Origin of the sequence: Negativicoccus succinicivorans (genome assembly GCF_018372215.1) — a bacterium.
Taxonomy (GTDB): domain Bacteria; phylum Bacillota; class Negativicutes; order Veillonellales; family Negativicoccaceae; genus Negativicoccus.
In genome coordinates this window covers 1-57,260 of sequence record NZ_JAHAJN010000007.1, presented here as the reverse complement: position 1 = coordinate 57,260, position 57,260 = coordinate 1, and the positions used below count along the sequence as shown (strand labels likewise).

Below are 57,260 nucleotides of genomic sequence, written 5' to 3'. Positions count from 1 at the left end.
CGGATTGACGGAATTCGCCATTTGGCGGTACAAATTATCATCGGTTAAAAGACGTTTCGCTTCTCGGTAGACATCTTCTTCCGCCGTGCCGACCAGGCTTACCGTACCGGCCGCCACCGCCTCGGGGCGCTCCGTGGTATCGCGCAACACGAGCACCGGTTTGCCTAAGCCCGGCGCTTCCTCCTGAATGCCGCCGGAATCGGTTAAAATCAGATCGCTTTGCGCCATCAATTGCGCAAACGGTTCGTAATCTAACGGTTCGATCAAATGCACATGCGGCACATCGCCAAGCTCCGCCCGAACGACTTCACGCACCGCCGGATTTTTATGAACAGGAAACACCAGTTCCAAGTTCGGCACATCTTCCAGTATCTGCCGTAACGCGCGATATACGTCGCGCATCGGGGCACCCAAATTTTCGCGCCGATGGGTGGTGACCAAAAGCGTACGCCGTGACGGGTCAAGCTTCATCGGCAGCGTATTCGGATCAAAAGGACGGCCGACCGTCTGCAAAAGCGCGTCGATAACTGTGTTACCCGTCACGAAAATCGATTCTTCCGCGACATTTTCCCGCAGCAGATTCGCTTTCGTTTCCGGCGTCGGCGCAAAATGGTAACGCGCCAACCGCCCGGTCAAGCGACGGTTCATTTCTTCGGGAAACGGCGAGTAAATATCGCCCGTCCGTAAACCAGCTTCCACGTGGCCGACAGGAATCTGCTCATAAAATGCGGCGAGCGCGCCGGCAAAAGTTGTCGTCGTGTCGCCGTGAACCAAGACTACATCAGGACGTTCCTGCTGCAGACACGTCCGTAAGCCGAGCAACGCCCGGCTGGTGACGTCATATAAAGTTTGTCCCGGCGCCATGATATCTAAATCGTAATCCGGCGTAATCGCAAATAACCGCAACACCTGGTCAAGCATTTCGCGATGCTGCGCGGTCACGGTAACGCAAACGGAAAATTCCGGATGCCGTGCGAGCTCGGAAACGACCGGAGCCATCTTGATGGCTTCCGGACGGGTGCCGAAAATTGTCATTACCTTGATTGTCATAAAATGTTCCTCAGTGTTTTTCCGACGCGCACTTGCCGCCTGCAATCATGCCCAAGTAGCGTGCCCACCAAAGTCCCGCCGCCGTTACCACACCGACTACGACGGCACCGAAAACGACATTTAAATGTACCACCAATAAAGCGATCATACCTAGGAACGCGGTAATCGCATACATCAATAAAACCACCTGTTTTTGCGATAAGCCGCTATCGAGCAGACGGTGATGTAAATGCCCGCGGTCCGGCGCGAAAATAGGCACGCCCGAAAGCTTGCGCCGCACGATCGCCAGCGCCGTATCCATAATCGGTAAACCCAGCGCTATGACCGGCACGACCAAAGCGACGGTAGCCGCTGTTTTCATCACGCCCATGATCGATACCGCGGCGAGCGTGTAGCCTAAGAACATACTGCCTGTATCGCCCATGAAAATCTTCGCGGGGTTGAAATTATACTGCAGAAAACCGATCGCCGCGCCCGCCATCGCGACCGTGATCGCCACGCTGTTCCATTGCCCCATTTGGTACGCGATCAACGCTACGGAAACGGCGGCGATTGAGCTTACGCCGGCCGCCAAACCGTCTAAGCCGTCGATCAGGTTCACCATATTGGTGAATCCCACCACCCACAAAATCGTGAGCGGTACGGAAATGAACGCACTTAAATAAATATAATCGCCGAACGGGTTCAATACCCAATCGACGCGTACACCGCACGCTACCAACACAACCGCCGCCAAAATCTGACCGAGCAGTTTTACCTTGGCGGGAATCTGACAAATATCATCCCATACGCCGACCGCAATGATCACGGCCGACCCCATCAGTAAACCGATCACTTCGGTCGATAACGGCAAGCTGTACAGCACCGATGCCAAAAATCCGATATATATTCCTAAACCGCCCAAACGCGGTACGGCTCCATGATGAACCTTGCGCGCATTGGGATTATCCATCGCTCCGACCCGACAGGCCAAACGCTTCACGGCAGGGGTAATGACATAGGTCACGATGAGCGCAATCCCGAACGCAATTGCATACGCCAAGCTCTTCCGCCTCCTCTATTCTCATTCATCTTTATTGTATCATAACGCGCGCCTTAATAACATTAATTTTGTCAAGCACGACTTGACATTTCACATTTCACTGAGAAAATATTTTTATATTTCGCATTCCACAATGATTGTAGTTTTTTGTTTGATTATATATTCCATATCCGCGTTTTCTGTATTCTTGATCGGAATGGAAAATCAATTGACAATTATTCCCACTATCCCCTACAATAAATTTCATCATTTTCGTCTGTCAAAACGTACAGACAAAGCCGAGCGTGACGCGTCATTATTCTGTCTACTGCAATGGATGCGGCAACGCTCCGTGTGAAATTAATTCCAAAGGAGTTTCCCCAATGAACAAACTTACCACTACCCTCTTGGCGGCTCTCGTACTGCTCTCCGCCACTCCCTCCGCATTCGCGCTGGAGGCTCCCGCCAACGATGCCACGCGCATACAACGGGTCATGACCAAAGAAACGCGCACGGAAACGGTGACGCACACCGAAGAGCGCTCCCAAGAAACCCGACACGGTCACTCCGTTCGCGTGCAGCCGCCGGCCGGCAAAGTGCAACTGGGTTTTGACGGCGTAGCCGAAACCGGCTTTGAAAAATGGACCAACGCCGCGATGTCGGTGTTCTCGATCTTCAAAAAATCACCGGCTCAGAAAGCCAAGCAACCGCTTTTACCCGCGCTGAAAGAGCAGGATCTGCCCTATTTTGAAATCTCCAAGATGCACGGGCATAAACGCACCACCGGCGTCACGACAACGGTAACCAAGGAGCAGACAACTACCTATCCGGGACTGCCCATGGATATGAAACCGCAGCAGGAAGATCCGTTCGAACGAATGATCAGAAACTTTGGTCCGGAATCCCTCAGACATTAAATGACAGACGGTAAGCGGAAACCAAACATTTTCACATATTATATTCGCACAATAAAAAAAGACTCGCCGAGCGAGTCTTTTTTTGTGTTTAAAAGCGGTAGTTCAAGCCGACGCCGACGCCTTTACGGTTCATGTCTTCGTCGCGATCCTGGTACGTGTAGTTAACGTCCAAGTCGAAGTTCGGGTTCAGATCATACAAAGCACCGACTTTGTATTCTTTTTCTTCGCTCGAAACTTTCACGCTGGCATAGCCGTCAAACTTTTCGGTCAGGTAGGTCATACCTTCTACGCCCGCGTAGAGTTTGTTGCCGGCTACGTCGTAGTTGCGATTGCCGAGAGTCACATATACGTTATCGTTCAAACGATATTTACCGTACACATCAAATTCATTGCCCATGTTGACGAGGTCGCGATATTCCGCGCCAATCACGACTTTATCGGCGATACCGTGTTCCACGTAGACCGCATGCGAACCATCCTGCGCTCCGTTGTAACCGTAACCTACATTCGTGCCGCCTTCCGGAATATACGTCACCGGCGCTGCCATCGCGGCGCCCGCTACCAAGCATGCACACGCTGTTAAAATAGCTAGTTTACGCATTTCTTTCCCTCCTCCAAGTATCTATCGATTAATTCTATTATAGAGAATATGTTCGCGAATGTACAGTCAAAATTATTTGTTAAAAAATTTAATTCGGTGGTGACACTTGACGTAACATTATGTAAAAGCGCATTATAAATATACTTACTAAATGAAAGGATCGGATATGTCATTTTTAAAAATCGAAACGCTGCGTAGTCGCTCTTTGCGAACCGATTCCACCTTGCTCTTGGAGGGTATTTTGGTCGGTTTGCTGGCGGGCGGTGCAGGTGTCATTTATCGTTTGCTGATCAGCTGGTGCGAAGACAGCGTCAGTTACTTGGCGCAACTGGCCGCCTTGGACTGGTCCCGATTACCGCTGATCCTGATCTCTTTTTGCATCGGCGCCATTGCGCTGGGCGCGATCGTTCGTCGCGAACCGTATGCGGGCGGCAGCGGTATCCCGCAGGTGACCGCGGAAATCACCGGTCGGATTCAGACTTCTCCGCTTTCGGTCTTGCTGCATAAATACTTGGGCGGAACCATCGCCGCTCTTTGCGGCTTATCGCTCGGACGCGAAGGCCCGTCCATTCAGCTCGGAGCGATGTGCGGTAAACTCGTCGCCCGGGGGTTGAAACATAACTATATTCGGGCGCAAAATTTGATGTCATGCGGCGCGGCGGCCGGCCTTTCGGTCGCATTCAGCGCGCCGGTATCCGGCGTGCTGTTTTCACTGGAAGAAATTCATAAAACGATCACGAAGCGCTTGATCATCAGCTGCTTTGCCGCCGCCGTAACGGCGGATGTCGTCAGTCAATACGTATTCGGTCTGACGCCGATCTTCCATTTTCCCGAGATCGGAAAAATGCCGGTCAGCATGTACCCGTGGGTCGTTCTGCTCGGCATTGTTTCAGGTTGCATGGGCACCGTATATTTTTGGGGTCTGCGCGGCTGCTACTATGTGTACGGCAAATTAAATTTATATATTTTATTGCGACCGCTGCCGGCGATTCTCTGCTCGTTCGCGCTGATGCTCTTCTTCCCGATTGTCTTGGGCGGCGGACATCCGATCTTGGGCGAACTGTTAAGTGCGCCGCATGCGCTTTGGTGGTTATTGCTTCTCTTCGTGGTTAAAACCGTTTTTTCCTTGATTTCGTTTGCCTCCGGCGTACCGGGCGGCATCTTCCTGCCGATTTTAATTCAAGGCGCGATTCTCGGCTGTCTGTTCGGACAAATGGTCGCGCCGGAATACGTCGTGCTCTTCATCGTGCTGGCGATGGCCGGCTATCTGACGGCGGTTGTGCGCAGTCCGCTCACGTCTCTGTTGCTTTTATTTGAAATGACGCAGCGCATCTCCTACTTTTTACCGCTCGCCATTTGCTGTCTCTTGGCGTATTACACGGCGAACGCGCTCGGTACACCGCCGATTTATGAATATCTGTTGCAAAATATTTTACGTAAAGAAAAACCGCGGCCCGATTTCGATACGACGATGATGCAGGCGACCGCCGTTCTTTCCGAACACAGCCCGCTCGCCGGCACGGCTTTGCGCGACATCGCGCTGCCGCCGCACGCGTTAGTCACCTCCATCGATCGCCAAGGCGTGACGGTGGTGCCGCGCGGCGAAACGGAAATCGAGGCTCACGATCGACTGGTCTTCGTCTTGCCGCGTAATCAGATCGGCGCGCTCGAAGCGCTGCTCGATGAAACCACCGAATACGAACAACCGTAGCTTGCTGCGGTTGTTTTTTTGATACGACAAGCTGCCGGTCGCGATATTTACGGTATAATAAAAGCAAAGGAACACGGAGGAGGAATGAACATACCAAAACTGGTAGTACTCAACCACCTGACACCGGAACGTTTGGAACGCTTGCAACGGGTCCGCCCCGATGCCACTGTCGAAGCGTACGCTAAAATGAGCGAGGCGCTACCGCACCTGAAAGATGCCGATGCGGTGGCCTTGTGGGGCTCGATGGATCCGCTTCCCGTGCTGGAAGCCGCGCCGAAACTGCGCTGGCTGCACAGCATGAGCGCCGGGATTGAAAAACTCTTACCGCCGCCCATGCAACAAAACGATATCGTCTTGACGCACACCGCCGCGATTCACGATGCGCCGGTCGCGGAGCGGGCGCTGGCGTTGCTGCTCGCGTTGCGTCACAAATTAAAACACGCCGTCACGGCGCAAGCGGGAAAAAATTGGGATCCGCAGTCATTTACCTCGCTGGAAAACACGAAAGTGTTGATCGCCGGTTTCGGCGGCATCGGTAAAGAAATCGCCAAACGCTGCGCGGCCTTCGGCGCGGAAATCATCGCGGTAAAAAATCATCTTACGGAAGAGGCTTTGGTTGACCGCGTCATCACCAACGATGAATTAATACGTGTCTTGCCGGAGGCCGACGTCGTCATGTGCGCGCTGCCCGGCACACCGGAAACGGAAGGATATTTCGGCGCCAAAGAAATCGCCGCGATGAAAAAAGGCGTTTATTTCATCAATATCGCGCGCGGCACCATCGTTGACGAAGCCGCCTTGATTGAGGCGCTGCAATCGGGTCACGTCGCGGGCGCGGGTCTCGACGTCACCGCACGGGAACCGTTACCGGAAGATTCGCCGCTGTGGACGCTCGACAATGTGATTTTGACTCCGCATACCGCGGCGCGCGTCTACGGCTACATGGACAAAGTTCTGGACCTCTTGGCGGATAATTGGCAACGCTTTTTAAGCGATCAGAAGCTGAAAAATGTCATTGATAAAAAACGCGGGTATTGAAAAACAAAAATTAAGCAATAAAAAAGAACGCGATCGCGTTCTTTTTTATTGCCAATTATTTTACTGTCGTTTCAATCAGCGCCAACACTTCGTCCCGCTTGGTTTGCATCAACTCCCGATCACCGCGCGTTTCCAAATTGAAACGTACCAGCGGTTCGGTATTCGACTGCCGCAAATTGAATCTCCATGTGCCGAAATCCATGCTCAAGCCGTCCAAATGTTTTACTTCCCGCGCCTGATCGCGATACGCTTCTTCGACGACGGCTAACGTTTCCTCCGTTGATTTTACGACACGATTGATCTCGCCGCTGCAAGGGAACTGCGCCTCCATATCAGCAATCAGTTGCGAGAGCGGTCTGCCTGTTTCGCAAATGATCTGCGCGACCAAAAGCCAGGGAATCATGCCGCTGTCACAATAGGAAAAATCACGAAAAAAATGGTGCGCGCTCATTTCCGCTCCGTACAGACCGTCCACGCGCCGCATCGTTTCTTTCATAAAAGCATGACCGCCTTTGGATTCCACCGCGGTGGCGCCGTAACGTTCACAAATCGCCTGCGTGTTCCAGTATAAACGCGGATCATGCACGATGGTCGCGTGCGGATCCTGCGCTAAAAAGTGTTCCGCGAGCAATCCCAAGACATAGTAGCCTTCAACAAAATTACCTTTTTCATCCACTAAAAAGCAACGATCGAAATCGCCGTCCCAGGCCACGCCCAATTGCGCTTTTTCCGCTATGACCGCCCGACTCGTCACCAGCCGATTTTCTTCGATCATCGGATTCGGTACGCCGTGAGGAAAGGTCGCGTCCGCGTCCATGTACAATTCATGCCAGGTAAACGGTAAATGCTCTTTCAAATCGCGAAACGCCAAGTTCGCGCCGCCGTTGCCGGCATTCACCACGATGTGCATGGGCTTCAAATGACTCATATCCACGTACTGCAATAGAGTTTCGATATACTCTTTCTGTACGTCCAGCGCTCGACAGACACCTTTTGCTTCCGGCGTGGCAAAATGACCGGCGAAAACGCGCTCTTCGATTTCTTTTAAGCCGGTATCCGCGCTAATCGGAATACATTCTTCACGCACCAGTTTCAAACCGTTGTAGTTGACCGGATTGTGACTGGCCGTCACCATGACGCCGCCGTCCAAACCGTGACGAAATGTTGCAAAATATACCATCTCGGTGCCGCAGACGCCGATATCATACACATCCACGCCGCCGTCCGTCAAACCGCGCGCCAACGCCTCAGAAAGGCGCGGCGAGCTTTCGCGGATATCCCGCCCGATCGCTACTTTGCGCGCCTTATATTGGTCCGCATACGCGCGGCCGACACGGTAACTTACTTCTTCATCCACTTCCGTCGGCACGATGCCGCGAATATCATACGCCTTAAAGCCGTTATGACTCTTCTCCAGTGCTTCCATCTACGTATCCTTTCCCTCTAACCGCTCCAGCATCGTTTGGTAACCGTCCGCGCCGTAACGCAACGCGCGTTTGACGCGACTGATCGTTGCGGAGCTCGCCCCCGTAAGCGATTCGATATATTCATATTTTTGACCGCTGTGCAGCAACTGCGCCACCTGCCAGCGCATGCTCAAGTCTCGCAGCTCGGAAACGGTGCACAAATCTTCCAAAAGCGCATACCCTTCCTCGCGCGTTTCAAGTGCCAGCAACGCATCCAGTAGGCTGTCCATTGCCGGGCTGACCAATCTCGGATTTACGCTCATCGTCTTCCCTCCTATATTCTTTATTATAGCACATAGTAAAACAATTGCGTTCGTATCGCAGCGCTATAAACAAGCTGTTCATGCCAGCGTAAGCGAACGTCACACGACTTGTCAAAACGCATTCCCCCACGCAAAAAGAGATTTCTGTATTACAGAATCTCTTTTTGTCACATCCCGTCATATGGTGAGACCATGCGGCAAATACTTCTTTACTGACAACATATCTCATGCGGCCCCGTTCCTTTTATTCGCGTACGCGCAAATACGGGTAATAAAAAAGCAGCCCGAAAGCTGCTTTTCAGATTAAAACAAGGCGCGACAAATAGCAATCACGATCGTTCCCGGGATGCCGAATAAAGCGACGATAATGGCATCCAAAAATGTCCAGGGAAGTTTCATGAGAATCGCATCGATCAGCCAATACAAGAGTCCGCCGGCAATGATATTACCGATAAACGGAGCTAGCGCCCAGCCCAAGACGCGGAAAATTAAAATCGCGATGATCGCGACCACAACAAAAGTAATCAGGGTATTCAATGCTACCATATTACTCTCCTCCTTACATACTTTGACGGTGGGCGACCGCGCCGGCTAAGGTGACGCCGTCCACAAAACCGATATCTCCACCCGCCGGTAGGCCGCGCGCGATGCGCGTGACCTTGATGCCGATGGGTTTGACCAAGCCCGCTATATAGAGAGCCGTCGCTTCCCCCTCCGCGTCCGGATCGGTGGCCATGATGATCTCCTGCACCGTGTCGTCTCGCAAACGTTCCAAAAGTTCGCGAATATGGAGCTGTTCCGGCTGAATGCCGTCCAAAGGCGAAAGCGCGCCATGCAATACGTGGTACACGCCGTGATATTCATGGCAGCGTTCCATGGCTTGCACATCGGTGGGAGATTCAACCACGCAAATCACACTGTGATCGCGCCGCGGATCGGCGCAAAACTCACAGGGGTCCTGGGTGGACAGATTGCCGCACACGGAGCAGTACTTGGTCTGCGCTTTCGCGGTCGTGATGGCCTCAATAAACGCATCCACCGACTCCTGCGGCTCTTCCAGAATAAAATACGCCAAGCGGCGGGCGGTTTTCACGCCGACGCCGGGCAGGCGACGAAATTGTTCCGTCAGCCGCTCTAACGGTTCGTTCATTAAAACATTCCCGGAGGAAGACCCATCCCGCCGGTAATTCGGTTGACTTCCTGCGAAGCCATGTCGTCAATTTTACGTCCCGCTTCATTGACGGCCGCCGTTACCAAGTCTTCCAGCATTTCGGCGTCCTGCGCTTCCAAGACCGCCGGATCAATTTTTAATTCCGTAATTTGTTTTTCACCGTTCATCACGAGACGGATCGCACCGCCGCCCGCTGTTACTTCGGTTGTTTTGCGTTTCAATTCGTCTTGCATTTTGGCCATGTCGTCCTGCATTTTTTTGACCTTTTTCATCATGCCGGCCATTTGCGCTTTATTACCAAACATTGATTGCCCCTCTTTCACGGTAGATAAATAGTCCAATACGGTTTTATTCTTCCCATACATATATATCACAGTCACCGGCAAACTGCAAGGCGTTCGCGAGCACCGGATCATTTTGATCCGCGGGGTCAATATCCTCCCGGCGGATCTTGCGGTACTCCCCCGGCGATGTCACCGAAGATGCGGAAACCGTTGTTTTTTCAGACGACGGCGCTGCACTTCCTCGTAACGCTTCGGCGCGAGCGCGCGCTTCGTCCGCCTGCGCGCTTTTGGAAAACACCGCTAAAAGCGTCAGTTCCGCGCCGATGAGTTCCTGCAAAATAGCGGTTACCTCCTGTCGGTAATCCGGCCGATTCGCCGCATCGACCAAAAACGTATGGTCGATCGCGATCACGGCATGAGCGCCGGCGATCAAAAGAAGTTTCGCATTGCGGTAGCAGGCAGCCTGCGCCATTTTTTTGCGGGCGAAAAGCGTCTCGACAACGTTTTGCCAAATCCCGTCATATTGCTCGGGAAGCACAAAAAAGTCAACGTTCTCCGTCGCTTTTTCCGGCTTCTTCGCCGAAGGTCGAGCTACCTTTTCTCGATGCTGCGGCGCGGAAGAATTCCACTGCGAAGCGACAGGTTCCGTCGGTAACGGTTTCGCCGGTGCTTTGGGCGGCCCGGCCGTTTTTTTCCGCGGTGACCGCAACGGCATATGTACTGTCTCTGGCGGCGCCGCCGGTTCTTCCTCATCAGCGATGGGAGGCGGCGCCAAGTTCATTTCCCATTCTTCAGCGCTGACCGCCGCGTCTTCATCGTCCGGCAGCGGCGGACTCGGCTCGGCACGCCGCGCTTTCGCCGTGGCGCCGCGTTGCACGGCTTCTTCCAGCGCGGCTACACGTTGCAGCAAGGCCGGTGAAACAACCGCCTCTCTATTTTCCAACGCCGTGATACGCTCTTCCCACTCGGCGGCATTCACTTCCCCGCCGCTGCGGCAAAGCGCCAACAAAGTAAGTTCCGTCGCCATGCGTACGGAGCCGGCAAACCGCGCTTCCCGCAAACCGTCCGCCGTGCGCGTGGCGAGCGTGGCCAAACGGCCGGCAGGTATGGTTTGTGCCATTTTTTGTAAGCGCGAAAGCGCCTTACCGTAGATCGCAAGTTCCGGAAAGTCGGGGTCGATTTGACACAAAAGAGCATCGCGCAGCCATTGCAACAGCTGCTGCAATACAACGGCGGGTTCTTTGCCTGACGCTAAAATTTCCTGAAAAATTTGCAATGCTCGCGCGCTGTCACGCGCTAAAACGGCTTCCGCCAAACCCGTGATTTCTTCCTGATCCGGTAATCCCAAGACCGTAGTCACCACGGCATCCGTAATCGCGCCGCCGGTGCCGGCGCATTGATCCAACAGACTTAGAGCGTCGCGCAAACCGCCTTCCGCGCGTACGGCAATCAACCGCGCCGCGCCTTCGCTCAATTCGATGTCCGAACCCTGCGCCACTTTCAACAGTTGCGCAGTGATCGCAGCCACGGAAATACGCCGAAATTCATAGCGCTGGCAACGTGAAATAATGGTGGCGGGCAAGCGTTCCGGTTCGGTCGTCGCCAAAATAAACACAACATGTTCCGGCGGCTCTTCCAGCGTTTTCAGTAGCGCGTTCGCCGCTTCCTTGGTGAGCATATGCGCTTCATCGATGATATACACTTTGGTCCGCGCAACCGTCGGCAATTGTGCGACGGTATCCCGCAACGCGCGCATCTCGTCAATGCCGCGATTGGACGCCGCGTCAATTTCACTCACATCAAAGGCCGTGCCTTGCGTAATCTCCCGACAACGTTCGCACGCATTGCACGGTTCCGCCGTGGGTCCGTGAATACAGTTGAGCGCTTTGGCTAAAATTTTCGCCATACTCGTCTTGCCCGTGCCGCGCGGACCGGAAAACAAATATGCATGCGCCACTTTACCGCGGGCTACCGCTTGCGCAAGCGTATGCGCGATCGGATCCTGACCGACGACGTCAGCGAACGTCTGCGGCCGCCATTTACGATACAATGCCAAGTACGCCATGCCTTGCCTCTTTTCTGTACGAAATAAAAAACGCAGCGGAACGCTGCGATATCCGGTTACCGGCAGAAACCGTTTATGACAACCTCCCGAGTTACCTCGTGGCACATGAAAGGATTCGCTTACTGCTGCTTCCTCTCGGACCTGACAGGGTTCACGAACTTCCATTGCACAAGCCCCGAAAGGTTGCCATAAACGACCTCTGCACAGTCGCCGGTTATTTCATTATACAAAAAACGGTACGAAAGCGCAATACTTCCGTACCGTCATTTCTTACGGATGATGCCGCAACGCCGCGGTCACCGCCGCGTCCAGCATGAGCGCGGTCGTTACCGAACCGATACCGCCCGGAACCGGTGTCGCCGCCTGCGCTTTCGCGAGCGCCTCCGGCGCGACATCGCCGACGGTTTTGCCGTCGACGCGATGGATGCCGACATCGACGACAACCGCATCATCACTCACCATGTCCGGCGTCACCATCATCGCTTTGCCGACCGCCGCGACCAAAATATCCGCCGCGCGCGTGAAATGCGGCAAGTCCTGCGTTTTGGAGTGGCAAATGGTCACCGTCGCGTTGGCCGCCAGCAGCAATTGCGCAACCGGTTTGCCGATGACATCGCTGCGACCGATCACCACCGCGTGTTTACCGGCGAGCGGAATTTCATAATGCCGCAGCGTGGCGAGCACCGCCCGCGCGGTCGCCGGCACAAATGCGGTGCGGCCCGTCACAAGCCGACCTACCTGCGTCGGCGTCAAACCGTCGATATCTTTGCCCGGCGCAATCGCTTCGACCAGGGAACTGCGATCCAGTCCCGGCGGCAACGGCATTAAAAGTAAAATACCGTCAATCTGCGGATTCTGATTCAGCGCGTGAATGGTCGCCAAAGCGTCCTCTTGCGTCAGATTTTCCTCGGGCTCGACCCGTTCGACATATAATCCCGCTTGTGCCGCGGACTTCGCTAAAAAGTCGCCGTACATCTGCGCCGCCCGATCCGCGCTGAAACGCACAATGGCCAGTCCCGGAGTAACGCCCTTCGCCGCCAGCATGCGGATTTTTTTCGCTGTAGTTTCCTGCTGCACGGCCGCTACGGGCGCGCCTGTAAGTTCTCGCATGACTCCCCCTCAGAAAAGACCGACAATATTTCCGTCCGCCGTCACGTCGATTTTTTCCGCGGCCGGCTTTTTCGGTAAACCGGGCATCGTCATGATATTGCCGGTAAGAGCGACGATAAAGCCTGCGCCGGCACTGATTTTAAGTTCGCGTACGTGCAGCGTAAATCCGCTGGGACGTCCCAGTTTGTTCGGATCATCGGAGAATGAATACTGCGTCTTGGCGATGCAGACCGGCAATGCCGCATACCCGCCCGCTTCAATATCGGTCAACGTTTTTTGCGCCGCCGCCTCCAAAACAATATCGTCCGCGCCGTAAATTTCCCTCGCAATGGTACGGATTTTGTCGGGAATGCTCAATTCGCTCGCATACAGCGGCTGAAAATCAGCGGTGCCCTTGGCCATTTCCGCCAGTACGGCTTGCGCAAGTTTCTTGCCGCCTTCTCCACCTTTGGCAAAAACATCGGACAACGCGACGGGTACGCCGCGTTCTTCGCAGTATGTACGAATCGCCGCCATTTCTTCTGCCGTGTCGCTGGCGAACGCATTGATCGCCACAACAGCGGGAACATTATATTTGGCGATATTTTCTAAATGTTTGCCGAGGTTTTCCAGACCCCGCTTAAGCGCGTCGACATCCGGCTCGGTGAGTTCGTTTTTCGCGCGTCCGCCGTGCATTTTGAGCGCGCGCACCGTCGCGACCAATACCGCCGCTTCCGGTTTTAACTTGCCGTAGCGGCATTTAATATCAAAGAATTTTTCCGCGCCCAGATCCGCGCCGAAACCGGCTTCCGTAACAACATAATCCGCCAGGTGCAACGCGGTTTTGGTGGCCACCAGCGAATTGCAACCGTGCGCGATATTCGCAAACGGACCGCCGTGCACCAGCGCCGGCACATGTTCAATCGTCTGCACCAGGTTGGGCGAGATCGCATCCTTCATTAACGCCGTCATCGCACCCTGCGCATGCAGGTCGCCGGCCGTTACCGCGTTACCGTCGTAATCGTAGGCGACGATAATGCGGCTGAACCGTTCTTTCATATCTTTGAGATCCTGCGCGAGACATAAAATCGCCATGACTTCGGACGCGACCGTAATATCAAAGCCGTCTTCACGCGGCACGCCGTTCACTTTGCCGCCCAGACCGACCACGATGTGACGCAATGCCCGATCATTCATATCGACCACGCGTTTCCACACGATCCGACGCGGATCAATGCGCAGCGCATTGCCCTGTTGCAGGTGGTTATCAAGCATCGCCGCCAATAAATTGTGCGCCGCGGTAATGGCGTGCATGTCGCCGGTAAAATGAAGATTGATATCTTCCATCGGCACCACTTGCGAATAGCCGCCGCCGGCGGCGCCGCCTTTGATTCCCATGCACGGCCCGAGCGACGGTTCACGCAACGCCACCATCACTTTTTTACCGAGCTTGGCAAGACCCTGTGCCAAACCGACTGTCGTCGTCGACTTTCCTTCACCGGCAGGGGTCGGAGAAATCGCCGTAACCAAAATCAAATGTCCGTTTTGGGCGCTGTCCAACTTGCGAATTAAATCGTAGCCGATCTTCGCCTTATAGCGTCCGTACGGTGCTAAATATTTTTCGTCAATACCTGCCGCCGCGGCAATTTCCGTAATCGGTTGCAGCTTCGCCGCCTGGGCGATTTCAATATCGCTTCGCATGGAATTGCCTCCTTTATTCCGCCAATTGTACCCGAATCTGTCGGGTATCTTCCAACGTCAATCCGGCGAGCGGAGTTTGCGTGATGACCACGCCATGTCCCTCCGGAACTACGCCGACCTGGGCCTGATTGGCCCATTCCAACACATCGCGCAAACGTCGTCCCGTGAAGTCCGGCACAATAATTTTACCCTCCTCCGTTCGCGTTAACGTCAGCGGCTCAAGCACCGCTGTTTCCGCCGTACCGGTATCCGCCACATCCGTCACATTGGGATGTATGCCGCGATAACGCATGATTTCTCCCATGACCTCGGCAAATACAGGAGCGGCGATCTGTCCTCCATAGTATACGCCCTCCGGATCATCGAGAACAACGAGACATACCGCTTCCGGCTGTTCAATCGGCCCGAAGCCGATAAAGGATGCGATGTAACGCCCATCCAAATAGCCGCCGTGTTCCGTATCCAACTTCTGCGCCGTACCGGTTTTGCCGGCGAGGCGATAGCCGTTGACCTGCGCTTTCACCCCTCCGCCGCCGGAAACCACCTGCTCAAGCATGGGAACCAGCGTGTGATCCACTTCGGGCGTAATCGGTTGTCCGACTTCTTCCGCCTTGCTTGTCCGGTATGTCGTGCCGTCCGGATTGACAATGGATGAAATGATGTGCGGTTTCATCATTTTGCCGCCGTTGGCCAACGCTCCGTACGCCTGCAACATTTGTAACGGCGTGACGGCGATACTTTGCCCGATCGACATGGTCGCGATATCGCTGTCGCGCATGTCGTCGGGGTTGAACAAAATCCCTTCGCCTTCGCCCGGCAGTTCGATGCCCGTCGGTTGACCGAAACCGAACCGTTTCGCATAATCCGTCAGCACGTCACCGCCGGTGCGCAGACCGACCATAGCAAACCCCGTATTGATCGAATATTTGATAATATCGACAAGGCGCACGTCACCGTAGCCTTCGCCGTTCCAGTTTTGAATCGTGTGTCCCGACGCATACACCGCTCCCGTATCATGCAAGACCGTTTCCGGTGTCATCGAACCCGACGCCAACGCCGCCGCCGCGATAATCGGTTTGAACGTGGAACCCGGTTCATACAAGTCCGTTACCGCGCGATTACGAAAATCTTCTTCCGTACCTTCCTCGAACCGGTTAGGATTATACGTCGGACGATTGGCCATCGCCAAAATTTCGCCGGTTCGCGGATCCATCACAATAATCGAGCCGCCGGCCGCACGTGTCGTACCCATGGCGCGATCGAGAGCACGCTCCGCAAAAAATTGAATTTGCGCGTCAATCGTCAAATAGACACTGCGTTCTTCATCGGGAAAAAGTTGGGAAAGCGTCGATTCCAAAATCGGCGTTCCGTAGCGCGACGTAATAATGGTCTGCTGCTTGCTGTCGCCTTTGATTTCCTGATCAAGCACCATCTCTATACCGTCCAAACCTTTGTCATCGATGCCGACGAAACCCAGCACCTGCGCCAGCAAATTGCCGTTCGGATAGTAACGTTTGCTCTCTTCAAGAAAATGCAAACCGGTAATCTTTTGCTGTTCAATCAACGCTTCGACCTGATCGGAAACGTCTTTATCCAGCATCCGCTCCAACCACACGAAACGATTGGTCTGCGCGAGTTTTTCCGCGAGCTTGGCTTCCGGCACGGACAATAGCGGCGCCAATGTCTGCGCCAAGACCTGCGGGTCCCGATTCAGTTCTTGCGGATCCGCGTAAAGCGAAAGCGTGACCGCGCTCACGGCAAGTACTTTACCGTTGCGGTCATAAATCGTACCGCGCGGCGACTGCAACGACCGCACTTCTTCCGCTTGCGCCAAATCGAGTTCCGCAAAGTAAGAGCCGCGCACCACCTGCAGATAAAAAAGCCTGCCGCAGATCAGAATGCCGAACACGGCCAATGCCATAAAGAGAAGCGCGACGCGTATCCGCTCCTGCTTTTTATGTTGCTTGGCTTTACTCCTCACTCGTTCCTTCGTCATGCGCATTCCTTTCCTGCCTCAGTCTGTATCGCTCAGCGGCGAGTCTCAACGCTTCCGGCTCATTGGTCAAATTTCCGTCCTGCACCCGTTGGCGCAAAACTTTCAACAGTGTTGCCGTGTCTTTTCCATAACGTTTCGGTAATGATTGATCGTACCGCAGGTCTCGCGTATGCACCGGCATTGTGGTAAGCTCGGCACGCACCGCGCCGCCGAATGCGCGATGACCGTCGGTAGCGCTGAGCGGCCGACCGCAGCCGATCACATCCGCCGCGCACAGATCATTTAGTTCGTCCATCGCCTCGGTCAGTTCGACCGTGGTACGAAATGCTCCCGAGCGGGCCAATTGGCGCAGCCAACGCCGCACATTCGCGTTCGCCGTGTTGGCGTATTGATGATATTTCATATGATTAGCGACTAAAAACTCGACACGCTTTACCATAGTCGCCGGATATTGCAAACGAGTCAGCGCCGCTTTGGCCATTTCGGCGCTGCGCACATCATGCCCGTAATCGGTAATATCGCCTTTATGAAAGCCGCGGATACCGGGCAAGCCTTTCGCCACGTCATGGAAAAGCGCCGCATAGCGCGCCACCAATGTAGCGGGACTGTGCTCCACAACGACCAGCGTATGCAACCACGCGTCGTAGGCGTGAAAACGTCCCTGCGGCGTTTCGGGCAAATGACTCAATTCCGGTAAAATCGCAACCGTTTTATCGATTCCCTGTTCGCGTACCCGACACGATTGCTCCGCCAATCCCGAGCGAACGAAAAGATCCAAACCGCGGCCGGCATACGGCGCGACCAGCAACCGATCGAGTTCGGTGCGCACGCGCTCCAGCGAAAGTCCCGCGACCCGCGAAAACGCCTGCGGCATCGCCGCGCACAATTCACGCGTCGGGCGAAATCCGAGCTGCGCGATAAAGCGGCAGGCGCGGAACAAGCGCAAGGCGTCTTCCCGAAAACGTTCTTCGGGAACACCGACGGTTTGCAAGCGTTTTTTCTTCAAATCCTTGCGACCGTCATAAGGGTCAATCAATGTGCCGTCGGAACGAAACGCCATGGCGTTGACGGTAAAATCACGCCGCGCCAGGTCATCCGCCAAATGCTTGGCGTAGTACACTTTTTCCGGACGGTGACTGTCCGCTCCGTATTCTTCCCCGCGGAAAGTGGCGACCTCATAGGTTACGCCCGCACATTCGACCAGGGACACGCCGAATGCGCGACCCACCGTTCCGACCACTCGAAACGGCGGGTCGGCAAACACTCGCTCCACTTCGTCCGGAGTGGCGGCCGTCGTGATATCCCAGTCGTGCGGCGCGCGCTCGAGCAATGTATCGCGCACGCATCCGCCCACGGCGTAAGCCTCAAATCCCGCCTGCTCCAATGCCCGCAGTAATACTCGAACCCTTTCGGGTAATGGATAGCGACGGGTAAAAAACGGTATCACTGTTCGCGAATCTTGCGCGCCCACGCTTTGCCCGTAGGCGTTGTCGCAAGCCCCGCTTCGCTGCGTTCACGCAATGATTTGGGCATCATGTGTCCGATCTCCGCCATCGCGCTGATCACTTCATCCGCAGGTATCGCACTTTTCACACCGGCCAACGCCAACTCGATCGCCACCAACGAGTGCACCGCATGAAACGCATTGCGTTTGACGCACGGCACTTCGACCAGGCCGCCGACCGGATCGCAAACCAGCCCCAATACATTTTTCAGTCCCAACGCGACCGCGTTATCCATCTGCTCGGTCGTGCCATTGCATAATTCAATACCGGCCGCACCGGCCATGGCGATGGCCGTTCCGCATTCCGCCTGACAACCGCCGACGGCACCGGCAATCATCGCGTTTTCCGCAATAACGTCACCGACACCCGCGGCCGTGAATAACGCGCGTAAAATGTCATCATCGCTACTACCCAAACGTTCCGCCAACGTCAACACGACCGCCGGCAAAATGCCGCATGAACCCGCAGTCGGGCACGCCACAATGCGGCGCATTTTCGCGTTGGCTTCCGCAATGCCCATGCCGAGCGTCGCCGCGCGCCAGGCATAACCGTTCAAAAAATGCGGGGCCGCATCGCGCATGCGCAAGGCATCCCCACCTGTCAAACCGCTCGGCGAACTGCCGCCGTCACTGATGCCGGTTTGGGCCGACTCGCGAAACGCGGCCAACATATCCTGCATTTTGTGCCGCACCGCCACCAACGGTTGTTCATTGGCCGCCGCCTCCTGCGCCGCGACAAAATCGCCGACACGTTGATCGGCCGCTGTCGCCTGTTCCCATAATTCCCGTAATGAGCTCATGTCGACTCCTTTCCTCACACCGGCGGAAACGTCCGCACAACTTCAATCGCCGGATGCGCCGCGATCTCCGCCAGCGTCGCGTTGGCGACCGGTGTATCCGTTTCAATAAACATCATCGCCAGGCGTTTGCGTTCCTGTCGAAACAGGCGCATCGCCGAAATATTAATATCCTGGAGTGCTAAAATTTGCGAAACAAAGGCCACGATGCCCGGTCGATCGTTATGCCGCGTCAAAAGCGTGTGACTGGAGCCGTCCAAATCGACCGAGTAGCCGTCAAACTCACGCATGCGAATCCGGCCGCCGCCGGTGGATACGCCCATCAATTCGCGTACTTTCCCGCTGCCACCGGTCAAACGAAAGCGCACCGTATTCGGGTGTTCCGTTTCCGCCGCAGAGGCCGCAATCGTCACCTGCAGCCCCAGTTCGGGGGCCATCGTCAACGCATCGCGCAAGCGCGGGTCATCCGGCGCCCAATCCAAGAGTCCGGCCACACAGGCGCGGTCCGTCCCGTGTCCTCGATACGTTTGCGCAAACGAACCGTAGAAAGTAATCTCCGCCTTGATCGGCGATTCGCCCAATAAGTATCGAGCCAAGCGTCCTAAACGCGCCGCGCCCGCCGTATGCGAGCTCGACGGCCCGATCATCACCGGACCGATGATGTCAAAAACTCCCACCCCGGTACCTCCGTTTTCTTATAGCCAGCGTGACAGATCAAAATCTTCCTGAATTTCTTCTTTCAAATAAAGTTTGCCGATATACATGCCTAAAAGTGTCGGCGCGGAGCGGCGCATCATGCTGCTGTCCCACGCGTCGGCGAGCCGTGCCAGGGTCGGCGACACGGTCCGCAGCACTTTGGTCACCGCGCTCCGTTCATATACGACAGGTCGCGATTGCATCAGCTCTGTCAGTTGGTTGCGCGTGGCTTCATCGGTAATATTGACTGTCCGGAAAAAGTCGGGCAATTCGCCGGCATCGGTGACCGCCAGCTTATAGTAATCGCCGTACGCCGAGCGCACGAGGTATTGCGCCGGCAAACGTTCGCCGCCGAGCGCGGACGCCAATTCTTCTTTAGTAAAACCCATGTAGCTGAAGAAGTACGGATACGATTCGCGCAACACCTGTCCGAGCGGCAAATCCTTGCGCGCCATGCTGGTACAACGCAAATATTCAAGTTGCTGATAGTAGCTGTACTCCGTCGGCAAATCCTGCAGTAAGGGCTGCACATATTTTTTCGAGTAACGGCGAAATGCCGCCGCGCTGATATTATCCGCGTGACGCGAGTAATGGAACAAAAGCAGCAACGCCAAGATGCGGTAATGACCCTGCTCCAAATGCGTCATCGCCGCCAAGGCATCGTACGCCAATAAGGTCTGCGTTTCGGCGCGTTCTCCCAAAGCCACTTCGGCAAAGGCGTCGGTGACCATTTCCAAAACGGTATCATCCGGAGTCATAACATAGACGCGTTGCGCATTTTGCAACGCTTCCTGCACCATAATATGGGCGATCATATCTTGGATCTCGCTGTCGTCCACGTCACCCAACTTGGCAAACGCCAACGCCGTCACACGCTCCACATCGTCCGCCATATCCGGACTGATGGTCGCATACCGCACCAGAAAATGACGCACCTGCCGACGCAATAACGACTGCGCGTCTTCCAATGTATCGGTAATTTCAGGCGCCGCTGCGAGCTGCTGTACGGGCTCTTTTTCACGTACTGCGCCCGCCGTCGCCGTCGCCGGTTCCGGCTTCGTCGCGCTTTGCACGAGTTCCTTTAAGTTTTCGCGATTGACAATTTGCGTTTGCGCCAATTCGTCCCGTCCCGGTTCACTTTCAGCGGTCGGGGAAAGGCGCGGCAATTCGCGGGTTTCCTGCCCCTCTTTGACAACCGACGGTGCGTCCGCGGATTGAACCACGGTGGTATCGACCGTGCTCGACGACCAAGCCGGTTCAGACTGCGTCTGCAGACGTTCGCGCACCACTTTTTCCTGCGCATGCCGACGACGTGACGCTTGCGGTACATACGGAGCGCGTCGGCGCGGCGCGGGCTTGTAAAAGAAAAGACGACATACCAATAAAAAGGCCAAAGCGACCAAAAGAATTACCAAATACGAAACCATGTTGCCACTCCCTCGGGATATTCCCTGTTTTCATTATTTTTATTATTTTATTATAGCATATATCCATCGCGCAGCCGCCTTTGCCGGCGGGATTTTCCGCATGACTTTTCAGACCGTTTCACAAACCGGAATCCGCCTGAAAAAGATTTTCAAACGGATGGTGCGCCAAAATCGTATGGCTACGATAGTGAACACTCTCGACGCCCGTTGCCGAAAAACCTTTCTGTCAACCCGCGCTCACTGCGATGATTAGCATGATTCTTGCAAACATCTATAAATTGCGATACAATAATCATAGGACAAGAAAAGGACACAAAAGGGTGGCCTGATTAGTATTAAGGAGGAGTTATATAATGAAAAACGCAAAATCTGTAAACCAGTATTTGGCTGACTTGGCTCTTTGGAACATTAAACTTCACAACCTGCATTTCAACGTCGAAGGAATTCCGTTCAAAGCCATCCACGAATTCCTGGAAGAGATTTACGATGAAGCATTTGAATACTATGATGCGGTTGCCGAACTCATGAAACAACAGGGAGAACTCCCGGTTGTTACCGCCAAAGAATATCTGAAGATCGCCAGCCTCAAAGAAATCGAATCGAAACCGTATGCGGTGAAAGAAACTCTCGAAATCCTTTTGGGCGACTTGGAGCTCATGCGCGATGAAGCATTGAAGATTCGTGAAGAAGCGGACAAAGAAGACAACTTCCTCTTGGCTAACATGATGGAGGATCATGTTGAATTCTATGCGCTGAAGATTTGGTTCACGCGCGCTTTCTTGACAAAATAATATATACCCGCATAGCGGACCCTCGCGGGTCCGCTATTTTTTTGGAAAGGAGCATGCAGCATGACTACCCCGCTGATTGTTTATTTTTCAAAAACCGGTCACTCCAAACAGCTCGCCCGTCTCGCCCAAAGGTTAGTCGGCGGTGATCTTTGCGAGTTGAACTTAGTCGCCCGCTATCCGGAAAACTATATTCTGAGCGTCATGCGTTCCGGCGCGAGCCTCATCGCGGGCGAGTTGCCGAAACTGCGTCAGATTCCCGATAGCAGCGCCTACCGTGAAATTCTTCTTTGCTATCCGCTGTGGTGGTGGGAACTTCCCACACCGGTCATGCGTTTTCTGCACGATGTCGACACGGCCGGCAAAACGATTTATCCGATTTGTTCCTGTGGCGGCGGCGGTCTCGGTAAATCTGTAAAGCGCATTCGCAAATTGGCGCCGTATGCCGCCGTGCAAAAAGGGATCTTTATTCGCGAAGCGGATACGAACAATAAAACCGCGGCAGAGTCCCTCGCCGCATACCTTGCTCCGCTGCGAAGATAAACTGCAAAAAGTCTCGTCAATGACGAGACTTTTTTTATTTCCAATGCTTGCATTTGGAAATAAATATCCCTAAAATAGAAATAAATTTATATTAACGAGGAAGTGTTATTTTGTCTATTTTCCGCACTAAAAATCTGCGCAGTTTGCTGGAGGAAATCGCCGCGCAAGGCGAAGATCGCAAATTGCGGCGATCGCTGACGGCACTGGATATTACCCTACTGGGCTTAGGCGTTATGATCGGTACAGGCATCTTTGTTTTGACAGGCATCGTCGCCGCCGAATACGCGGGTCCCGGCTTGATGCTTTCCTTCGTGCTCGCCGCCATCGTCTGCACGTTCGTCTGCCTCGCTTACTCGGAACTCGCGTCGTTCATTCCGGTCGCGGGCTCGTCGTACACCTACGCGTATGTCTCACTCGGTGAAATTTTCGGCTGGCTCGTCGGCTGGTCGCTTATTTTAGAGTACACTGTCGGCGCAAGCGCTGTGGCCGGCGGCTGGTCGGCCTATTTTACAAGTATTTTGGCGGACATCGGCATTCATTTGCCGAAAGTACTCACGACCGTTCCCGCCGAAGGCGGCCTGATGAACTTGCCCGCCATGTTGATCGTCGGCGTCGTTTTATTTTTCCTGCTGCGCGGCATTCGGGAAAGCGCCGGCGCTAACCGCGTGCTGGTCTTTGTCAAGCTGGGCACGATTTTCCTCTTCCTGCTCTTGGCGGGACCGCATATTAATCCGCAAAACTGGACTCCGTTCTTACCGTACGGCTGGGCAGGCGTATCCGCCGGTACTGCCGTGCTGTTTTTCTCGTACCTGGGATTTGATTCGCTTTCCACCGCGGCGGAAGAAGCGCGCAATCCGGGTCGCGATATGCCAATCGGCATTATCGCCGCGCTGACACTGACCACGCTTTTGTACATCGCCGTCAGTGCCGTCATGACCGGTGTCGTTCCGTATCCGGAACTCGACACCGCGGCCCCCGCCTCCTTTGTCTTGCAAAAAATCGGCTTGCGTCTCGGCTCGGCCATCATCGGCACCGGTGCCATTTGCGGCCTGTCGACCGTGCTCTTGGTCATGATCTATGCGCAAACCCGCGCCTTTTACGCGATGAGTCGCGACGGTCTGATTCCCGAATCATTGTGCCGTGTTCACCCCGTGTACCGCACGCCGTATCGCATTACATTAATCGTCGGAACAGCCGTGGCTTTCATCGCCGGCTTCACGCCGATTCATATCGTTGCCGAAATGTGCAGCGCCGGCACCATTTTCGCTTTTCTCTGCTCGTGCAGCGGATTGTTGATTTTGCGCAAACGCTATCCCGATGTAAAGCGGCGTTTCGTCTGTCCCGCCGTGTGGCTGATCGCGCCGCTCGGTTTTTTCTCCTGCCTCTACATATTTTCACAACTCTCCGCCCACACGCTGGAGCTTTTTACCGCGTGGTTTGTCCTGGGCGTGATCATTTACTTCGCTTACGGTCGCAAGCACAGTAATTTGAATGCCGTTGAAAATGAATCCGCGCAATAAAAAAAGAGCTTTGAAAAGCTCTTTTTTTATTGCCTGTTTTGCCATTTACGTATAAAAATCCGGGCTATGCCCGGTTCTTGTTAAATGGTGCGGTTGGAGAGACTCGAACTCTCACGGATTGCTCCACTGCCGCCTGAAGACAGCGCGTCTGCCAGTTCCGCCACAACCGCGTGGGTAATATGTAGTTGGTGCGGCTGGTGAGACTTGAACTCACACGGAGTTACCTCCACTACCCCCTCAAGATAGCGCGTCTGCCTGTTCCGCCACAGCCGCAAGCTGTGAAAAAATGGTGCCTCAGGGCAGAATCGAACTGCCGACACGAGGATTTTCAGTCCTCTGCTCTACCGACTGAGCTACCGAGGCAAAAAGAAAAATGGCGACCCGGATCGGATTTGAACCGACGATCTCCGCCGTGACAGGGCGGCATGTTAACCACTACACCACCGGGCCATAGATGGTGGGCGATGACAGGATCGAACTGCCGACATCCTGCTTGTAAGGCAGGCGCTCTCCCAGCTGAGCTAATCGCCCATATAAAATGGTGACCCGTGGGGGATTCGAACCCCCGATACCGCCGTGAAAGGGCGGTGTCTTAACCACTTGACCAACGGGCCGTGTATAAAATTGTTCCCCAAGGTTAAAATGAATTGGTGACCCGTGGGGGATTTGAACCCACCGATCCCGCCTTGAGAGGGCGGTGTCTTAACCACTTGACCAACGGGCCAGAAAAAAGTGGTGATCCATCCGCGACTCGAACGCGGGACACCCTGATTAAAAGTCAGGTGCTCTACCAACTGAGCTAATGGATCACGTGGCAGGGGTGGAAGGATTCGAACCTGCGCATGGCGGAGTCAGAGTCCGCTGCCTTACCGCTTGGCTACACCCCTATGGCTCCCTGAGTAGGACTCGAACCTACGACCGATCGGTTAACAGCCGATTGCTCTACCAACTGAGCTATCAGGGAATAATGGAGCGGGAAACGAGATTCGAACTCGCGACCCTCGCCTTGGCAAGGCGATGCTCTACCACTGAGCTATTCCCGCACATCAACAGATGCAATTGTAACACACCGATTTTGTCATGTCAATGACCAGTTAAGTTACTATATAAGAATAGCAAACGAGTATTTTTTTGTCAAGAAAGTTTTTTCTTTACCAAAAATCGTTTAACAAAAAAGTGACATAGCAGAACACTGCTATGTCACAAAATTTCAAGGATTTTGGCCGAAAATGTAGGGCGCCGGCACCTGCCAGCGCTGCACAGGCAACAACTGGCCGTAGTAGCCTCCCAATGTATTGGACGCAACGAAATCATACGTCCCTGCGCCGTAGCCGACACGATCAATCACCAATTCAGACGGACGTTTTTCTACCGGAATGGCAAATGTCGCAAGCGCCGCCGCACCGGTCGGTGTAGTGAGTTCATAGTCGGGCGTTCCGGTGATCGTCGGAAACCCCTGCAACAAAAATCGCGTTGCGGGTGCTGGAATCGAAAGTTCGCCGTGCGCCGCGCGAATCGTACCCGAACCGGTGGCCACCGGCCCGGTTAATACAATATCGATGTCCAAATATTCCAAACCGAGCGCAATCAACGCGCAATCGATAATGCAATCGACCGCGCCGACTTCATGAAAATGCACGTCCTCTGGCGCAATCCCATGGGCTCTGCTTTCCGCCAGTGCCAGTGACCAGAAAATGGATGCCGCGCGTTGTTTCGCGCTCCCCGACCAATCGGCACGCGCCAAAATGGTTAAAATATCCGGTAAATGACGATGCGTGGTTGTTTCCTTTACGTCAACGTTAAAATACGTCGCCGTGATGCCTCTCTTGTTGACCTTTTCAAAAATCAACTCGTAGTCGTCAAGGCCGAGTTTTTGTAACTCATTGGTCAGCCAAATCCGTGGCACTCCCAAATCAAGCAACGTCCCAACAAACATATTGCCGCTGATCCCACTCACGGGATCCAAGTACAATGCTTGCTCCATCAGAGCACTTCCTTTCGCTGCCTTCCTTTACCCGGACCGTCTTCGGCCACCGTCACACCGACGGCACCAAACGTCCGCATTTCATTCAACATATCAAGTGATGCATCAAGCAGGGACAACCCCAACGTCAAGCCAAGTCCTTGCGCCAACGTGAAATCATAATGTAACGCACCCTGCAATCCCAATTTTTGTAATTGTAATTGGTGCAGAGGATCGGGATATGCCGCCGAGGTGAATACGTAGTCTTTTACCCGCGGCGCGATCGCGGCTGCCGCTACTGCCGCCTGTCTTCCCGCGATACCGCCTGCCGCATCGGATCTTCCCGGGTGCCGAAAAACGCCGCCGCAATATCGGCCATGGCCGCGGGGTGTGCCGCATACCGGTCCGCACCAATGTCGGCCGCGTAGCGTTCATTGAGTACGGCACCGCCGACCACCACTTGCACGTCGGGAATCTCCCGTTTGAGCAAGGCGATGGTTTCCTGCATGGAGGCAACCGTCGTCGTCATCAGCGCACTCAAGCCGACTAGTCGTGCATGATAGGTGCGACAGGCATCGAGGATCGCTTGGGGCGGCACGTCTTTGCCGAGGTCGATGATTCGATAGCCGTAGTTTTCCAGTACGACTTTGACAATATTTTTGCCGATATCATGCACATCGTGCCGTACCGTCGCAAGAATAATCGTGCCGCGATCGGCGGCCGTTTCTCCCTTGGCCTCCAGTACCCGTTTGACTTCGGCAAACGCAACTTGTGCGGTTTGCGAGGCCCGGATCAGTTGTGGCAAAAACAGTTCCTGCGTTTCAAAACGTCGTCCCACCTCGTTCAATGCGCCGATAAGATCCTCATTGACCACGTCAAGCGGCGCTTTACGGGCGAGCAGTTCTTTTGTCAGTCGCAGCGTTTCCGCTTCCAGTCCGTCGACAATCGCCGCCAAAATCGTCGAGACGGGCGACGGTGCCTCGGCCTCGTCTTGTACTTTACGAGCCCGGGCGATCCATTCCCGCGCCCCGTCATCGTATCCCGCCAGCACACGGTAGGCGGCCAATGCATCCGTCATACCCCGATCGCCGGGATTGGCAATCGGGGCGTCCAGTCCGTGGGCCAGTGCCATCTGTAAAAATGTCCGATTAATGATCGACCGTTCCGGCATGCCGAAGGAAATATTGCTCACGCCGAGTGCGGTCGCCACACCGAGTTCCCGTTTCACGAGAGCAACGGCCTCGGCGGTAATCCGTGCATTTTCCGCACCGGTGCCGAGTGTCAATGTCAGACAGTCAATGAGAATATTTTCTCGCGGGATACCCCATTCCAATGCTCGAGTAACGATTTTTTCCGCCAGTGCGAGTCGTCCTTTTGCCGTATCGGGAATCCCGTTTTCATCCAGCGTCAGTCCCAGTACGCAGGCCCCGTAGCGGCGAGCGATCGGCAATACTTGTGCCAGACTGTCCTCCCCCGCATTGACCGAGTTGAGCAGCGGTTTGCCCGCCACCGCTCGTGCTGCCGCCGCCAACGCGGTCGGTGAGGCCGTGTCAATCACGAGCGGCGTACCCGTCACCGCTTGTACGGCACGTACCGCCCGCGGCAAGAGTGTCGGTTCATCGACACCCGAGGTACCGATATTGATGTCAAGAAGCGCCGCGCCTTCCCGACGTTGGACAACAGCTTCCCGAACGACACGATCAAGTACGCCGCGACGCAGTTCTTCCTGCAACTCCCGTTTGCCCGTAGGATTGATTCGTTCTCCGATCATCAGCGGGCCTTGTCCCAAAACGACGGTTTCCGCATAAGAGGACACCCGTGTTACGGGAGTGACGGACGGTCTCGTGCCGTGCACTTCCCCGCGCAACGCATGCAAGCGTGCCATCAGTGCGGGATCGGTACCGCAGCAGCCGCCGATGATCTCCACGCCGCGCGACAGGAAATAGCGCATATGATCAAGATGCGCCTGTACATCGAGTCGACTATGACCGTCGGCATCGGGAATCCCGCCGTTCGGCTGCACGATCAACGGCAGTTTCGTTGCCGCCAACAAAGCGTCCACCAGCGGTCGTGTCTCCGCCGCCCCGAAGGAGCAGTTGATCCCGACGGCCGTCACGCCGAGTCCTTCCAGTGTTGTCGCCATACTGACGACATCGGTCCCCGTAAAGGTCCGTCCCGTATGTTCAAAACTCATCGATGCCAAGACGGGAAGATCGCTGTGTTCGCGGGCCGCAAGAACAGCATATTTGAGTTCCGCCAAATCGGTTTGCGTTTCGATGATGATCAGATCGACACCGACCGCCACCCCCGCTTCGACTTGTTCCCGATACAAATCATACGCCCGCTCGGGAGACATATCCCCCGCCGGTGCAAGCAACGCGCCGATCGGCCCGATATCCAAGGCCACGTAAATCGGTCGTGTGCCGTAATCGGCGATATAGCGTTCCCGTGCCCGCCGCGCACATCCGACGGCGGCATGAATCAAGGCGCTCGGTGTCGTATCCGTATCCGCACATTTGTAGCCGTTGGCACCGAACGTGTTTGTCGTCAGCACGTCCACGCCGCTCACGAGATAATCATAGTGTATCGACTCGATAAGTGCAGGTTCATGCAGTACGCACATATCGGGCGCAATCCGCAGATCCGGTCGCCGCCGTTGGACTTCCGTACCCATCGCTCCGTCAATGAGTACGGTCTGCCCGGCAAGAAATGTACTAAATGGTATCATGGGGTTCCTCCTTTCGTGTGCAGCCGGTAAGAAAAATAATCGATTTTTCCGGCACCATCAGATGACCGTCCGTCACATGCACACCGATTCGCTTCGACAGTTGCAGGCATGTTGCCAATTCCTGATTGAGCGCCAGCGGTACATCACCGTAGCCGGGACTGAAACGCATCGTCATTGCACCGAACGTGTGCTGCAAGTACGCCGCATAGGCATCGACCAGTACCGATGCCGTCGCGTCGACGACAACCCCCAGTGCAGGATCGGTCGCCATCCATTCACGAATGGTACGATACACGTCCTGCCCGATGGTACAGCCGCAAACGATGACCTCGTCGCAATCGGCAAAGAGCCGTCCGAGCGAACGATACGGCAACACGGTATCTCCCCAGCAGCCACCGGTATCCGTACTCCGCCACGGGCGTCGCTGATGCGTTTCCCGATATACGGCGGCCGCATCGACAATCTCCCGCGCCCGATCGAGCCAACGGCGATCGGCCTCACTGATCCGCCGCCGTTTGTGTCGCAAAAAACGCAGGACGTCGTCTTCATCAAAAAAATCAGCCGGCGTTCGTTCCACGATGTTCCTCCTTGACCGTTTGCAAGGTGCGGCCGATCCCCCTTGTGATCGCCTGTGCCACTTCCGGCCGATTCATCACATACAGGTGAATACCGTCCACTCCCGATGACAATAAATCAATAATCTGCTCGCACGCATACGCAATGCCCGCATCATACATCGCCTCCGGCGCATGCTCGTAGCGGTCGAGCATCCGGCGAAACTTCGGCGGCAAACTCGCCCCCGACAACGCGGTCATTCGCACAATCTGCGTCTTATTCAGACAGGGCATGATGCCGGCTGAAATCGGCACATTGATGTCGATACTGCGGGCCGTTTCCAAAAAGCGGAAAAACGCGTCATTGTCAAAAAACAGCTGCGTCACCAAAAAGTCCGCCCCCGCATTCACCTTATCTCGCAAGCGGATCAAATCCGCTGTCAGGCTGCGAGCCTCCGTATGGCCTTCCGGATACGTCGCCGCACCGATACAAAATGCGTGCTTGGAGCGCACGTAAGCCACCAACTCATTGGCATAACGGAATCCGTCCGCGGGCGTTTCGCCGTCTTCTCTGTGATCGCCGCGAAGCAACAGCGTATTTTCAATTCCCGCCGCTTCGATCCGCGCCAAAATCTCCGCCAATTCCGCTTGCGAATATCCCACGCAAGTCAAATGCATCAACGGCTCGATGTCCAGCTCCTTGCGGATATACTCCGCCAATTTCAACGTCAACATACCGCGTGCCGCCCCCGCCGCACCATACGTCACCGACATATAGTCGGGATGCCATTGGGTCAACTCATGCAATGTCGCCACCATATTGTCCAAATCGCCTTCCCGTTTCGGCGGGAACACCTCAAACGAATATAACGGCCCTTCTTTTTCATACTTGTCTTTGATTTTCATACGGATCTTCTTTCCCTATAAAAAAAGCCCTCTCCCTGATTGCTCAGGGACGAGGACACTCGTGGTACCACCCTACTTCATCTGCGCTGCAGACCTCATTCATGTACGGCTCAAAGAGCGATACACCAGTGCAGTGACGGGCACACCCGGCACGACCTTGCCTTGCAGCTCAGCCGGCAGCTCCGAGTCCATCTTCCGCAACGGTTATGATCGCCCGTTTTCACCGACTCGGGCTCTCTGTCGGTCGTCTGCGTTGCGTACTCTTCTCTTCATCGCTTTTCACATATGTAAATTACAAGCATGATACCAAATCCGTCGACCGATTGTCAAACGCTTTGGAAAATGATCACGTGCTTCTCACCAATCGTACCGCGTGCACGAGCGGTATCACCGAATACGTAAGGACGCTCCTGTGTCCACGGCACCGGCTGTCGATAGCCGATCACTCCCGTGTCGACGGATTCCGCCGCGGTAGCGGGAGAAACGGGCAGCGTCGCCGTCACCGCGACATCACGCCCGACGATCCCGCAACAGGTGACGTCATGAACCGTCACCGCACCTCTTCTCTCTGTCGTCCCTTGCCCGGGCCGTCTTCCGCTACAGTAACACCGGCCGTACCAAACGTCCGCATCTCATTCAACATGTCAAGTGATGCGTCAAGCAGGGACAATCCCAATGTCGATCCGAGTCCTTGCGCCAACGTGAAATCGTAATGCAACGCTGCCGGTAAACCTAATTTTTGCAATTGCAATTGGTGCAAGGGATCAGGATACGCCGCCGATGCGAATACGTAGTCTTTTACCCGCGGCGCGATCGCGGCTGCCGCCACGGCCGCCGCGCCGGTGACGCTGTTGTCAAATACGATCGCCATATGGCGCGCGGCCGCGCCTAAAATCAATCCCGTCAGCATCGCAATCGACGCGTTTCCATAGCGCGCGAGTACCGTTTCCGGTTCCGTTTGCGCCAGCGTCCACGCCTCGCTTTGCGCGGTAAAGCCCTGCGCTTGTATCGCTTCGGAGAGTTCCGGTCCTAAAAAAGCCGTCGTCACGGCAAGCGCCGCAAGCGCGCCGCGAGCGCCGATGTCACCGAGCGCCAATGCTTCGACGCCGCTGTGGGCCAATTCACCTGCCAGCGCGACGCCGAAGGCAATCGCTTCCGCGCACGCTTCTTGCGTCAGAGCGTCCCCTTTTTGCAATGACTGACTGCCGTTTTGCATTTTATGCAGCATCACGCCGGCGACATGTTCGGTATCCTGCTCCAAACCGACATCCGCCACGTATACCGGTGCCTGCAGTTCGCGCGCCAACGCCGAAACGGGTGCCGCGCCGCCGGCAACCAGCATCAGTTCCGCCAGGCTCTTTTTTCCGTGATCCTGATTGTCCGGACTGTCGATCGCCGTATCCGCGGCGGCAATGACAATGGCTTTTTGCAGGCGAGCCGGTTTTTTACGGCAGGTAATGCCGGCGATTCGAATCGCCGTTTCTTCGAGCTGCGCCAATGAGCCCAACGGTTTGGTAAGGTTGTCGACGTACTCGCGGCATTGCTCCATCACCGAGGTGTCGAGCGGCGCGATTTGATCATTCCATGCTTCCAACATCGGCGTTACCTCCCTGCATCATTTCTTGTTTCGTCAGGCAATCATTGTAAATCGCCAGCGCATGTTCAAGCATGCGCATCTGCACCGACGCGCCGGACGCTTCTCCGAGCCGCAGCCCTAAATCAACGTAGGCTTCCATCTGCAAGGCCTCAAGCGCCATGCAATGCGCCTTTTCCGCCGACAAATGCGACGCCATCACATAGTGACAACTGGCAGGAGCGATCGCTTTGGCGATATGCGCGCAGGCGGTCGTATTGAAGCCGTCGATGATGACCAGCGCATGATGCGCGGCCGCCGCTAAAATAACGCCTGAAATCACACCGAATTCAAAACCGCCGACTTTCGCCAACACATCGATGCCGTCCGTTTTATCCGGACGGTTCACCGCCAATGCTTTCGCGACGATTTTCTGTTTTCGCGCCAAACGTTCATCAGAAATATTCGTGCCTCGTCCCGTCACCTGCAACGCATCCCAGTCGCCGAACGCGCCGATGATCGCCGCCGCCGATGTCGTATTGGAAATCCCCATTTCCCCGACGGAAAGCAATCGGTAACCGCGCGCGATGACATCACCGGCCACTTCGATCCCCACTTCGATCGCTTGAATCGCCTGTTCTCTCGTCATCGCCGGACCTTCACTGAAATCCTGCGTGCCGTAGGCGATTTTTCTGTCCAGAAGTCCGGGAACTCCGCTCATGTCCGCATTGATACCCGCGTCAACCACCGTCATGTCCGCACCGGCGTAATGCGCCAGCGCGTTGGCTCCGGCACCTTTACTGATCAGATAGTTTTTCGTCATCTCCACCGTCGTTTCCACCGGATACGCGGACAATTGATGACGCGCCACGCCGTGATCTGCCGCGGCTAAAATCATCATTTTCTTGGGCGGCGTCGGCATAACTTCACCCACTACCGCCGCATATTGCACGACGATGTCACGCAGCTTCCCCAAGTTTCCGTTACCGAGCACCAAATCATCGGCGCGCGACGCAGCCGCTTCCGCAATGCTCGGCGACGGCACTTCAATCTGCGCCACCGTTTTTTCCCACAGACTCATATGGTCCCTCCCATTATAATGCTTTATTATAACACGGCCGTTTTGGCTGCTATTTTGCGCAATAAAAAAGCGGAAATTCCGCTTCTTTATGTTTAAATTTGTAGACCCAAAGCGCCAAACGTATCGCCGTGGCTGAAATCATGGTACTGCATGCCGCGCCGAAACCACGCCGCGCGCTGCTCACTGGTGCCGTGCGTAAATTCCTCCGGACGGATCTGCCCTTGCGTGATCTTCTGCAAATGGTCATCACCGACCGTCTTGGCGGCATTGATCGCCTCTTCGATATCGCCCGCTTCAAGGTAGCCTTTTTGCTGTACATAGTACGCGAATACTCCGGCTAAATAATCCGCGTGAAGCTCCAGCGCGACCGAGTATCTTTTCGCGTCCGCCTCACTCATTTGTTGCTGCAACTTATGAACATGCATCAGAAGGCCCGACTGGTTTTGCACATGGTGGCCGACTTCGTGCGCCAATACGTAGGCCATCGCGAAGTCACCACCATGACCGCCGAATTTTCGTTGTAAATCGTCGGCAAATGTCACATCCATATAAATGGTTTTATCGACCGGGCAATAAAACGGACCGGTCGACTTTCCCGCCACGCCGCAACCGGACCGTATCCGGTCTTCAAAAAACATCAATTTCGGTTCTTCGTATCTTTCTCCGACTTCCGCGAATTTTTGGTGCCAAACGTCTTCCGTGTCCGCCAAGACGACGCTCAACATATCTTCCATGTCGCGGCGCGCCGGATCGCTCGCCTGCTGTTCCACCTGTTGCGTCTGACCGGCTCCCGCCATGTTAATTACGTCGGAGACGTCGCCGCCAAAAAACGAATAGATCAAAGCGAAAATAATTAAACCCAACCCGCCGATTTTCGCCAGTCCGCCACCGCGCCCCGTGTTACTGCTCATCCGTCTGCCCCGCCATTGCATTGCCGAAACCTCCTCTGTATTACGTCTGTTTTATTTTTATTTTAACATATCTTGATGACAAATTTTCGCCGCCGCACCTTGTTTCCTGTTTTAGATGCAAGTACAATGAAACAAAGGAATCCATTGTTACGAAAGGAGTCTCCCATGAATTTCGAACGTTTATATATCAACGGGGAATGGGTCACGCCCCAAAGCACGGAACGAATCAAGGTAGAAAATCCCGCGAGCATGTATCGGTTCGCCGCCGTTCCCGTCGCCACCGACGCTGAAGTCGACGCGGCCTGTCGAGCCGCCGCCGATGCCACCTGGCGTTGGCAGGAATCGCCGCTCGCCGCGCGGCTGACGATTTGCGAAAAAATGTTGGCGCAGCTGCTGACCCGCAAAGCGGAAATCGTCGATATTGAAATCAAGGAGCTCGGCGCGCCGAGCCAAATGGCCGAAAAGGTTCATTTCGATTTCCAGGTGGAACGCATGCGTACCTTCATGCGTCTGGCGCAAGAAATCGAATTTCGGGAAGAGTTGGAGCATTCGACATTGTATCGTGAGCCGGTCGGTGTAGTCGCGGCCATTACGCCGTGGAACTATCCGCTCGGTCAGGTCGTGCAGAAAATCATGCCGGCCATTTTGATGGGTAATACCGTTGTTTTGAAACCGAGTCAGCACACGCCGCTTTCCGTATACTACTTGGTGGACGCGTTCCATCAGGCGGGATTGCCTAAAGGCGTTTTAAATCTCGTCACGGGTCGCGGCGGCGATGTCGGCAACGTTTTGGCCTCGCATCCGCTGGTCGACATGGTTTCCTTCACCGGTTCCACTACCGGCGGTATTGAAGTCGGTAAGCACGGTTTGGATTCGGTGAAAAAAATCCACTTGGAGCTCGGCGGCAAATCGCCCTGCGTGATTCTGCCGGGCGCCGATATCGATCAGGCGATCCGAGCCTGTTTCAACTCGCTCCTCTTGAATTGCGGCCAAACGTGCTCGGCGCTGTCCCGCTTGTTGATTCCGGAAGATCAGAAAGAAGCCATCGAAACGCGTTTAGTGGAAATTCTGCAAGAATATCCGGTCGGCGATCCGCGGGAAGAAGGCACGAAGATCGGACCGTTGGCCAGTAAAAAACAATTCACCAAAGTGAAAAAATACATTGAAACGGGTCTTGCCGAAGGCGCGCGCATGCTCACCGGCAGTGTGCCCACCGAACCGATCGGCGGCTACTACGTCCAACCTGTGATTTTCACTGATGTTACCAACGATATGCAAATCGCGCAGGAAGAAATCTTCGGCCCCGTGCTGTGCGTCATTACGTACAAGGACATACCGGATGCGCTGCATATCGCCAACGATACGATTTACGGCCTGAACGCCGCGGTGCACGGACCGTTTGATGAGGCCGTCGCGTTCGCGCGCCGCATTAAATCGGGCAATGTGTATATCAACGACAGCGCGCGCGATGTGACCGCGCCTTTCGGCGGTTACAAAATGAGCGGCATCGGCCGCGAAGGAGGCATTGAGGGTATCTTGGAATTTACCCAGAGTAAAGTCCTCTTTGATCATGACGCGTAATTTACGACAATAAAAAAGAACCGCAGCTGCGGTTCTTTTTTATTTCATTTTTTATCTTTCGCCGGGCGCTTGGCAGCTTGCGGATCTTTTTTCGCCTTTTTATTTTCCTGATCGCTGCCTGCTTCGGCATCGTTCGCCGACACTTTTTCCCGCAACTGCGCCATGATTTCTTTCACCGCATCGCGACGGCGACGATCGTTGGGCGCTACCACTTCAAATTCGAATTGGCCGTCGCCTTTAATAATGTACGGCATCGTGACGCGCGTTTTGGCTTTCTCGTCGTCATCTCCGCCCGCCAACGTATCCGCATCGGTCTTTTTACCTTTATGCAAGTAATCCGGCAGCGTTTCTTTCGCCGGCTCCTGCAACTGAGCGTGATGTCCCGCGGACTCTTCGTCCGGCACCATGCTGACATTGTCTTCCAAAATTTCCACGATCAGCTCGTTATTTTTGTCTTCCTTTTGCAGCTTGTTCAGAAAATCACGGAAATCTTTATACGTTCGCAATCGATCAATAATTTCATCCGTCAAATTGAGTTGCTGTTTTTGGATCAGGTACGGCAACGGCACGACACCGCCGCCGCGCACTTCCAGCGTCATCGGTCCGAGCGGCCGGTCGGCAGGCACCGTAAAGGCGAGCGCTTTGGAAAAGACTTCGCCTCGGTACGGACGCAATTTGACATTGACATAGATAACGTCACCCGGACTTACAACGGCCGGCCGCGCTTTCGCGTCAATGATTTCCGCGACTTCTTTATCTTCCGTCAACGAAAGGGACAAATTGATGCCGCGCAACGCATATTTTTGGAACGGATTTTTCGCCAGCGCTTCCAGCACGTTGTACAGTTCATCGACAGAGCGTTCGCTGACACTCTTGGCCGAGTAGTACATATTATCGCGTTTAAATGTCGGTAGCGACGTATCCTGCGGCAAAAATTCATAGCTGAGTTTGACCGTGCCGCGACCGCCGCGATCAATCGTTTTTTTGACAAGATCGTACGCAGTCGTCGCCGCCAAAATCGGCGTTAAATCGTGATCCTCAACCATGCGCACATTCGCCACGCGATCCGTTTGCGTATCGCGATCCGTCACGTTGACCTGCATCGCCACGGCTTTCGGCGCGCGGCCTTCGATGCCGGCAATCCCCGCGCCGCGATCCTGGTAAATTTTACCGATCTCGCTGCCGATGGAGCCGATCTTAAATGCGGAATTCACTGACGGCACCACCGTGAAAATGTACGAATTGTGCATGAAATAATCCAATTCGCCGCGCTTTAAAAACGGATGCCCGAACGCCACAATACGATTTTCATCGACGTACGTGACCGTACCGATCGCGCCCAATTTCAAATCCCCGGTGACGAGCGTCACCGCGACCGCGCTGCCCGGTTGCAACGCATGCGGCGCGGCGTCATAGTTACCCGCGCCGGCTGTCGCTTGCGGCTGCAATCCGAACGGCGCCAACTTTTGCGTCAGATATTGCAACGACTCGGGCGTAAATCCCGCCGCCATCAACGGCGTGCCCATCGGAATCAGCGGCGGCTCTACCGACGGCGCTTCGTCATGCGCCGCTTTATCCGGCAACGCCCACAGTTTCAGCATGTCGCCAATCGGCGTCACCATGCCCACCGTGCCGTCCGCAAAGCCCCAGCCGTACCCGATCGCGCCGACAAGTTTACCGTCAATATACACGGGACTGCCGCTCATCCCCTGCGCGATGCCGCCGGTTTTTTCAATCACCGGTCCGCTGACTTTGACCAAAATCAAATCGCCGGAAGGGCCGCGCTGTTGGAGTACGCCGAGCACATCGACGTCAAATTCTTCAATCGTGTCGCCCTGCACCACCGTCTTGGCCACGCCGCGCATGCCTTCCCGCACATCCGACGGCGGCATGATGTCGACCGCATTGGCGAAGTAAGTTACTAATGTAAAGAGAAGCGTCAGCAACCATACCGATCGCCGACGCTTTTTGAATACGTTCATATCGCTCCTATTTGGTTTCCACGATCGCGACTTCATCGCCTTTATTAATCGTTGCACCGACTTGCGTTTCCACTTTTGTCACTTTGCCGTCCACCGTAGCCCGCGCTGCCGGCATCGAACCGGCCAACGATTCAACGGAGACAAGCGGCGTGCCTTCTTTAACCTCCGTACCCACCGGCACGACATCGGTTACTTTACCCGTTAATACGGTTGTATGAACCACGGCCTGCGCCATGACGCCGACCACACCCAAAACAGCCAAAGCGGCAGCTAACAATAATGACGCGCGCATGCGTTTTTTGCTTTTTTTCATAGGTATCACCTCACACGCCTATTATACCATATTACTGTTGACGTTTATGCGGAGTGCGGATTTTCAAAGCCCAGCGAATCTCGCAGCAACGGCATTTCCAAGAGTGCTTTACCCGCGCCGATCGCCACCGCGTACAAGGGATCTTCACCGAGATACACCGGCACGCCGAGAAACTGCGTTAAGTAGCGATCCAAACCGCGCAAAAGCGCGCCGCCGCCGACCAGCATAATGCCGTGCGACGAAATCCATTGACTGAGTTCGGGGCGCGTTTGATGCAATATTTCATGCAACGCCTGCGCGATCTGATGTGCGTACGGAATCAGCGCCGGTCGCAACATGGCTGCTGTAATTTCCGTTTGCCGCGGCAAACCGGTTTGACTGTCTTTGCCCGCACACAGCGATGTGGCTGTCGCCTTTTCGTCCAAATCGCAGAAACGTTGCTTCAAGCGTTCACAGGTAAGGGGGCCGAGCAATAATCCCGTTTCCTGCAAGACGATTTTCGCAATCGCCCGATCTAGATCCATGCTGCCGAGCGGCAGCACTTCCGTATCCACCAAACCGTTGGCGTCCACCACAGCCAGATCCGTTTTACCGGCGCCCAAATCGGCGACCAGAAGTCCCGCTGTTTTGGCTTTATCCAAATCGGCGCCGTAGGCTGCGGCGAGAGTGCCCGGCAAGCGCACCGCTTTCCGCGCTCCCAAAGCCGCCGCCGTTCCCAACAGAGCCGCCGCGGCGACATCGCTTTGCCGCCCCGCCAGCGTCATCACCAAACGCGGACGTTTCCATAAGCCCGAAACCTGTCGCCCGACAAGTTCATGTACCAAGTGCGCCGCCGCGGAAAAATCCGTAACGACACCACGTTCCACCGGTCGCACCAAGACAAGTTCCTGCGGTACGCGTCCGGCCAAGGCCGCCGCTTTCGCGCCGAGCGCCACGACTTCACGCGTTTCCCGATCGACCGCCAACACCGAAGGCTCCCGTACCACGACGCCTTCGCCGCGTACATACACTACCGTATTGGCGGAACCCAAATCGACAGCGATATCCGTCGCGCCGACACCGGCCAGCCAATCAAGCAGAGAGTGCGAACGACGTTGCCGCGTCGCGGGTGGTGTCCGCCGCGCACTTTTGCTCCGTACCGATTTACGTTTATTTCCGAACAATGTCTGCTCCCAAACCGCTTAATTTTTCTACAAAATGGTCATAACCGCGATCGATGTGATGCAGATGTCCGACCGACGTCGTTCCGTCCGCCACCAAGCCGGCCAGCACCAAGGCGGCGCCGGCGCGCAAATCGGTCGCTTCGACCGGACAACCTTCCAAACGCTCCACGCCCTCGATCACGGCGCTGCCGCCTTCAATTTTAATTTTGGCGCCCATGCGGGTCAGAGCGTCCACATGCATGAACCGATTTTCAAATACGGTTTCTTTGACCACGCTCGTGCCCTCGGCAATCGTGGTGAGCGCCATAAACTGCGCCTGCATATCGGTCGGGAACCCCGGATACGGCAATGTTTTTACATCGACTGCCCGCAAGCGATCCGGACCGACGACGCGAATGCCGTTGATGTCTTCCACCACGGCCGCACCCGCTTCTTTTAATTTCGCGACCAGCGGTTTAACGTGCTCCGCCAGCGCGTTTTCCACATACACATCCCCGCCCGTCATGGCCGCCGCCACCATAAAAGTACCGGCTTCGATGCGGTCGGGAATGACATTATGCACGACACCGTGCAGTTCCTTTACGCCTTCGATGCGAATCACATTCGTGCCCGCGCCGCGGATGTTTGCGCCCATGCTGTTCAAAAACATCACGAGATCGACAATTTCGGGCTCTTCCGCCGCGTTTTCGATGACCGTGCGACCGTCGGCAAGGCATGCCGCCATCAGCGCGTTTTCGGTCGCGCCGACGCTCGGAAAGTCGAGATAAATCTGCGCGCCTTTCAAACCGTTCGGCACGACGGCTTCCACATAGCCGTGCCCCAAATTAATTTCCGCGCCGAGCGCGGCGAACGCTTTCAAATGCAGATCAATCGGACGAGTGCCGATCGCACAGCCGCCCGGCAGTGAAATTTTTGCCCGTCCCAGGCGCGCCAAAAGCGGCCCCATCACAAGGAACGAAGCCCGCATTTTGCTGACCCATTCGTACGGTGCCTCATAGGATGTCAACTGCGCCGCATCAAAGCGTAATTCATTGTCCGTTTGGGAAACGACAACACCGAGTTGCTCCAACACTTTGCAAATAGTCGTGACATCTTCCAAATGCGGAATCTCCGGCAGAGTGCTCGGAGTAATCGGCAGCATCGTCGCCGCAATAATCGGCAACACGGCGTTTTTGGCGCTCGACACGCGCACTTTGCCGGAAAGCCGGCGACCGCCTTTGATGAATAATTGTTCCAACTGGTTCCTCCACTATCGGGGTTATATTACATCGTAAATCGCAAAATAAAATCGTTTTTTTATATGTGTATTCGAGATATTTATATAATAACAAGTATACCATGCGATTTCAATCGGCTTGAAAATGTAAAAAGAACACGGTTAACCGTGTTCTTTTTCTGTTTCCCAGTCGGAACGAACCACGTGTTCTCCGTTGTCGCTGAGAAAATCACCGATCATAATATACAGTCGTTGCGTGTCCACTTCCAAAGGTTGTGCCAAATCATCCGCGCCTAACGGCTGGATCAATGTAATATCCCGGTACACGGAAAACAGGTACGCCTCGCCGCTGTAAAAAGACGAGTCGTACTCGTAATCCAGCACCTCACTGATCGCCGTGCGAATCGCATTCCCCTGCGTGCGTACATCAACGGCAAACACATCGCTTAAAAGTCCCAAAGGCGCGGCAAATATGTACATGGTTTCCCGCCGTCCGTCTAACGTGACCCGGCGCTTTTTATAATCCATAATCAGCACTCCAATTTGCATTCATTGTAAAAGATTTTTCATAAAATTACAATCTTACGACACGTACAACCGCTTTTAACGGTGATCAAAAGCGAAGCTGCTGTAATGACGTTTGCCAAATTCGTATGCTTACGTTTAATTTTTTTAACATTTTGATTGCTTTCCCGTAATACAAGTGTTTAACGCGTTGCGCTCAGTGCATGCAAGCGCTGTCTGGCGCGCACGAAGGCCGCGTGACGTAAGTTTGCTATTGCGGTTTATGCCATATAATCTTATACTAATGTACAATTGTATTTTTATTTATTGTTTTTAAGGATGGTGGATTATGAAAACTGCTGTAGCGCCGGAAAGGCCCAAAGGAATTTTGGGCTGGATCGAGAGAGTGGGCAACCGCGTTCCCGATATCACGATTTTGTTTATCGGTGCCTTTTTGATTGTCTGCGTTATCTCGGCTCTGATGTCGCCGATCAACTTCTCGTATATTAATCCGGTCACCAAAGAACCGATTCGTATTATCAGCATGCTGACGCCGAGTCAACTCGTTAAATTGATGACGAAGATGGTCACGAATTACTCCGGTTTCCCGCCGCTCGGCATGGTTATCGTAGCGACATTGGGCATCGCTATCGCCGACGGTTCCGGCTATATCCGCGCGGGGCTGCGCAAGTTGCTCGCCGTCACGCCGAAAGCGGCGCTCTCGCCGATTATTATTTTGGCTGGTATGTTGAGCCATATCGGTCCGGATACCGGTTACGTAATCATTATCCCGATTGCCGCCTACATGTTTTACGCGGTAGGCAAGCATCCGCTCGCCGGTATCGCCGCATCGTTCGCCGGTATCGCCGGCGCGTTTGCCGCCAACTACACGCCGAGCGCGATCGACCCCGTTATCCAGGGTTTCACGCAAAGCGCTGCGCAGATTATCGACCCTTCGTATCAAGTCAACATTTTATGTAACTATTTCTATATGTTCGCCGCGACGTTCGCCGTCATCCCTGCCTGCTGGTACATCACCGAAAAAATTGTCGAGCCGTGGCTGTGGAAAATGTATCCGCTTTCGACCGATGCGGATATTGCAGCGGAAACGAACAAGCCGATCACCGCGAAAGAAAATCGCGCGTTCTATGCCGCCAGCGCCTTCCTCATTTTGTTCATGGTCGGTTTGTTCTGGGCGCTGTCCACACCGGATTCCGTATGGCGCGCGCCGGACGGCACGATCGCAAGCTTTAAAGCGCCGGTCATGCAGTCCCTGGTTTCGTTGATCTTCGTCATCGCCGGCGGTACCGGTTTGATCTACGGCATTATGTCGGGTAAATTCAAAAGTCCGAAAGATGTCACCGCCGCGATGGAAGATATGACGCATACGCTCGTTCAATTAATCGTATTCTACTTTTTCGCGGCGCAGTTCCTGTACGCGTTCAACGCGTCGCAGATCGGCGTTCTGCTCGCCGTTTCCGGCGCGGACTTCCTGCGTTCACTGGCGATGCCGCCGCAGCTTACGATCGGCGGAATTATTATTTTCGTCGGCCTGTTGAATTTAATCATTACTTCGGCTTCGGCGAAATGGGCCATCTTGGCGCCGATCTTCGTCCCGATGCTGATGGGTGTCGGTATCGCTCCGGAGCTTACTCAGGTAGCGTTCCGCGTCAGCGACTCGGCGGTCAACGTCGTCACGCCGATGTTCGCGTTTTATCCTTTGATCATTACGTACTGCCAAAAATACGTCAAGGAAGCCGGCATCGGCACGTTGAGTTCCATGATGCTGCCTTATACGATCGGCTTGCTGGTGACATTGTCCATAGTCCTCTACGCGTTCTGGGGTCTCGACCTGCCGCTCGGTCTGCAAGCTTCGTACTTATATCCGCGCCCGTAAGCGCTTAATCAGAGAGAGGAGTCCTGAAATTGGAATACATGAGTCGTGAATCTTTACTGGAACGTTTCTTGCGTTATATCGCTATCCCCAGCCAAAGCGATCCGACCGTCAGCGAAATCCCCAGCACGAAAATGCAGTGGGACATGGTACGCGAGTTGGAAACGGAATTAAAAGAACTGGGCTTGGAAGATATTCATGTGAGCGAGCACGCAGTGCTGACCGCGCGTTTGGCCGCCACCGCCGACGCCCCGGAAGGTACGCCGGTCATCGGTTTTTGTACCCACGTCGATACGGTAGACGTGCAGCTCGATCCGAAAATTTCTCCGCAAGTCGTGGAAAATTATGACGGCGGCGTCATTACGCTCAACAAAGAAAAAAATCTCGTGCTCGATCCGGAAACGGAAACCGCGTTGAAAAATTACGTCGGCGACACGATTGTGACGACGACCGGCCACTCCGTGCTCGGCTCCGATGACAAAGCGGGCGTCGCCGCGGTCATGGGCGCGATCACCGAGCTGGTGAAAAGCGGCGCGCCGCACGGTGAAATTTACCTGGCGTTCGTGCCGGATGAAGAAACCGGTTTGCGCGGCAGTAAAAAAATGGAGCTCGACCGTTTTCCCGTCGACTTCGCGTACACGCTCGACTGCTGCGAAATCGGCGAAGTCGTTTACGAAACGTTTAACGCCGGCAGCGCCGTGATCACCATCCAAGGCATCGCCGCGCACCCGATGTCCGCCAAAGGCAACATGGTCAATCCGGTATTGATCGCCTGCGATTTCGTGCAGTATTTTGATCGCTTGAAAACGCCGGAAAACACGGACGGCACCGACGGTTACATCTGGGTGCAGGGCATTTCGGGCAACCAGTCGAACGCGAGCGTCGAGCTCAACATCCGCGATCATCATCGTGATCGTTACCTCGGCTATAAAGATTACATCGAAAAAGCGGTCGCCTTCTTAAAAGAACGGTATCCGCGCGCGACAATCGAGCTTTCGATGGAAGATGTCTACGCCAATATTAAAGACGCGAAAACACCGGCAAACGAATTCGCCGTCGATCATATTTACACCGCGATGGAACGCCTCGGCATCACGCCGAAAACGCTTTCGATGCGCGGCGGCACCGACGGTTCGTACCTGTCCTCGCAAGGCATTTTCACGCCGAACTTCTTCACCGGCGGTCATAATTTCCACTCGGTATATGAATATTTACCGCTTAATTCCTTAGTGAAATCGTCGGAAATGGTTCGCACCATTATCGATCTCGTTCAGGAAGACGCGAAAAAATAACGCAAACAAAAAGCATCGCCATATGGCGATGCTTTTTTATGTCGCAAATATTACGCTTGCCGGCAATTCGGCTTGCGCGTTTTGAGCAGTACCAACACGATCGGCGTGACAATCACGGCCGCGCCGATCGCTTCCGGAATGCCGTTAGCGATGCAAATGCCAATGATAATATTAACTACCTGATCGAGCGGAACATGACGCATTTCCGCGAATTCTTTGGCGTACAAAATATACGTCAGGCCCATGACCAAGATCGTATTCATCATCGATGTCACCAACGCGGACACCGCGATTTTAACGGCCTGCGCTCCCGGCATGGCGCGGTACACGAGGTACGCGATCAAACCGAGCAGCACGCGCGGCAAGACCGAAATGAGCGGGTTCAAAAACACGATACTCATCAGCGTCGGCGCCACAATATTTTGGAATAAGCTGAAGCAACCGAAAATCAAACCTGTCATCATGCCGACGCGCGGTCCTTCCACAATGCCGCCGATAATCGTCGGAATATGCAGAATGGTCGCTTTCATATAAATGAGGTGAATAAAACCGTAGCCCGTCAAACCGAGCAACGCGGTAATACCGCCTAAAAGGCCGGTGATCACAAGCTGCCGTACCGTCATAAACGGACGCTTCGTCGGCGGCGCTACGCTCGGACGTTCGTCCGCGGGCCGCTCCGCTACTTGCGAATCCGCCTGCAAATCATTAATCGGTGATGTTGCTTCCGTCGTGCGCGGCTTGTCCGCCGCCGGATCTTTTTGCCAATTTTCCATCTTGTTCCTCCGTTCTTATTCCTTTAGGGATATAAGTCGTTACCAGAACCGTATATTGCGCTTGCCCATGCAAGCCGCCGTAAATTAAAAGCATTATAGAGATAATCACCTGCCTTGTCAAGACGGAAGGCTGCCGTTATAATCAAATTTATACGATACGCGTCTTTCGGTATGACAGACGTTACCATGTTGTTTACGCGCAATGCGCTTGCAGATAAATAAATCACGGAAGGAGTCCGTATGGATTGGCTTTATCTTTTCATGGAAGATTACGGCTACTGGGCGCTGTTTTTAACCATGGTTGCGGAAAATATGAATATCCCGATCCCGAGCGAAGTCGTTCTAGGCTTCGCCGGTTATCTCGTACATCGCGGCACTTTCACCTACACGCTCGCCTGCGTGGTCGGCGTCGCGGCGGGACTGGTGGGATCGCTGCTGTCGTACGCTATCGGTTACTACGGCGGCCGTCCTTTCTTACAAAAACATAAACATCTCTTTTTTCTCTCGCAAACGAAACTTTCTTCGGCGGATGATTGGTTTGCCCGCTACGGCGGCATTGCCGTTTTGACCGGCCGTCTGTTACCGGGCATACGCACATTTATTTCGCTGCCCGCCGGAATGGCTCGCTATCCGCTCAAACCCTTCATCTGGTATACCGTGATCGGCACGATTCCCTGGACGATGCTCCTCGTTTGGCTCGGGTTCCAACTGGGCGAGCATTGGGAAGACCTTCTGACCTACGACATGGAACTGTTTATCGGCTCCGTCGTCGTGGCCGCCCTCGCCTACGCCTATTATCATTACCTGCGCAAACGTCGCTCCCAAAATTCGCAAAACGCAAACCGCTCCCATGGCGACAAATAAAGATTAATTTGTCGCGCATGTTGCCGGTTGCCGCATTTTCATTTATTGATTTTGCGCAAGAATAACGATCCGCGAGATTTGCGAGAAAAATAATTGACGACCGCCCGAAACACGGTCAACTTGACGTCTCGCGCCATTCTTTTATAAAAAACAGCCGTCTCTTCGGAGACGGTTTTCTGATGCCGACGTCATAGATTTTTTCCCTTATAAATGATAGAATTATATAGTTAATATTACGGAGGTGCGTGATGAAGGCGGTCATTATTACCGTGAACACGCTGCAACGCGATGAGAACGGCCAGGAAGAAAGTATTGAGCTGACCACAAAGGGCACGTACGAAAAACAAGGCGACGTGCAAATTTTGTGTTACGACGAATCTTCTCTGACCGGACTTACGGGAACGCGGACAACGTTAAAATTGTTTCCGCATTCGCTCGTGCTGATGCGCGACGGTAAGATCACGCAGCAACAGGAATTTTTGCCGGGAACGTCGCAAAAATCACTGTATGAGACCCCCTTTGGCAACGTCACGCTGACGATGTACACGCATGAGCTGACGCATACGCTCACGAACGGCGAGGGAGAAATTGCACTCCGTTACGACGTCGCGCTGGAAGGCGTCCATGCGAATTATAATGAACTGATCATACGCTCACGAGAGGACGGAACGAACTGATGGATTTACGGACGGAAATTGGTGCGGCGCTTACCGACGCGGTCAAAGCGGCCGTCACTAAGGGAACACTTCCCGCCGGCGACTACCCCGAACCTTTTCTGGAACAGCCGCCACAAAAAGAATTCGGCGATTTTGCCACCAATCTCGCCATGCAATCGGCGAAAATCGCACGGCGCGCGCCGCGGCAAATTGCGGACGCGATTCTGGCGGAGCTCGACTCCCCGCTGATTGAACGCGCGGAAATCGCCGGCGCCGGTTTTATCAATTTATTTTTGAAAAACGACGCAGTCTACGATATTTTAAAAGAAATTTTGCGCAAGGGTAATGACTACGGCAACCTGCCGGAAAAAAGCGACGAATACATTCAAGTCGAATACGTCAGCGCCAACCCCACCGGACCGCTCCATATCGGTCACGGCCGCGGCGCGGCGTTCGGCAGTGCGCTGGTGAACCTGCTGCGCGCCGCCGGCTACCCGACGCAGGCGGAGTACTACATCAACGACGCGGGCAACCAAATCGACAATCTCGCGAAATCGGTCGATGCGCGTTACCGTGAACTCTTGGGTGAAACGGTCGAATTTCCGGAGGACGGTTACCACGGCCGCGACATCATTACGACCGCGCAGACGATCATTGATGAGGATGGCGACAAATACTTGACCATGCCCGCCGCCGAACGCCTCGCGATTTTCAAAGAGCGGGCGCTGAACGCGAAACTCAAACGTTTGCGCAAAGATTTGGCGGATTTCCATGTGGAATTCGACCAGTGGTTCAGCGAACGCACCTTGCATCCGGAAGCGATCGAAACGGCGTGCGCCGAACTGAAAGCGCGCGGCAAGCTGTATGAAAAAGAAGGCGCGCTGTGGCTGAACACCACTGAGTACGGCGATGATAAAGATCGCGTTGTCATACGCGCCAACGGCGTCGGCACGTATTTCGCCGCCGATATCGCGTACCACCGCAACAAATATGAACGCGGTTTCACGCAGATGATCAACATCTGGGGCGCCGACCATCACGGTTATGTCGCGCGCGTCAAAGCGGCGCTCACGGCACTCGGCTATGATCCGGATAAACTCGAGATTTTGCTTTTGCAAATGGTCAATCTCTTGCGCGGCGGCGAAGTCGTCAAGATGAGCAAACGTACCGGCAAATCGATTACGCTTGCCGAACTGATCGAAGAAGTCGGCGCCGACGCGGCGCGGTATTTCTTCATCATGCGTTCGCTCGACAGCCAGCTCGACTTTGACATCGACTTGGCAAAATCGCACAGCAATGAAAATCCTGTGTACTACATCCAATACGCCTACGCGCGCATTCACAGTATTTACCGCCAGGCGGAGGAAAATCAGATCGCGTACGGCGCTTGGGAACATGCCGATTTCAGTTTGCTGACGGAACCCGCCGAGCTGGATCTGATTAAACAGATGAGCGAGTATCGCGAGATGATCGCGAACGCGGCCGCTGCGCATGCGCCGCATCGTCTGGCTCGCTATCTCTATGAGCTCGCCGGCCTGTTCCATTCGTTTTATAAACAGTGTCGCATTTTGGGTATTGACCCGGAACGCCAACAGGCGCGTTTAGGACTGATCACAGCGACCAAGTATATTTTATGGCACGGCTTAACCATTCTCGGTGTCAGCGCGCCGGAAAAAATGTAAAGGAGGACGCATGACTAAGTACATATTTGTTACGGGCGGTGTCGTTTCTTCGCTCGGTAAGGGTATCACCGCCGCATCACTCGGCCGTTTACTGAAAAACCGAGGCTATCGGGTCACGATCCAAAAATTCGATCCGTATTTAAATATCGACCCCGGCACGATGAGCCCGTACCAGCACGGTGAAGTCTTCGTAACCGATGACGGCGCAGAAACGGATCTCGACCTCGGTCATTACGAACGCTTTATCGATATCAACTTAAGTCAGCGTTCCAACGTAACAAGCGGCCGCATTTATCAAACCGTCATTTCGCGGGAACGTAAAGGCGATTATCTGGGCGGGACCGTTCAGGTCATTCCGCATGTGACGAACGCGATCAAAGAACAGGTGTTCCGCGTCGGTCAGGAAGTCAATGCCGACGTAGTCATCACCGAAATCGGCGGCACGGTCGGCGATATCGAAAGCCAACCGTTTTTGGAAGCGATTCGCCAGGTGAAAAAAGATATCGGCAAAGAAAACGTTCTGTATATTCATGTGACGCTTCTGCCGTACATCTCCGCTTCCGGCGAATTGAAAACTAAACCGACGCAGCACAGCGTAAAAGAAATGCGCAGTATCGGCATCCAGCCGGATATCATCGTCTGCCGCAGCGAATATCCGATCTCGCAGGAAATGAAAGAAAAGATCGCGTTATTCTGCGACGTCGATGTCGACGCGATCATTGAAAACCGTACCGCGCAAAGCATTTACGAAGTACCTTTGATGATGCAGCATGAAGGTTTGGATAAAATCGTTCTGCGAAAATTACAGCTGGAAGACAAGCCGCTCGACATGAGCGATTGGGAGCATATGGTCGATCGCATGCTCCACCCGCAGGGTGAGCTGGAAGTGGCGCTCGTCGGCAAATACGTTTCGCTCCACGATGCGTATCTTTCCGTCGTCGAGTCGCTCGATCATGCCGGCTATGCGTTTAACCGCAAAGTCAACATTCGCTGGATCGATTCGGAAGAGATTGAATCAGCCGATGATCTCGCACCGCTCTTTGATGGTGTTGACGGTATCGTCGTCCCCGGCGGTTTCGGTTCCCGCGGCGTAGAAGGTAAAATCCGCACGATCCGTTTCGCCCGCGAACATAAAATACCTTACCTCGGTTTATGCCTCGGCATGCAGTGCGCTGTGATGGAATTCGCCCGCAACGTCTGCGGCATTGAAGATGCGATCTCGAGCGAATTTGATACCGACGCTGCACATCCGGTCATTGACCTGATGCCCGATCAGGTCGATATTGAGGATAAAGGCGGCACCATGCGCTTGGGTCTGTACCCCTGCAAGTTGGTCGACGGCACGCGTTCCCGCGAACTTTACGGGGAAGAATTGGTGTATGAGCGCCATCGCCACCGTTACGAATTCAACAACGCGTATCGTAAGCAACTGACCGACGCCGGTTTAATTCTCGCCGGCACCAGTCCCGATGAACGTCTGGTGGAAATTGTCGAAGTCAAAGATCATCCCTTCTTTGTCGCCGTGCAGTTCCATCCGGAATTCAAATCGCGTCCGAATAATCCGCATCCGCTGTTTTACGGATTCATTCAGGCGATGGAAGAAGAATCAAAATAAAATCAGAAAACACCGGAGATCTCCGGTGTTTTTTTGCGTAAAAAAGAGCTGCCGCGGAAGCTCTTTTCTTTTTCTTTTACTCTTTCATTAACTCTGTTTTTCGTGTGCCCGCGCGTAAAAATACCACCGGAATCATAATGAGTCCGACTTGTCCCATCAGCGGATACAGGATGCCGATCAATTTACCGAAACCGATCTGCGCGCCGAAGTACGCCACAATCCCCAAGACCACCGTCACCGCGAGCATCGGCGTACGACTGAGGCCAAAGCCCTGAATGCGGTTCAGCACGAGCCAAAACATCGGCGCTGCCGTGGAGTAAATCCCCAACAAAAGCACCACGGAGAAAATCATCGCGAGGATCGGCAGATGTTGTTCCGCCAGGAACAGATTCGGCACTTCGAGGGTCACGATCTGATCCGGATAGCAAAGCATCGCGAAGACGATCATGATGACCGACAACATCAGGAAAACGCCGCCCATCACTCCGCCCCAAATCGCTTCTTGGCGATTGCGCGCGCGCGTGCCGAGTCCGGCGAGGAAAGGAATTCCGCCCAAAACCATACATGCGGCATACAGCACCCCGCTGAACCAAGCGGTATCCAGCCAGGCGTACGCGCCGAACCACCAGCCGGCGGTCGCGCGCAAATCGAAGAGCGCCTGCACCTGCGCCGCCGTCAAATCATTGCCGTAATACGTACCGGTAAAAGCGGTAACGATACCGATTAAAATCGTAAACACGGTGATGACCGGCCCGATTGCGCCGATAATATCGACTAAACCGTTCAAGCCGAGCAATACGGTCACGACGCAAATGATGGCCATGCCGAGTTTGCCGATTTCCGCACCGATGCCGAAGTATTCACCGGCCACGGCGCCGGATCCGGCGAACATAATGGAAACGACGCAGAAAAGGCAAACGATCGTGAAAATTTCCAAAATGTAGCCGATGTATTTACCGCAATAGTAACGGAAAATTTCCGTCTGCACGGTCAAATTCAATTCATGTCCTTTGACCATCAAGGCCGCGCCCATCGCGGCGAAAAGAAACATGCTGACGAGCGCGCCGATGTAGCCTGCCGGTCCGTAAGAGGTGAAAAATTGCAACACTTCCTGGCCGGTGGCAAATCCCGAACCGATCGTAAACGCGATGTAAGCCCCCGCCAGTTTCACGACGTTCCAAATGCTTACCTGCTGTTGCATGACGCTCCCTCCACTTCTTTTTCTACGGCCGCCAAACGCAGCAGGAGTTCCGTCAAATCACGCGGCACACGCAAACGGATATGGCGTTTACCGATCCCGTCAAAATCTTCGCCACGTTCGGTGATAATGCCGTGTCGCAGCATCACATCAAATAAATTAAGATCGCGTTCCGTATACAAAAGCACGATCGGCACCGTATCGCCGGTAACGGATGCCTGCAATACGGAAAGCGACTCCAGCAAGCGAGCTTTATTCGCCGCGATCTGCGTTCTGGAGTGCGCGATGTGTTCGCGGTCACGCAACGCGATCGGCGTCAAACGGGCGGCGGTTTCGGTGACAACCATTTCCGCCGGCAATTTCCGCATGATCGGCATAAATGCTTGCGGCAAGACCGCGTAACCCGTCCGCAGACCGGCCAAGCCGAACCCTTTCGAGAGCGTTTTGACGACAATCACATTCGGATACTTATTGACCAAAGCGACCGCCGAATTTTCCAGCGGCATAAAATCGCCGTACGCTTCATCGACGATCACCATCGTGTCTTGCGCCGCCGCTTTTTGCGCCAGCTGCTCGATGTCCGCCAGCGGAATGATTTGACCGGTCGGGTTATTCGGGTTATCCAAATACACGAGCGTATGCTCCGGACGCAACGCTTCGATAAAGCGCGCGACGGAAAAACGGAACTGCTCTTCTTCTCGCAACGCGACGACGGTGAGTTGCGCGCCCATCGCGCGCATATCGGTCGTCGCGGAAGAAAACGTCGGTTCGCCGACGAGAACATGCGTTCCCTCATCAATAAAAAGTCGATTCAGATCAATCAACATGCCCATCGATCCCGTGTGAATTGCAAGTTGTTCCGGTGAAATTTCCGACGCCGGCGCGAGGTATTCGCAAATCGCCGCGCGCAGTTCACGGTACGGATAGCTCGGATACGGCGAGATGCCGCTGAATGTTTCCCGATACAATTCCTCCGTCAGTTGCGGCGTGTAGCCGAACGGATTGATCCCGAGCGAACAATCGATCGCGTCGTCGGGAATCGTGTCACCGTGCACGTAACTTTGCACTTTGTAATCTGCTAAACTGTGTCGAATTCTGTATTTCATACTGCCCCTCCTACCATGCTGCGACTTTATCGATTAATTCTTATTATTATAATATGATCCCCGCTGTTACGCAATGCGCGATGTTTTCAGTAACCGTACGTCAAACGTAAATACATGCTGACCGCAACGCCCGCCGTCAAGAGCGCCATCACCAAGTAATCGCGACGTTGCGGCGTCACGGCGCGGGTAAAGCGCGTGGTGCCGGCGCCGAAACCGCGAAGCTCCAGTGAAAGCGCCATCGTTTCCGAACGCGCGAGCGATTTCAAAACGAGCGGTTGCACTACGCCGAGATACGCTTTACTGCGGCGCAGATAATGCCCGTTCTGCGGCACGCCGCGGCAGGCCTGCGCCTCGAGTACCGCTTTATTTTCCGCCAGAAAATCCGGCACGAAACGCAGCGCCGCCGTGAACATGAACGCGTATTCATACGGGATGTGCAACTGCGTCACGACCGCGGCCGTCAAATCCTGCAATCGCGTCGTCGTCAGCACCAAGAGGAAAACGCCCGCCAACGCCAACATCCGCAAACCAGCGACATACGCGGACTGCAGCGTGCCGCCGCCGAGGTATTGAATGACGCCCAGAAGGAGCGCGAAGAAAACAAATGCCAACAACGCTTTGCGATTTTGTTGCAACACGCCGGCGGCGATAAAAATAACGATTTCCGCGAGAAACAGCGCAAAGAGCGCCGGCGGACTTTGCAAAAACAAAACGGCGAGCGACACCGCGACAATCATGAAAATTTTTGTTAAAGGAACCAAGCGCGTCATTGTGCACCTCCGTCATCGGTATGATGGGAAACGTCCCGCCCGTCGCGATACATGCTTGCCAAAAATTGTTGCGGCTCGCCGTTATAAACGACGCGACCGTCGGCCAACATCACGACGCGTTGCGCGTACCGTTGTACCACATCGGGCGCGTGCGTGACCAAAATAATTCCCAATCCCGCTGCCGTCAATTTCGTTAAAATCTGCATCAACTGTCGGATATCCGCCGGCGAAATGCCGCTCGTCGGTTCATCAAGGATGAGAAATTCCGTGCCGAGCGCCACTGCCGAAGCCAATGCGACACGTTGCTTTTTCGCTCGGGAAAGAAGCGGCGGGTACGCGTCGCGATCTTCTTCCAGTCCGCATAACTTCAGCGCCGCCTCCGCTTTCGCGCGGGTCTCTACCTTGTCGCGTCCCTGCTCGAGCGGGCCGAATGCGATTTCATCGTACACCGTGGTGCAAAAAAGTTGTCGATCCGCCTGTTGAAATACGTACCCCAAAAAACGACTGCGTTCACTCGCGGATAATTTCGTCAGTTCCCGACCGTTCAGCTCGATGCGTCCGGAGGTCGGCCTTTCCAATCCCATTAAAAGTCGTGTCAATGTCGTTTTACCGCTGCCGTTTTTGCCGACCAACGCGGTAATTTCACCGGCCGCGAAAACCAGCGAAAGATCATGAATCACTTCGCGACCGTCGGGGTACGCAAAACGCAAATGCTCCGTTTTCAGCATGTGGCCCTCCCCGCGACGAAATCCGACTCCGTCGCTTCCTGATACCGATCGGGCAATAAATCACGGAACGTGGCGTCCGCCTGCATGCGACCGACCACTTCAGCGAATGCGCCCACCATAACCAAACGTCCTTCATCTAACAGCGCGGCGCGCTTGGCGTACGGCGCGACTTCCGCCAACTGCGATTCCGTAACGACAACGGTCAAACCGTCTCGCCGATTCAGCGTGCCGAGCAATTCGTAAAACGCTTGCGTGCCTTCCGGATCGAGCGCCGAGGTCGGCTCATCGACGACCAATATCTGCGGCTCCGTCGCGAGCACCGACGCGATGACCAAACGTTGACGCTGACCGCCGGAAAGCGTCGCCACATTGCGTTCTTCCAAGCCGCTCAGCCCGACTTTCGCTAAGGCCTCCGCGCTGCGGCGCGCAACCTCTTCGGCAGCGTAACCGCGATTTTCCAAGGCGAATTCCATTTCTTCGGCGACGGTCAACGTCACCAACTGCGCATCATAATCCGGTAAAATCGTGCCGACTTTGGTCGCGATCTCCGCGATACTGTGCTGCGTAATCGCCATGTCTTCCACAAAAACCATGCCGCGCATGACGCCGCCGTAGTAATGCGGAACTGCGCCGCAGAGTGCGGACATCAGCGTCGTTTTACCGGCTCCCGCCGCGCCCGCCAACACCAGGAAATCGCCGCGTTCAACGGTCAGATTGATATCGTGCAACGCGTCCGCTGTTGCCTGCGGATACCGATAACTCAAATGTTCGATGGAAAACGCCGCGTCCTGTTGCGGCCGTAAAGTAAGTCCCGCATGCGACACGGTAGCGACTTCCGCTTGCGTCGTCAGCGAAGCATGCAGCAGCTTTTGCGCCGGCGCGTACAAAACCGGCGTGATAACGCCGTTAATGACCGCGACCAAACCGACCGCCGGTAGCATCGCATACAAATACACATTGGTCGCAATCCCGAGCATGTATGTCATCAGCGATACGAAAACGAAACCGCTGCTCAATGTGGCGACGCCGCCGCAGAGCGCGCTCAGGATGCTTTTTTGCCGAACGTGCGGCAAAATCAGATGTGCGAAACACGCGGCCGTCATCGCGCCTAACGGTTCGCTGATCAGATTGCCGTAGGGAAAGCCCGATTTCGAAGTCAGAATTTCGATACAGGCCGCCACCATGCCGATGCCGAAACATTGACGATACGTCGGTTTCGTCAGCAAAATCGCCACGCAATACGTCGCGATCATCCAATTCGGCGTGAACCCCGCGATGGAGGGGGACGCGATATGTAAAATCGTCCCGATGGAAAGCAACAAAGTCGAAACGGTCAACCAGCGAAATTGCCCGCCGCGTGTTTTTTGAAATACCAATGTTTGTGTTTGCATGTTATCTCCTTTCCGATGCGGACAATAAAAAAGCCTCCCGTCCACATCCATATCCAAATGATATGGGGACGAAAGGTATCCTTCCGCGGTGCCACCCCGCTTGACTGTTATCAGTCCGGCTTACTACGTACGGCGATTTGCGATACGCGCTTCGGGATAGCGGCCGAAGGTGCCGTCGACGCCTACCCCGCGCAGCGGATCGGGTCGTATCTCCCGGGCCCATTCGCGTCGTCCTCCCGCGCCGATCTTCCACTGTCACCGGCTCGCTTTAGCGTTTGTTACGACGGTACTCTTCCCGTTCATCGATGATTTCATTTAATTACAGGTAGAATAGCACAAAAAAATAGCAGTGTCAATTTTTCTCCAAAATACTTTTAACGTGTATCATGACTGTCTTAACGAATCCGCGTGAGCACGGTTTTCCGATGTTATAATAAAAAAAGAATGGATTGTCTGTGGTATATGGGAGGCAATGTGAGTTCATTTACCGTGTGGCATTGGGGCGGAATTTTTCTCGCCTTTGCCGCCGTCTTTATCACGATTTTTGCGACCGCGCAAAAATCATCTTTAGAAAATTTCAGCGTGGGCGGCCGCGCGTCCGGTCCGTGGCTTGTCGCCGGCGCGCTCGTCGGCACGATCGTCGGCGGCTCGGCCACCGTCGGTACCGCGCAAGGCGCCGTGAGCGCCGGTTTTTCCGCTTGGTGGTTTACTTTCGGCTCGACGCTCGGCTTTATTCTGTTGGGTAAAGTATACGCCGGACCGCTGCGCGCAAGCGGCTTAAAAACCATCGCCGAATATATCGCAGCGCGCTACGGCAAAATGGCGGGCATGGCGACTTCCATCGTGTCCGTCTTGGGTATTTTCTTTTCGCTCGTCGCGAGCGGCTTGGCCGGCATTCATTTCATGCAAATTTTATTTCCCGTCTCGGAACTGACGGGCACTGTGTTGCTGCTCGTCATTGTCGTGTTGTATGTTTTGGCCGGTGGCATTCGCGGCACAGCGGTGTCCGGCATCGTCAAAACGGTGTTGCTCTACACCACGCTGATCATCGCGGGCGTTTACGCCTGGCGCGGCTTGGCGCAACTTCCCGCGGCCACGGTATGGCACGCCGACTGGCTTTGGCCGCAAGGGGGCAGCGGCTGGCGCATGTTTGCGACAAACTGTCTTTCCGTCATTATCGGTGTCGCCGTGACGCAATCGTATGCGCAGGCGCTGTACAGCGCGCGTGACGCCGAAACCGCGGCGCGCGGCAGTTACTTGGCGGCGGCGCTTTGCATGCCGGTCGGGTTGCCGCTGATTTTAATCGGCATTCATACGCACTTTATGACACCGTCGATCGACGCCGTCACCGCGTTGCCGATGTTCATGCAGATGCACTTGCCGTCGCTTTTGGCGGGGTTGGGGATCGGCGCGATTTTGCTTTCCATCATCGGCTCGATCGCCGGACTTTCGTTGGGTGCCGCCACCTCGATTGCCGTCGATATCTTCGAGTCGGGTTTCGGCGTAAAGGGACAAAAGCGGCTGCTTTTCATTTTGCAGGCGGCGCTGATTATGCTTGTGCTCGCCGCTTTTTCGGTTTCGTTATACCGCTACCACTCCCAGATTCTCTACTGGAATTTCCTTTCCTTTTCGCTGCGCGGCGCGGGCGTTTTCTTACCCTTTTTACTCGCCATTTACGCCAAAGGACCGACCTCGGAAAAAAGCACGACGGCGAATATTCTTTTCTCCACTCTGATCGCCGTGCTTTCCATCGGTAACGATACCTTCACGCTCAATCCTCTCTACGTGGGCATCGGCACCTCCGCCTGCTGGCTGCTCGTGGAAACGATTTGGCGGCGCATTGATCGTCACTAAGTTGCCGGATTTCATCATCGCAATGCTATAATAAAATCAATTCGAATTCGGTTATATGTTCAGAAACGGTTATTCATTATGAAAAAACACAATCTCCGTTGGTTCGCGCGCGTCAGTCTGCTCGCGGCCATTGCCGCCGTATTGATGCTGTGGCAATTTCCGCTGCCGCTGATGCCCGCTTTTTTAACGCTGGATATCAGCGATGTGCCCGTCGTCGTCGGCGCGCTTTTGTTCGGCTGGCCCGCCGGCGCCGCCATCGCCATCTTAAAAAATTTATTGCATCTGCCCGTGTCATCCACTTTCGGTATCGGTGAAATCGCCAACGCGACGTTGGCGCTCACTTATATTACCGTTGCAACGCTGCTGCGCCGTTGGGGATGGCTCGCATATGTGGCGGCCACCTGCGCCATTGCCGGCGTCGCCGTATTTCTCAACTTTACGTTGCTGCTGCCGCTCTATCAATCCGCATTCGGCATCTCGACCGCGCAACTTTTGGCCATGTCCGCGCGCGCCGGTTCCCAACTCATCACCGTCTGGGATTTCATGTGGTGGGTGATCGTGCCTTTCAATCTCATCAAAGGCGGCTTGATCACACTCCTTGCCCTGCCGATTTACCGCCGTCTGCGTACGATGCCGCGGCAATAAAAAAGTCCTCGCCAAGCGAGGACTTTTTTACTTATTCTAATTATTTAACGTCGTAGTCAAATTCATTGATCGATCTTTTGCTGTCTATGTTTTGTTCTTTAAGAAATTCCATTTCTTTCAATCCTTTAGATTTTGCGACAACTGATTTAGGAAACGACACGATTTCTTGATTTATTATGCTGATATTGTTATTGACGATTCTTTTCGCAGCTGCTAATTGTTCATTTTCGTCGCTGATTTCATCTTGTAAATTGATGAATTCTTGTGATGATTTAAGGTCCGGGTAGCTTTCAGCAAGTGCAAATATTTTGCTGATTTCTTTGTCTTGGTTTTGTATTGTGGCGTTGAATTCTTTGATATTTGCATTTTGGCGAAGTTGAATTACATCTGAAAAAGTTGAGGCTTCATGTTTTGCGTATGATTTGGCTACTTTTATCATTTCACAAATTGTGTCGTATCTTTTAGCTAGTGCAATGTCCACGTTTTTCTTGGATTCGTCTATTACGACTTTGTATCGGTTAAATCTATTCGATGTTTTTACCCACCAAATTAATACTATTAAAATGATTAATGCAATTATTCCAATTGCTGTGAATTCCGAATTTAAAAATCTGTCCATAATTTCTCCTTATAATTTTTCACCTATTATATCTATTAGAGAGTAAAATC

51 protein-coding genes, 11 tRNA genes, 1 other RNA gene, 1 pseudogene and 1 other annotated feature (1 of these 65 running past the window's edge) are annotated in these 57,260 nt (G+C 54.3%); of the genes and pseudogenes, 15 read left to right on the top strand and 49 right to left on the bottom strand.

Going from position 1 to position 57,260, the window contains the following annotated elements; all coding sequences use genetic code 11:
• Together wecB and KIB08_RS04955 are read right to left on the bottom strand one after the other, a co-directional pair.
• Nucleotides 1–1,050 carry the 5' portion of a non-hydrolyzing UDP-N-acetylglucosamine 2-epimerase gene (wecB, locus tag KIB08_RS04960; protein WP_303990338.1) on the bottom strand. It extends 108 nt beyond the left edge of the window, so 1,050 of the gene's 1,158 nt are visible here — the first part of the coding sequence; it begins with the start codon at nt 1,048–1,050; its stop codon lies off the left edge, out of view.
• Nucleotides 1,051–1,060: 10 nt separating this feature from the next.
• Nucleotides 1,061–2,092 (bottom strand): glycosyltransferase family 4 protein, encoded by a 1,032-nt coding sequence (locus KIB08_RS04955; RefSeq protein ID WP_303990336.1) that lies wholly within the window; start codon nt 2,090–2,092, stop codon nt 1,061–1,063.
• Between the two features lie 362 nt (nt 2,093–2,454).
• Between KIB08_RS04955 and KIB08_RS04950 the strand changes: the two genes are divergently transcribed.
• Complete coding sequence (locus KIB08_RS04950) at nt 2,455–2,988, top strand: hypothetical protein (protein WP_303990334.1); 534 nt, start codon at nt 2,455–2,457, stop codon at nt 2,986–2,988.
• An 88-nt stretch (nt 2,989–3,076) separates the two neighbouring features.
• Here the strand turns inward: KIB08_RS04950 and KIB08_RS04945 are convergent, their stop codons facing one another.
• On the bottom strand, nt 3,077–3,589 hold the full coding sequence (locus tag KIB08_RS04945) for an outer membrane beta-barrel protein (protein WP_303990331.1): 513 nt from the start codon (nt 3,587–3,589) through the stop codon (nt 3,077–3,079).
• Between the two features lie 166 nt (nt 3,590–3,755).
• Here KIB08_RS04945 and KIB08_RS04940 point away from each other — a divergent pair, with 166 nt between their 5' ends.
• Both KIB08_RS04940 and KIB08_RS04935 read left to right on the top strand, forming a co-directional pair.
• Nucleotides 3,756–5,300 (top strand): ClC family H(+)/Cl(-) exchange transporter, encoded by a 1,545-nt coding sequence (locus KIB08_RS04940; protein ID WP_303990328.1) that lies wholly within the window; start codon nt 3,756–3,758, stop codon nt 5,298–5,300.
• Nucleotides 5,301–5,384: 84 nt separating this feature from the next.
• Nucleotides 5,385–6,338 carry a D-2-hydroxyacid dehydrogenase gene (locus tag KIB08_RS04935; protein WP_303990325.1) on the top strand — a complete coding sequence of 318 codons (954 nt, stop codon included), beginning with the start codon at nt 5,385–5,387 and terminating at the stop codon, nt 6,336–6,338.
• 55 nt (nt 6,339–6,393) lie between these two features.
• Here the strand turns inward: KIB08_RS04935 and KIB08_RS04930 are convergent, their stop codons facing one another.
• The 14 genes and pseudogenes from KIB08_RS04930 to KIB08_RS04865 form a co-directional block, all read right to left on the bottom strand.
• Nucleotides 6,394–7,764 (bottom strand): phosphomannomutase, encoded by a 1,371-nt coding sequence (locus KIB08_RS04930; protein WP_303990322.1) that lies wholly within the window; start codon nt 7,762–7,764, stop codon nt 6,394–6,396.
• The gene (locus KIB08_RS04925) at nt 7,765–8,067 is read right to left on the bottom strand and encodes a YerC/YecD family TrpR-related protein (protein WP_303990319.1); all 303 of its coding nucleotides are present in this window, start codon (nt 8,065–8,067) and stop codon (nt 7,765–7,767) included.
• Between the two features lie 303 nt (nt 8,068–8,370).
• Nucleotides 8,371–8,613 (bottom strand): ABC transporter permease, encoded by a 243-nt coding sequence (locus KIB08_RS04920; protein ID WP_303990318.1) that lies wholly within the window; start codon nt 8,611–8,613, stop codon nt 8,371–8,373.
• A gap of 13 nt (nt 8,614–8,626) precedes the next feature.
• A complete protein-coding gene (recR, locus tag KIB08_RS04915; protein ID WP_075939164.1) occupies nt 8,627–9,217 on the bottom strand; it encodes a recombination mediator RecR in 591 nt (196 codons plus the stop codon).
• Nucleotides 9,217–9,543 (bottom strand): YbaB/EbfC family nucleoid-associated protein, encoded by a 327-nt coding sequence (locus KIB08_RS04910; RefSeq protein ID WP_303990315.1) that lies wholly within the window; start codon nt 9,541–9,543, stop codon nt 9,217–9,219. Before KIB08_RS04910 ends, recR begins: the two co-directional genes overlap by 1 nt.
• Before the next feature lie 43 nt (nt 9,544–9,586).
• Nucleotides 9,587–11,587, bottom strand: coding sequence for a DNA polymerase III subunit gamma/tau (dnaX, locus tag KIB08_RS04905; protein ID WP_303990313.1), 2,001 nt, complete (start codon nt 11,585–11,587; stop codon nt 9,587–9,589).
• Nucleotides 11,588–11,628: 41 nt separating this feature from the next.
• Nucleotides 11,629–11,877, bottom strand: an RNA gene (gene ffs / locus KIB08_RS04900) — signal recognition particle sRNA large type.
• Nucleotides 11,878–11,926: 49 nt separating this feature from the next.
• A pseudogene (locus KIB08_RS04895) lies at nt 11,927–12,697 on the bottom strand (bifunctional 5,10-methylenetetrahydrofolate dehydrogenase/5,10-methenyltetrahydrofolate cyclohydrolase); the annotation flags it as partial.
• Between the two features lie 9 nt (nt 12,698–12,706).
• Complete coding sequence (locus KIB08_RS04890) at nt 12,707–14,377, bottom strand: formate--tetrahydrofolate ligase (protein ID WP_303990308.1); 1,671 nt, start codon at nt 14,375–14,377, stop codon at nt 12,707–12,709.
• 13 nt (nt 14,378–14,390) lie between these two features.
• The gene (locus tag KIB08_RS04885) at nt 14,391–16,373 is read right to left on the bottom strand and encodes a penicillin-binding transpeptidase domain-containing protein (protein WP_303990304.1); all 1,983 of its coding nucleotides are present in this window, start codon (nt 16,371–16,373) and stop codon (nt 14,391–14,393) included.
• On the bottom strand, nt 16,348–17,727 hold the full coding sequence (locus KIB08_RS04880; protein ID WP_438362038.1) for a CCA tRNA nucleotidyltransferase: 1,380 nt from the start codon (nt 17,725–17,727) through the stop codon (nt 16,348–16,350). The genes KIB08_RS04885 and KIB08_RS04880 overlap by 26 nt, the downstream gene beginning before the upstream one ends.
• Nucleotides 17,728–17,816: 89 nt before the next feature.
• Entirely contained in the window at nt 17,817–18,677 is an 861-nt protein-coding gene (gene sdaAA / locus KIB08_RS04875) for an L-serine ammonia-lyase, iron-sulfur-dependent, subunit alpha (RefSeq protein ID WP_303990301.1), read from the bottom strand.
• 14 nt (nt 18,678–18,691) lie between these two features.
• Nucleotides 18,692–19,351: an L-serine ammonia-lyase, iron-sulfur-dependent subunit beta gene (gene sdaAB, locus KIB08_RS04870; protein WP_303990299.1), complete on the bottom strand. Its 660-nt coding sequence runs from the start codon at nt 19,349–19,351 to the stop codon at nt 18,692–18,694.
• 18 nt (nt 19,352–19,369) lie between these two features.
• Nucleotides 19,370–20,797 (bottom strand): LPO_1073/Vpar_1526 family protein, encoded by a 1,428-nt coding sequence (locus KIB08_RS04865; RefSeq protein WP_303990296.1) that lies wholly within the window; start codon nt 20,795–20,797, stop codon nt 19,370–19,372.
• A 353-nt stretch (nt 20,798–21,150) separates the two neighbouring features.
• Between KIB08_RS04865 and KIB08_RS04860 the strand changes: the two genes are divergently transcribed.
• The 3 genes from KIB08_RS04860 (at nt 21,151) to KIB08_RS04850 (ending at nt 23,648) form a co-directional block, all read left to right on the top strand.
• Nucleotides 21,151–21,588 (top strand): Dps family protein, encoded by a 438-nt coding sequence (locus KIB08_RS04860; RefSeq protein ID WP_303990294.1) that lies wholly within the window; start codon nt 21,151–21,153, stop codon nt 21,586–21,588.
• Nucleotides 21,589–21,648: 60 nt separating this feature from the next.
• Nucleotides 21,649–22,128: a flavodoxin gene (locus KIB08_RS04855; RefSeq protein ID WP_303990291.1), complete on the top strand. Its 480-nt coding sequence runs from the start codon at nt 21,649–21,651 to the stop codon at nt 22,126–22,128.
• Nucleotides 22,129–22,238: 110 nt separating this feature from the next.
• Entirely contained in the window at nt 22,239–23,648 is a 1,410-nt protein-coding gene (locus tag KIB08_RS04850) for an amino acid permease (RefSeq protein ID WP_303990288.1), read from the top strand.
• 85 nt (nt 23,649–23,733) lie between these two features.
• Here the strand turns inward: KIB08_RS04850 and KIB08_RS04845 are convergent.
• The 20 genes from KIB08_RS04845 to ypfJ all read right to left on the bottom strand — a co-directional run bounded on the left by KIB08_RS04845 (nt 23,734) and on the right by ypfJ (nt 33,385).
• Nucleotides 23,734–23,818 (bottom strand) — tRNA-Leu (locus tag KIB08_RS04845).
• 16 nt (nt 23,819–23,834) lie between these two features.
• Nucleotides 23,835–23,921 (bottom strand) — tRNA-Leu (locus tag KIB08_RS04840).
• Nucleotides 23,922–23,935: 14 nt separating this feature from the next.
• Nucleotides 23,936–24,011: transfer RNA gene (locus KIB08_RS04835), tRNA-Phe, on the bottom strand.
• A gap of 11 nt (nt 24,012–24,022) precedes the next feature.
• Nucleotides 24,023–24,098 (bottom strand) — tRNA-Asp (locus KIB08_RS04830).
• Between the two features lie 5 nt (nt 24,099–24,103).
• A tRNA-Val gene (locus tag KIB08_RS04825) sits at nt 24,104–24,179 on the bottom strand.
• Nucleotides 24,180–24,187: 8 nt separating this feature from the next.
• Nucleotides 24,188–24,262, bottom strand: a tRNA-Glu gene (locus KIB08_RS04820).
• Nucleotides 24,263–24,296: 34 nt separating this feature from the next.
• Nucleotides 24,297–24,372 (bottom strand) — tRNA-Glu (locus KIB08_RS04815).
• A gap of 9 nt (nt 24,373–24,381) precedes the next feature.
• A tRNA-Lys gene (locus KIB08_RS04810) sits at nt 24,382–24,457 on the bottom strand.
• A gap of 3 nt (nt 24,458–24,460) precedes the next feature.
• A tRNA-Gln gene (locus tag KIB08_RS04805) sits at nt 24,461–24,535 on the bottom strand.
• Nucleotide 24,536: 1 nt separating this feature from the next.
• Nucleotides 24,537–24,612: transfer RNA gene (locus tag KIB08_RS04800), tRNA-Asn, on the bottom strand.
• A 4-nt stretch (nt 24,613–24,616) separates the two neighbouring features.
• A tRNA-Gly gene (locus KIB08_RS04795) sits at nt 24,617–24,691 on the bottom strand.
• Nucleotides 24,692–24,858: 167 nt separating this feature from the next.
• Nucleotides 24,859–25,632 (bottom strand): LarC family nickel insertion protein, encoded by a 774-nt coding sequence (locus KIB08_RS04790; RefSeq protein WP_303990287.1) that lies wholly within the window; start codon nt 25,630–25,632, stop codon nt 24,859–24,861.
• A complete protein-coding gene (locus KIB08_RS04785; RefSeq protein WP_303990424.1) occupies nt 25,632–25,895 on the bottom strand; it encodes a nicotinate-nucleotide--dimethylbenzimidazole phosphoribosyltransferase in 264 nt (87 codons plus the stop codon). Before KIB08_RS04785 ends, KIB08_RS04790 begins: the two co-directional genes overlap by 1 nt.
• A gap of 11 nt (nt 25,896–25,906) precedes the next feature.
• Nucleotides 25,907–28,339: a homocysteine S-methyltransferase family protein gene (locus tag KIB08_RS04780; RefSeq protein WP_303990284.1), complete on the bottom strand. Its 2,433-nt coding sequence runs from the start codon at nt 28,337–28,339 to the stop codon at nt 25,907–25,909.
• The gene (locus tag KIB08_RS04775) at nt 28,326–28,916 is read right to left on the bottom strand and encodes a hypothetical protein (protein WP_303990282.1); all 591 of its coding nucleotides are present in this window, start codon (nt 28,914–28,916) and stop codon (nt 28,326–28,328) included. Before KIB08_RS04775 ends, KIB08_RS04780 begins: the two co-directional genes overlap by 14 nt.
• Nucleotides 28,897–29,799 (bottom strand): methylenetetrahydrofolate reductase [NAD(P)H], encoded by a 903-nt coding sequence (gene metF, locus KIB08_RS04770; RefSeq protein WP_303990279.1) that lies wholly within the window; start codon nt 29,797–29,799, stop codon nt 28,897–28,899. Before metF ends, KIB08_RS04775 begins: the two co-directional genes overlap by 20 nt.
• A gap of 326 nt (nt 29,800–30,125) precedes the next feature.
• A complete protein-coding gene (locus KIB08_RS04765) occupies nt 30,126–30,353 on the bottom strand; it encodes a hypothetical protein (RefSeq protein WP_303990277.1) in 228 nt (75 codons plus the stop codon).
• On the bottom strand, nt 30,350–31,396 hold the full coding sequence (locus KIB08_RS04760; protein WP_303990274.1) for a nicotinate-nucleotide--dimethylbenzimidazole phosphoribosyltransferase: 1,047 nt from the start codon (nt 31,394–31,396) through the stop codon (nt 30,350–30,352). The genes KIB08_RS04765 and KIB08_RS04760 overlap by 4 nt, the downstream gene beginning before the upstream one ends.
• The gene (gene cobT, locus KIB08_RS04755) at nt 31,377–32,453 is read right to left on the bottom strand and encodes a nicotinate-nucleotide--dimethylbenzimidazole phosphoribosyltransferase (protein ID WP_303990272.1); all 1,077 of its coding nucleotides are present in this window, start codon (nt 32,451–32,453) and stop codon (nt 31,377–31,379) included. The genes KIB08_RS04760 and cobT overlap by 20 nt, the downstream gene beginning before the upstream one ends.
• Before the next feature lie 92 nt (nt 32,454–32,545).
• The gene (gene ypfJ / locus KIB08_RS04750) at nt 32,546–33,385 is read right to left on the bottom strand and encodes a KPN_02809 family neutral zinc metallopeptidase (RefSeq protein WP_438362037.1); all 840 of its coding nucleotides are present in this window, start codon (nt 33,383–33,385) and stop codon (nt 32,546–32,548) included.
• 144 nt (nt 33,386–33,529) lie between these two features.
• On the opposite strand from ypfJ, the gene KIB08_RS04745 reads away from it, so the two are divergent.
• The gene (locus KIB08_RS04745; RefSeq protein ID WP_303990266.1) at nt 33,530–34,945 is read left to right on the top strand and encodes an aldehyde dehydrogenase family protein; all 1,416 of its coding nucleotides are present in this window, start codon (nt 33,530–33,532) and stop codon (nt 34,943–34,945) included.
• Between the two features lie 44 nt (nt 34,946–34,989).
• On the opposite strand, the gene KIB08_RS04740 is transcribed toward KIB08_RS04745, so the two are convergent.
• The 5 genes from KIB08_RS04740 to KIB08_RS04720 form a co-directional block, all read right to left on the bottom strand.
• Nucleotides 34,990–36,927, bottom strand: a complete 1,938-nt coding sequence (locus KIB08_RS04740) for a SpoIVB peptidase S55 domain-containing protein (protein ID WP_303990263.1) — start codon at nt 36,925–36,927, stop codon at nt 34,990–34,992.
• A gap of 7 nt (nt 36,928–36,934) precedes the next feature.
• A complete protein-coding gene (locus KIB08_RS04735; protein WP_303990261.1) occupies nt 36,935–37,240 on the bottom strand; it encodes an acetyl-CoA carboxylase biotin carboxyl carrier protein subunit domain protein in 306 nt (101 codons plus the stop codon).
• A 44-nt stretch (nt 37,241–37,284) separates the two neighbouring features.
• Nucleotides 37,285–38,403, bottom strand: a complete 1,119-nt coding sequence (locus tag KIB08_RS04730; RefSeq protein ID WP_303990258.1) for a rod shape-determining protein — start codon at nt 38,401–38,403, stop codon at nt 37,285–37,287.
• Complete coding sequence (gene murA / locus KIB08_RS04725) at nt 38,390–39,640, bottom strand: UDP-N-acetylglucosamine 1-carboxyvinyltransferase (protein ID WP_303990254.1); 1,251 nt, start codon at nt 39,638–39,640, stop codon at nt 38,390–38,392. Before murA ends, KIB08_RS04730 begins: the two co-directional genes overlap by 14 nt.
• Nucleotides 39,641–39,781: 141 nt before the next feature.
• Nucleotides 39,782–40,147: a hypothetical protein gene (locus KIB08_RS04720; RefSeq protein ID WP_303990251.1), complete on the bottom strand. Its 366-nt coding sequence runs from the start codon at nt 40,145–40,147 to the stop codon at nt 39,782–39,784.
• Between the two features lie 325 nt (nt 40,148–40,472).
• Here KIB08_RS04720 and KIB08_RS04715 point away from each other — a divergent pair, with 325 nt between their 5' ends.
• Nucleotides 40,473–42,020, top strand: coding sequence for an AbgT family transporter (locus tag KIB08_RS04715; RefSeq protein WP_303990248.1), 1,548 nt, complete (start codon nt 40,473–40,475; stop codon nt 42,018–42,020).
• 38 nt (nt 42,021–42,058) lie between these two features.
• Nucleotides 42,059–43,309, top strand: a complete 1,251-nt coding sequence (pepT, locus tag KIB08_RS04710) for a peptidase T (protein ID WP_303990422.1) — start codon at nt 42,059–42,061, stop codon at nt 43,307–43,309.
• A 50-nt stretch (nt 43,310–43,359) separates the two neighbouring features.
• Here pepT and KIB08_RS04705 read toward each other — a convergent pair whose 3' ends face one another.
• Nucleotides 43,360–44,082, bottom strand: coding sequence for an ECF transporter S component (locus KIB08_RS04705; RefSeq protein WP_303990245.1), 723 nt, complete (start codon nt 44,080–44,082; stop codon nt 43,360–43,362).
• A 240-nt stretch (nt 44,083–44,322) separates the two neighbouring features.
• Between KIB08_RS04705 and KIB08_RS04700 the strand changes: the two genes are divergently transcribed.
• The 4 genes from KIB08_RS04700 (at nt 44,323) to KIB08_RS04685 (ending at nt 48,899) form a co-directional block, all read left to right on the top strand.
• The gene (locus KIB08_RS04700) at nt 44,323–44,946 is read left to right on the top strand and encodes a DedA family protein (protein WP_303990242.1); all 624 of its coding nucleotides are present in this window, start codon (nt 44,323–44,325) and stop codon (nt 44,944–44,946) included.
• 248 nt (nt 44,947–45,194) lie between these two features.
• Nucleotides 45,195–45,623 (top strand): DUF1934 domain-containing protein, encoded by a 429-nt coding sequence (locus KIB08_RS04695; protein ID WP_034437003.1) that lies wholly within the window; start codon nt 45,195–45,197, stop codon nt 45,621–45,623.
• Nucleotides 45,623–47,284 carry an arginine--tRNA ligase gene (gene argS / locus KIB08_RS04690; RefSeq protein ID WP_303990238.1) on the top strand — a complete coding sequence of 554 codons (1,662 nt, stop codon included), beginning with the start codon at nt 45,623–45,625 and terminating at the stop codon, nt 47,282–47,284. Before KIB08_RS04695 ends, argS begins: the two co-directional genes overlap by 1 nt.
• A gap of 10 nt (nt 47,285–47,294) precedes the next feature.
• Complete coding sequence (locus KIB08_RS04685; protein ID WP_303990234.1) at nt 47,295–48,899, top strand: CTP synthase; 1,605 nt, start codon at nt 47,295–47,297, stop codon at nt 48,897–48,899.
• Nucleotides 48,900–48,975: 76 nt separating this feature from the next.
• Here KIB08_RS04685 and KIB08_RS04680 read toward each other — a convergent pair whose 3' ends face one another.
• The 5 genes from KIB08_RS04680 to KIB08_RS04660 form a co-directional block, all read right to left on the bottom strand.
• On the bottom strand, nt 48,976–50,100 hold the full coding sequence (locus KIB08_RS04680; RefSeq protein ID WP_303990231.1) for a YkvI family membrane protein: 1,125 nt from the start codon (nt 50,098–50,100) through the stop codon (nt 48,976–48,978).
• Entirely contained in the window at nt 50,085–51,203 is a 1,119-nt protein-coding gene (locus KIB08_RS04675) for a pyridoxal phosphate-dependent aminotransferase (RefSeq protein WP_303990229.1), read from the bottom strand. The genes KIB08_RS04680 and KIB08_RS04675 overlap by 16 nt, the downstream gene beginning before the upstream one ends.
• Before the next feature lie 86 nt (nt 51,204–51,289).
• Entirely contained in the window at nt 51,290–51,973 is a 684-nt protein-coding gene (locus tag KIB08_RS04670) for an energy-coupling factor transporter transmembrane component T family protein (RefSeq protein ID WP_303990227.1), read from the bottom strand.
• A complete protein-coding gene (locus KIB08_RS04665) occupies nt 51,970–52,701 on the bottom strand; it encodes an energy-coupling factor ABC transporter ATP-binding protein (protein ID WP_303990223.1) in 732 nt (243 codons plus the stop codon). The genes KIB08_RS04670 and KIB08_RS04665 overlap by 4 nt, the downstream gene beginning before the upstream one ends.
• Nucleotides 52,695–54,092: an energy-coupling factor ABC transporter ATP-binding protein gene (locus tag KIB08_RS04660; protein ID WP_303990221.1), complete on the bottom strand. Its 1,398-nt coding sequence runs from the start codon at nt 54,090–54,092 to the stop codon at nt 52,695–52,697. The genes KIB08_RS04665 and KIB08_RS04660 overlap by 7 nt, the downstream gene beginning before the upstream one ends.
• A gap of 61 nt (nt 54,093–54,153) precedes the next feature.
• Nucleotides 54,154–54,404 (bottom strand) — a binding site (T-box leader).
• A gap of 162 nt (nt 54,405–54,566) precedes the next feature.
• Between KIB08_RS04660 and KIB08_RS04655 the strand changes: the two genes are divergently transcribed.
• Both KIB08_RS04655 and KIB08_RS04650 read left to right on the top strand, forming a co-directional pair.
• The gene (locus KIB08_RS04655) at nt 54,567–55,946 is read left to right on the top strand and encodes a sodium:solute symporter family protein (RefSeq protein ID WP_303990217.1); all 1,380 of its coding nucleotides are present in this window, start codon (nt 54,567–54,569) and stop codon (nt 55,944–55,946) included.
• Between the two features lie 78 nt (nt 55,947–56,024).
• Entirely contained in the window at nt 56,025–56,591 is a 567-nt protein-coding gene (locus tag KIB08_RS04650) for an ECF transporter S component (protein ID WP_159822673.1), read from the top strand.
• Nucleotides 56,592–56,631: 40 nt separating this feature from the next.
• Here the strand turns inward: KIB08_RS04650 and KIB08_RS04645 are convergent, their stop codons facing one another.
• Nucleotides 56,632–57,210: a LemA family protein gene (locus KIB08_RS04645; protein WP_159822675.1), complete on the bottom strand. Its 579-nt coding sequence runs from the start codon at nt 57,208–57,210 to the stop codon at nt 56,632–56,634.
• Nucleotides 57,211–57,260: the final 50 nt, after the last annotated feature.

Excerpts from the sequence above, each read along its gene's own strand:
- KIB08_RS04665 (WP_303990223.1), bottom strand. The coding sequence starts at position 52,701 with ATGCTGAAAACGGAGCATTTGCGTTTTGCGTACCCCGACGGTCGCGAA.
- KIB08_RS04935 (WP_303990325.1), top strand. The coding sequence starts at position 5,385 with ATGAACATACCAAAACTGGTAGTACTCAACCACCTGACACCGGAACGT.
- pepT (WP_303990422.1), top strand. The coding sequence starts at position 42,059 with ATGAGTCGTGAATCTTTACTGGAACGTTTCTTGCGTTATATCGCTATC.
- KIB08_RS04760 (WP_303990274.1), bottom strand. The coding sequence starts at position 31,396 with ATGTTGGAAGCATGGAATGATCAAATCGCGCCGCTCGACACCTCGGTG.
- KIB08_RS04670 (WP_303990227.1), bottom strand. The coding sequence starts at position 51,973 with ATGACGCGCTTGGTTCCTTTAACAAAAATTTTCATGATTGTCGCGGTG.
- KIB08_RS04950 (WP_303990334.1), top strand. The coding sequence starts at position 2,455 with ATGAACAAACTTACCACTACCCTCTTGGCGGCTCTCGTACTGCTCTCC.
- KIB08_RS04740 (WP_303990263.1), bottom strand. The coding sequence starts at position 36,927 with ATGAACGTATTCAAAAAGCGTCGGCGATCGGTATGGTTGCTGACGCTT.
- KIB08_RS04650 (WP_159822673.1), top strand. The coding sequence starts at position 56,025 with ATGAAAAAACACAATCTCCGTTGGTTCGCGCGCGTCAGTCTGCTCGCG.
- KIB08_RS04910 (WP_303990315.1), bottom strand. The coding sequence starts at position 9,543 with ATGTTTGGTAATAAAGCGCAAATGGCCGGCATGATGAAAAAGGTCAAA.
- KIB08_RS04855 (WP_303990291.1), top strand. The coding sequence starts at position 21,649 with ATGACTACCCCGCTGATTGTTTATTTTTCAAAAACCGGTCACTCCAAA.
- recR (WP_075939164.1), bottom strand. The coding sequence starts at position 9,217 with ATGAACGAACCGTTAGAGCGGCTGACGGAACAATTTCGTCGCCTGCCC.
- KIB08_RS04645 (WP_159822675.1), bottom strand. The coding sequence starts at position 57,210 with ATGGACAGATTTTTAAATTCGGAATTCACAGCAATTGGAATAATTGCA.
- KIB08_RS04920 (WP_303990318.1), bottom strand. The coding sequence starts at position 8,613 with ATGGTAGCATTGAATACCCTGATTACTTTTGTTGTGGTCGCGATCATC.
- metF (WP_303990279.1), bottom strand. The coding sequence starts at position 29,799 with ATGAAAATCAAAGACAAGTATGAAAAAGAAGGGCCGTTATATTCGTTT.
- KIB08_RS04945 (WP_303990331.1), bottom strand. The coding sequence starts at position 3,589 with ATGCGTAAACTAGCTATTTTAACAGCGTGTGCATGCTTGGTAGCGGGC.
- KIB08_RS04860 (WP_303990294.1), top strand. The coding sequence starts at position 21,151 with ATGAAAAACGCAAAATCTGTAAACCAGTATTTGGCTGACTTGGCTCTT.
- KIB08_RS04705 (WP_303990245.1), bottom strand. The coding sequence starts at position 44,082 with ATGGAAAATTGGCAAAAAGATCCGGCGGCGGACAAGCCGCGCACGACG.
- KIB08_RS04735 (WP_303990261.1), bottom strand. The coding sequence starts at position 37,240 with ATGAAAAAAAGCAAAAAACGCATGCGCGCGTCATTATTGTTAGCTGCC.
- KIB08_RS04695 (WP_034437003.1), top strand. The coding sequence starts at position 45,195 with ATGAAGGCGGTCATTATTACCGTGAACACGCTGCAACGCGATGAGAAC.
- KIB08_RS04780 (WP_303990284.1), bottom strand. The coding sequence starts at position 28,339 with ATGATACCATTTAGTACATTTCTTGCCGGGCAGACCGTACTCATTGAC.
- sdaAA (WP_303990301.1), bottom strand. The coding sequence starts at position 18,677 with ATGAGCTCATTACGGGAATTATGGGAACAGGCGACAGCGGCCGATCAA.
- KIB08_RS04720 (WP_303990251.1), bottom strand. The coding sequence starts at position 40,147 with ATGGATTATAAAAAGCGCCGGGTCACGTTAGACGGACGGCGGGAAACC.
- dnaX (WP_303990313.1), bottom strand. The coding sequence starts at position 11,587 with ATGGCGTACTTGGCATTGTATCGTAAATGGCGGCCGCAGACGTTCGCT.
- KIB08_RS04885 (WP_303990304.1), bottom strand. The coding sequence starts at position 16,373 with ATGACGAAGGAACGAGTGAGGAGTAAAGCCAAGCAACATAAAAAGCAG.
- argS (WP_303990238.1), top strand. The coding sequence starts at position 45,623 with ATGGATTTACGGACGGAAATTGGTGCGGCGCTTACCGACGCGGTCAAA.
- KIB08_RS04685 (WP_303990234.1), top strand. The coding sequence starts at position 47,295 with ATGACTAAGTACATATTTGTTACGGGCGGTGTCGTTTCTTCGCTCGGT.
- cobT (WP_303990272.1), bottom strand. The coding sequence starts at position 32,453 with ATGAGTCTGTGGGAAAAAACGGTGGCGCAGATTGAAGTGCCGTCGCCG.
- KIB08_RS04660 (WP_303990221.1), bottom strand. The coding sequence starts at position 54,092 with ATGCAAACACAAACATTGGTATTTCAAAAAACACGCGGCGGGCAATTT.
- KIB08_RS04930 (WP_303990322.1), bottom strand. The coding sequence starts at position 7,764 with ATGGAAGCACTGGAGAAGAGTCATAACGGCTTTAAGGCGTATGATATT.
- KIB08_RS04865 (WP_303990296.1), bottom strand. The coding sequence starts at position 20,797 with ATGGTTTCGTATTTGGTAATTCTTTTGGTCGCTTTGGCCTTTTTATTG.
- KIB08_RS04680 (WP_303990231.1), bottom strand. The coding sequence starts at position 50,100 with ATGCAACAGCAGGTAAGCATTTGGAACGTCGTGAAACTGGCGGGGGCT.
- KIB08_RS04940 (WP_303990328.1), top strand. The coding sequence starts at position 3,756 with ATGTCATTTTTAAAAATCGAAACGCTGCGTAGTCGCTCTTTGCGAACC.
- KIB08_RS04700 (WP_303990242.1), top strand. The coding sequence starts at position 44,323 with ATGGATTGGCTTTATCTTTTCATGGAAGATTACGGCTACTGGGCGCTG.
- KIB08_RS04925 (WP_303990319.1), bottom strand. The coding sequence starts at position 8,067 with ATGAGCGTAAATCCGAGATTGGTCAGCCCGGCAATGGACAGCCTACTG.
- ypfJ (WP_438362037.1), bottom strand. The coding sequence starts at position 33,385 with ATGCAATGGCGGGGCAGACGGATGAGCAGTAACACGGGGCGCGGTGGC.
- KIB08_RS04745 (WP_303990266.1), top strand. The coding sequence starts at position 33,530 with ATGAATTTCGAACGTTTATATATCAACGGGGAATGGGTCACGCCCCAA.
- KIB08_RS04715 (WP_303990248.1), top strand. The coding sequence starts at position 40,473 with ATGAAAACTGCTGTAGCGCCGGAAAGGCCCAAAGGAATTTTGGGCTGG.
- KIB08_RS04890 (WP_303990308.1), bottom strand. The coding sequence starts at position 14,377 with ATGCGAAGCGATATTGAAATCGCCCAGGCGGCGAAGCTGCAACCGATT.
- KIB08_RS04790 (WP_303990287.1), bottom strand. The coding sequence starts at position 25,632 with ATGGAGCAAGCATTGTACTTGGATCCCGTGAGTGGGATCAGCGGCAAT.
- KIB08_RS04675 (WP_303990229.1), bottom strand. The coding sequence starts at position 51,203 with ATGAAATACAGAATTCGACACAGTTTAGCAGATTACAAAGTGCAAAGT.